Here is a 57,671-nt window from a genome sequence, read left to right on the forward strand (position 1 = left end):
CAGAATCAGTTTCTCGGTTATTTCCGGGTACATGAGCGCGAAACGGGTAGCCAGCATGCCGCCCATGGAATGGCCCAACACGGCAGCCTTTTTTATTCCTAAGCTGTCTAACAAGCCTTTGGTGTTCTGCGCCAGCATTAGGAAAGAGTACTGAATGTTCTGGGGCTTGGAAGATTTTCCGAAGCCGATCTGGTCGGGCATAATGACCCTGTAGCCGCTTTTGACCAGGTCATTGGCGGTTTGCTGCCAGTAAGCCCCGTTGAAATTCTTGCCGTGCAGCAACACCACCGTCTTGCCGTTGGGCTTTGTGGGTTTTACGTCCATGTACGCCATTTTAAAGGACTGCTGCTGCACCTTCACCGGGTGAAAAGCCACGGGAAAAGGATAGGTGTAATTGGTTAACTCTGCGTCTAAGGGTTTTAGTTGCGCTTGGCTAAAATAGGCGCTAAACAGAAAGAGGAGTAGTAGGGGGATTCTGATTTGTTTCATGTAAGTAAAAGAGAATTGGCGCTTCTAACGGGTTATACGTCACGTTTACGCTGTGTTTTACGGAAACGAGCCTGAAAACGAAACGTGCGGAATGCTGTTTCGGGTATCTTTTATCTAAAAGAGGCGCAAAACGGAAGCTACTTGGCGGCTACCCGCCAGAGGGTTCCGCTGGCATCATCGGCTACCAGCAGAGAACCATCCTGAAGTACCGCTACCCCAACTGGTCGGCCATGGACTTTTTTGTTGCCCTCCTCAGAAATGAATCCGGTTAAGAAGTCTTCGGGCGGACCGCTGGGTTTTCCGTTCTGGAAAGGCACAAACACTACTTTATAGCCCACCAGTTGGGAATGGTTCCAGGAGCCGTGCTGGCCAATGAAGGCGCCGCCCCGGTACTTGGCCGGGAAATCTGTGTGGTCATAAAAGGCTAAACCCAAGGAGGCGGTATGCGCGCCCAAAGCCACCTCGGGGACCAAGGTTTTTTTCACCAGATCGGGGCGCTGTCCTTTCATTCTGGGGTCTTCGTTCGGCCCGAAATAGGCGTAAGGCCAGCCGTAAAACCCGCCTTCTTTGACGCTGGTGAGGTAATCGGGGACCAGTTCATCGCCTAGTTCATCGCGCTCGTTCACGGCGGTCCAGAGGACATTGCTGCCGGGTGCCCAGTCCAGGCCTACGGGGTTCCGGAGGCCGCTGGCAAAAATACGTTCGCCGGTTCCATCAGGGTTGATTTCCAGGATGTTGGCGCGCCGCTCTTCGTTTTTCATCCCGTTCTCGCCATTGTTGCTGCCCGAACCAACCGCCACGTAGATTTTGGTGCCGTCTGCGTTAGCCAGCAGGTTGCGGGTCCAGTGGTTGTTATAACCGCCGGCGGGCAAGTCCAGAATCTTCTCGCCCCGGCTGGTGATGCGGGTTTGCCCGGGCTGGTAGGGGTAGCGCCAGATGCCATCTGTGTTAGCCACATAGAAATAGTTGTTGAGTACCAGCATGCCCAACGGCTGATTCAAGCCCTTCAGGAAGATGTGCTGTTCTTCCGGCTGACCATCCTGGTCTGAGTCCCGCAGCAGGGTGATGCGGTTGGGACTTCTGCCTATGTTCTGAGACTTGGCCTGGCCAGACAATTTTGCCTCTATTTTCTCTTTTCCTTTTTTCTCGCTGGTTGCTTCTGCCACGAAGATATCGCCATTCGGACCAACGTAAATCCAGCGGGGATTCTGCAGGTTATCCATGAACTTGTTCACATTGAATGCGGGCGGAGCCACCGGCATTTTGCCCCGCCACCCAATTACCTCACTGTAGTTCTTGGCAGATTCTGTGGCGTACGGCTGCGGAAGCCGGGTCTGGGAGGTACTGGGTGCAGCCTTGTTTTCCTTGTTAGTGGATGGCGAATTACAGGCAGCAAGCAAGACTCCCAGAAGCAGGCACGAAGCGGGTTTCCAAAATGGGTTCATAGTGATAGAGATGATCAATAGGTATTTATACTAGCGTATACGCGATTGCGGGAAGAAGATTGAAACAGAAGAGATGTCCAGCCAATAACCGGAAGGCGTTTTGAAGCTGTTTTGGTAAAACTAGTGCTTATGTGTCCGTGGGCATGCTGTTTAAAGTAGGTGGAAGTGAAGCAAACTTACCTATTCTGGGGTGAATGCCTTCAGCGCCTGGTAAGATTTGGGGAATTGGAAGTTTGCATGTTGTGGTAAGAGCCAGCTGAAAGCCTTGGCCCTTGGGCAAAGAAAAAGGCCTGTAGTTGGTCTACAGGCCTTTAAGGTAAGTAAAAGTCAATTACTTCTTTCTGATTGGAGTAGCAGCTTGCTTATCTAAGAGATGATATAACGCTTCTGTTACAGTCACTGGCATCAAACGTTTTTGAGGCATCTACTAAGTCTTTAGCCCAGTCAGCATTCCAGCCTTCGGTTAAACTATTGAATTCAGGGTAGGCTTCTGCCACAAAGGTGTGCTCAAGTGGCCATTTCCAGTCTCTAGGGATGATGATGCCATTGGGGAATCTCTCACCGCTGAGCGTATAGGTGTCATTTTCATTCTTAGTCAGCTCATAGATAGAAAGATCATAATCAGGATTTTCATCTACACCAATAACGCCATCCTGGAAGACGGAGATAAACGGAATGTATGGTCTAGTAGGGTCGTAGCTGAAGTTTCTATCAATTCTCAGCTGAATCTTCGTCATATAATATGGAACGCATGGTGATCCTTTCTGAGTATTTGCAAATCCTTGCACGTCAGGAGGAAGCACGCTCTTAGTTCCGTTTATCACAGTGATGATGAAGTCGGTACCATCTTCTACTACGGCTTTTGCACCTATAATTCCGGCTTTACCTCCAACTATACCCTTTTTAGGGATTCTGATTTTGAACTGGTGCTCATAGTGCGCGCCTCTGGCAGTAGCCAGGAAAGTCAAATCCAAACTGTTGACTGATTTCACAACATCTGCCTGCACCACAAAGTCATTGTAATCACCATCATTCTGGCCATACTTCATGTCTTCCCAGGCATAGGTGAAGTCAATCTCTTTGTCACAATTATCTAGGCAGAAATCAAAATACACTCCCCAGTTGTTGCCGTGAAACTTTTTGGCAGGATATAAAGAAACTCCTTGGGCTGATTTCTGATATACTCCTCCCCAGGCTGTTTCACCATTAGATAAGGCAGCATGGGAAGCGATAAAGAAACAATCATTATCACCTCTTTTTAAATCCACATACAACTTTGGAATTCTCACTGTGTACGTGGTAACCTTATTTTTGGTGCTCCAAGATTGTTTAAATGCAAATTTACCTGGAATGGCCCCGCCATTACTAAGCTTCTTTTCACTTCTGAATTTATCCATATCGGTAAAAAGATCTAAATGAATCTCTGATAAGTAAACAGAAGGTTTGTCAATCTTATAAGTTACTGAAAGATCACCGTTGCTTTCAACCGCAACTCCTACTGTCCCAACCAGGGTATTCTGACCTGCAACAAGGCCTACTACAGTGCAGGATTCAGTTGCAGTCAAGGTATTGTTGCTTGAATTTTCTGCATCTATGATGTTTGATGGAGAAACTAATTCGTCTTCCATACAACCTGTGAAGAGGAGCATGCAGAGTGCCACGCAAGCAGTGAAACTAAACTTTTGTAGTGTTTTGGTTTTTTTCATAAGTACAACAAAATTGAAATAGTGAAATTATTTATATTAGTAATGTAATAAAATGTGCTCAAATATAAGATGTAAAATAATAACTTGTATAAAACTGGTATATTTTATTTTGTATATAATGTTTCACTAATGTCTTAGAGAGGTAGAGGTTTTATTAAGAAGCTTATTAAGAGGATTAAAATTGATGGAAAAGTCTTTCTAAAGGGCTTTAATGCCTATGTTAGTACTTTTATGTTCAGTTGGAAGGGGCTCCTCTTTTGCTGATGTTGCACTTATGTCTTCTGTTATGAAGTAATTATTTTTGAAATATTCTGAGAATAGCTTTATAGTGTTTAAAAATATAAAACACTATGATTCAAGATGATGGTTCTTGGTAAAGGTTTAAAATGAATGGATTTGGTGGCAAGTTTATGGGGAAATATAAAGATACGGAGATAGAAGCAGAGTGAGCTTGCGTTGTAGAAGCTCTTTTGTAACGGGAAGCCAAGTCAAAGGGGTTAGCCTAAAGTTCCTGTTGTAAAGGACGTTTAGTTTCAACCTTTTAACTAAAAGGGCTACAAGGGGGAATAAGTAAGATGGATGCCGAAAGGAAGAATTATACAGCCCGGAACGCTGCAATAAAAAAGGATCTGTAGAAACTCTACAGATCCTTTTTAAGCCTATGGAATACGCTGCTTTTCCTTTTACAAAATCCGAAAGCAACACACCTTAGCGTTGATTATAACTTGAAGCTACAGCGGCTCGCATCAAAGGTGTAAGATGGGTTGACTAAGTTATTCGCCCAGTTCGGGTTCCAGCCGTCGGTTAAACTGGAGAACTGTGGATAGGCATTCGTGATCAAGGTGTGCTCAAGCGGCCATTTCCAATCTCTTGGAATAATGATGCCGTTAGGATATCTCTTTCCATTTAGCATCCAGGTATCGTTTTCATTCTTGGTTAACTCGTAAATGGAAAGATCATAATCTGTGTTGCCGTCTATGTTGCCGTCTTGGTACACCGAGATAAAGGGAATGTAAGGTTTGTTTGGGTCATAGCTGAAGGTTCCATCGGTCTTCAACTGAATCTTCGCCATAGCAAAGGGGACGCAGGATGATTTTGACTGGGTATTCGCAAAGCCCTCTCCGTCACCCGGAAGAACGCTTTTGGTTCCGTTGAAAACAGTGATGATGTAAGAGTCACCCTCTTCCTTCACGCCTTGTGCCCCCACAATGCCAGCCATGCCGCCCACAATGCCTTTTTTAGGAATTCTGATTTTAAACTGATGCTCATAGTGCGCGCCACGGGCCGTGGCCAAGAAAGTAAGGTCTAAAGCTGCGGAAGATTTCACAACATCAGCCTGCACTACAAAGTCATTGTAATCGCCGTCGTTCTGCCCGTATTTGATGTCTTCCCAAGCATAAGTAAAGTCAATGCCGGTATCGCAGTTATCCAGGCAAAAGTCAAAGAAAACACTCCAGTTATTGCCTGGGAATTGCTTAGCGTTTTGAAGAGACACGCCCTTGCTGGAGGCTTCACACACACCGCCCCAAGCCGTTTCACCGTTTGTAAGTGCCGCGTGGGAGGCAATGAAGAAACAGTTCTTTCCTGATCTCTTCTGGTCTACATAAGCCTTAGGAATCTCAACTGTGTACGTAGAGACCTTGTTTTTAGAACTCCAGGAGTTCTTGAAAGCGAATTTGCCCGGTATGGCTCCTCCGTTGCTGAGCTTTTTGTCAGATTTAAACTGCTCCAAGCTACTGAAAACGTCAAGATGAATCTCAGAAAGGTAAACGGAGGCTTTTGTAAGTCTGTAAGTAACCAACAGATTTCCATTGTCGGCTACGGCCACGTCTACTGTACCAACATTGTCATGTTGGCCTGCTACAAGGCAAACCTGTGTACAAGGAGTAGGAAGGGGTTGTAAATAACCAGTGCCATCAAGTGTAATTGCCTCCTCCGAAGGTTTTACAAGGTCATCCTCATTACAACTGTTTAAAAGTAGTAGGGAGAAAAGTGCTCCGAAGGTTAAACGGGCCCAATGCGACAGTTTTGTTTTTTTCATAAGTTAAAGTTTAAAAAGTTAAAAATTATGTTAGCTTAATACAGAATAAGAAGCCATATAGAACTTTACTTGTTACGAATGGAATAATTAAAGGATATATTTACGCTATATAGAATAACTATATAAATAAAAAGCTAAATACAAGTATTTGATAGCCAGGTTATTTGTTCTGAATACTTGATGATGCTTTTTTGTGGGAGAAATGAAGAAGTATAGAATTTGGAGAAAAATCTTCCAGGAGCAAATGGTTATTCCTTCACTTTAAGTAGTCTATGCATGAAGAAACTAAGGATTTTGCTCCTTCACGGAAGGGAAAGTATGGCTTGCTACCAAAAAACTTGGTTGAGGAAGCAACAATCGCCTACATGATAGAAGTATGGAGGTGTTCAAAGACAAGGTGTGCCCACAAGCGGAGACTGACTGTACTACTCTTAAGAAAAAAAGCTATTGCCCTTCAGTAGAAAGACAATAGCTTCATAAAGGAATTCTCTGAGGTTGCTCTAAGCTTCTCCCATCATGAGTCCTTCAATGGTATGGGCTTGCACAATAGGTTCCAAGGTGTCTACCAGACGAAAGGTTAAGTGCTGGCGGACGTTTTCGGGGAGTTTTTCATAAAAGGCACGGGAAACCTGCAAGTCATGGCGCTCCGCATTGATACCACCCGGAGCATCCACGCCTAATACCAAGGCCGGACGAGATTTATCTGACTGGTTGGCGGTTCCCCGGTGAATGGTTAAAGCTGATCGGGCGGAAATATCGCCCATCTGGGGCATTTTACGCTGCGCCCTTTGCTCATAGCGCGAGTAATATGATTTTGGCGGAAACATGCCGTGTTCAAAGTCATTGGGTAAATCCCATTGAGTACCAGGGGCTATCTCAAAAGGGCCCATGTCTTCAAACACGTCTACGGTGGTAAGATTGAAGGCCAGCGAGTTGATGCGTCTGCCTGTGATGGTATCCTCTGGGGCCGGAAAGTCGCGGTGCCAGGGTTGGTTTACGGCTCCGGGGCCAGGAACATCAAAGCCAATTTCTACAATCTTATATTCTGGCCCTAAAACGGCTTCACACACGGTAGTTACCCAAGGGTGCGTCACCAGGTCTATAAAGCCGCTTATATTTTCGGGGTGAATTTCTACATAATGCCTTTTGGGCCCTCGGCCTACGGCACCGCCGGGTCTTTGCAGGGCATCTTCGTATAGGGCCAGGACTTCCTGGTGCAACTGCTGCACCCATTCCCGGCTGAAAGCGCCTTTGTGTCCAATAATCCCTTCGCCGTAAATGCCGCCCATAATTTGGGCAATGTCAAAGGCGGGCGCAGAATTCACATTCACCTGTTCCTGCAAGGTGGCTGTGGTTTGTTGTTGCTGATCATTCCAACTGTTTTCCATATCTCCCTCGGCTTAAATCCTTAAACTGGTTAACGTTACATGAGCTTTTTAAAACGAGGGGGTATTTGTTTTGTTTGGGAAATAAGGCCTAAAAGTGGAGGTACGGTAAAGGAGATAGACCACTTCAAAGTAGTGAAAAAGGTCTGAGTATGAAAGGGAGAAGTTTCATGATTTTGACGTGCTTTATGGATAACAAGCCGAAAAGGGCTTAAAAAAAGAAAGCTCCCAAAGGGAGCCTCCTTTTTACCTAATCCTATTTATTTTATTTTTTGATAAAGCGTTTGAAAGTGGTTTTGTCGTTCTGTTGCAATATAAGCGTATAGAGACCCGCCGGTAAGCCATGAACATTTACTTTGTTTCCTTTCACTTTAGTGGTTAGCATTTGACGCCCCGCCATGTTCATAATGGTAACGGCACTGCCGTCTAAGCTTTTTTGGGAGGAAAAATAAATCTCACCAGAGGTTGGGTTAGGGTAGAGGCTTACAGTCACTTTCAGTTCAGCATCTTCATTCACGCCAAGAGGCGTAGGGGCGTAATAGATGTTATCAAAGAATAACTCGGCCCCAGCAGGTGGAGTTGTCACCGAAGCGACCATGAAGGACTGGTTCACGTTGTTGAGGTTGAAGCCAGTGGTAGCCATGAACCGGGAGAAAGGAATGGTTACCTGATGCCAGTTCCCGTCCCTGACTAAGCCAAACTGATCTCCCGTATCGGTTATGTTTACCCAACTTTCTACGTCTCCGCTTTTAATTCCAACTTTAAAAGTACCGGTAGCGGTGGTTTTCATTTGGAATCTAAGTGAACCATTGGCAGCGTACGCCGATAGATTCTTTGGTGCATTCGCAATCCCGAATCCATACCAACCTTTGCTTCCGGTTTCCTTCACGGCTATTACCTGGGTTCCTTCAAAAGGGGCAGGAGCAGGGCTTGTGATCGCCGAAAGGGTTCCTTCCCACAGGTACAAATTGGCATCGCCTTCAAAGCTGAGTTTGTTTGAAGTAGGGGTAGTTTCGGTGTAAATGCCATAGTTACCGGTTGCACTAATGGGGCCTGGATCAGTGATGATCTCATCAGTGGCGTTCTGGTAGAGCTTAATGTAGTCTACATACATTTTAGCAGGTAAAGGAGCCGTTATTCCGGTTGGATTATTGATACCGGGGTAATTACCACCCACCGCTAAATTAAGTATTAGGAAATGCGGGTTGTGGAATTCTTCTAAGTCACTGGCTGCCGCACCCGCTGAATTGAAGGTAAAGAACTCCCGGTCATCTACATAAATCTTGATGGATTGGCTCGTCCACACCATTTTATAGAGGTGGTAATCGTTACTCAGGTCAGCGGCATGGTCAAAATGGGTCCCATAATCTGCGGTATTGTTGTTATGCTCCCAATGCACGGCTGCCCCAACGCGTCTGTTGGTCAGTCCAGCCTGTATTGCCTCACGTATGCCCATCTCCAGGATGTCTATTTCTCCGTTGGCCGGCCAAGCGCCACCTACTGCACCCAAGGTCCAGAGGGCGGGCCACAAACCATTCCGGAGATCTGGTACTTTGATTCTGGCTTCAATGGTGCCGTACTTGAATTGCAGTTTTCCTTCGGTTTTAAGGCGGGCAGAAGTAAATTGACGGGTCTGGAAGGCTTCTCTTCTGGCTTCAATCACTAGGTTGCCGTCTTCAATGCGGACATTTTCAGGTCTGTCTGTGTAATACTGTAGTTCAGCGTTGCCCCACCCGCAGATGCCTTTGTTGCAGCCATCACCAACTTCAAATGTCCAGTTATTCTGGTTAATTGCAGTACCGTTAAAGTTCTCTTCCCAGACCAAGGTCTGTGCCTGTGCCAGAGTAACTAAGAGAAGAAGCAATCCCAGCAGGCTCAATCCTTTTTTGAAGGTTTTACTCCTGGTTGGGTGAATGGAGTAGCTTTTTTTCATGTAGCTTATCTTTAAGTTTGATGAGGGAAATAAGTTTGTCTGAGTCTTACCTTTTCAGTACGAAAGTTAGTTATATCTGTACATGGACGGTTTCTACATGTTACTTCATCACTACATCAAGGTAAAAGAAAGCACTACATCATTATTACATCTGGGCAGACTTTGTCAAGTAGATAGACTTTGCGTATCCAGAAGTTTCAACCTATATAAGTTGTTTTAGCAATTTTACTTCAAAAGGGAAGCTGCCGGGTGAGTTCCAGCCAGACTTACAAAAGGGAGGAAGGAATACGGATAGAGTAATACTAATTTACCCCGGAAAGTCTTTTCGCTGTTGTGGTGTTATTACCAACAACTTCTAATCAGCTCGGTTTGATGGGAGTTTTGGGAAGATAGCCGATAAAGGATCATTGGTGATAATACCAACAATGGCACTGAAAAATTTATGCCCCACGACAGCCTACTATTCTCAACAATTTAAAAAAGGCTCTTTAGGGTGATCTGATATAAGTAACCAGAATTGCCGCAGCAGGTTCGTCCTGAAATTGTGCCTAAAACAGAAAGCCCCAGCTATAGGTAGCTGGGGCTTTCTGTTTTAGGCACAATTTCAAAAAAACGGCCTGTATTCTGGTTTGTGTTATACGCCTACTTTGGTGGGTTCGGCGGCCGCCTGCACGTGCAGGGAATGCTGGTGAATTTCCTGGAAAATTGCTTTGACAAATACTTCTTCCAAACCTTCGCGGGCAGCGGCTTTCAGTCTGTTTTCCATCACTTGCTCCCAACGGCCGGTTTGCAATAGGTTCATCTTGCTTTCTTTCTTCAAGATACCAATCTGTTTGGCTACGGAAGAACGACGGGCCAATACATTGATCAACTCGTTGTCAAGGTAATCGATGAGATTGCGCAGTTCGCTCAATTCTTCTTCGTTTTGGGTTGCAGAAGCAGTTACACGTTCTACTACCAAGGAAGCCAACAGTTGTGATAAACCTTCTGGAGTGACTTGCTGGGCGGCATCACTCAAGGCGACGTCTGGGTTGCAGTGGGTTTCAATCATGAGGCCATCTACCTGCAGGTTGAGGGCTTCCTGGCTGATTTGCTGAAGCAGAGAGCGTTTTCCGGCAATGTGGCTGGGGTCACAGATCAACGGAATCTCGGGCAACAATTTCTTGAACTCGTAGGCCATGTTCCATTTGGGGTGATTGCGGTACGGACGGCTATCAAAGGCCGAGAACCCGCGGTGAATGGCCGCTAGATCAGTAATACCGGCTCGGTTCAGGCGCTCTAACGCTCCTAACCAAAGTTGCAGGTCAGGGTTTACGGGGTTCTTTACCAAAACCGGCACATCCACACCTTCTAAGGCATCGGCGATTTCCTGTACCGAGAACGGGTTCACGGTGGTACGGGCACCTACCCAGAGGATGTCTACCCCTTGTTTGAGGGCATCGTTTACGTGTTCGGCCGTGGCCACTTCACAGGCAGTGAGCAGGCCGGTTTCTTCCTTCACAGTCTTCAGCCACTTTAAGCCCACTTTGCCAATTCCCTCAAAGGCACCGGGACGGGTACGTGGTTTCCAGATACCAGCCCGGAAGATGGTGACTTCCGGCACGGCCTGTAAACCGCGGGCCGTGGCCAGCATTTGTTCTTCGCTTTCGGCGCTGCACGGGCCGGCAATGATTAAGGGTTGTCCGTCTGCGCGTTTGAAAACAGTTTTGGGAGACAGGTCTAAATGCTTCGTACTCATAAGGAAAGTTCGGTTTTGGCCGAGGTTAAATGTTTTGTTATTCTGTTAGTGGCTTCTTCAATCTTGGTTTGGGGGAGACAGAGGGAGATTCTAAGATAACGCTCGCCCTGCGTCCCGAAAATTTTTCCCGGGGTCAGAAAGACCCCGGCTTCGTATAATATCTCGTCTAGATAAGCTTCTACATCGGTTACCTGGTTCGGGACCCGGGCCCAGACAAACATTCCTACCGCATTTTTTTGGTAAGAACAACCCAGAAGCTCCAACAGTTCATACACTTTCTGACGCCGTTGGGCATAGACTTCGTTCCGAGCTTCGTGCCAGGCGTCTGGGTTAGACAAGGCCTGAATGGCCGCGTGCTGCACCGGTAGATACATGCCAGAATCCAGGTTGCTCTTCACGCGCAGCACACACTGGAGGTAATCTTGCCGGCCCAATATCATGCCCACCCGCCAGCCCGCCATGTTATGTGATTTGCTAAGGGAGTTAAATTCCAGGCAGCACTCTTTCGCTTGCGGCAAGGATAGTAAGCTCAGCGGTTTTTCGTTGGGAAGCACCAGGCTGTACGGATTGTCATTGGCCAGCAGGAATTTATGTTGCAGGGCCAGTTGAACCAGTTGCTGTAGTACTTCGGCCGTCGCTTCGGCGCCGGTGGGCATGTGCGGATAGTTTACCCACATCAGTTTCACGTTACCGGCTTGTAGCAAATGGCCTAGTTCCTGAAAATCTGGCAGCCAGTTGTTTTCCTCTTTCAAGGTATAGAAAACCGGTTCAGCGCCTACCAGTTTCGCAGCGGCGGCATACGCCGGATAGCCTGGGTTTGGTACCAATACTTTGTCGCCGGGGTTCAGGAACGCCATGGACACGTGGAAGATACCTTCCTTGGAGCCCATGAGCGGCAACACTTCCTGTTCTGGGTTCAGTTCTACCGCATAGGTACGTTGGTACCAATCTGCAATGGCCTGCCGAAGCGGGGCAATGGAATTGTACGGTTGATAGCCGTGTACCCCAGGCTTTCTGCTGGTGCTCACTAAGGCTTCAATGGTTTCTTCAGAAGGAGCCATGTCGGGGTCGCCTATGCCCAGGTTGATGATGTTGCGGCCCTGCGCATTCAAGGCACGTACTTCGGCCAGCTTGCGGGAGAAGTAGTACTCCTGCACGTGCTCTAGTCGTTGGGCGCTGGAGATAATCATACTAACTGCGTTTGAGTGGTAAGCATGGAGGACAGGCAACCGGCTAATCTGTCTTGCGGTAGGGGAGCCACCGCTTTAGGGTACAAGCCCAGCACCGTAAACTTGGGTGCAACTGACGCGAGCGCGGCCAGGGCCTGGGTAATGCATGCGGCTTGTTCGCCTTCCAGTTCCAGTACCCATTGGGCTGGTTGACCGGGGTTTACAGACGGAAGTGGCTGCAGCATGGTCAGTTCCAGCAATTCTTGGTTTAATTTCTCCAGTACGTTTTCCAGCGAGAACTTCACCACCGGGTACGGCAGCAGCAACGTAACTTTATTGGCTGTTTTAGCAGATTTATCTCTGGAAAGCACCACAAAACGGGTGTAGTTTTCCTCGTCATTGGCTACGTTGTCCTGCAACACCTCCAGGCCATACAGTTCAGCGGCTTTGCGGCTGGCAATGGCGGCTACTCCCTTGATTTGGTCTTCTTTCAGGAGGCGGGCCGTGTCTGCGGTGTCAGAAGTTTCTTTGGTTTTAACCTGAGGCTGACTCTCCAGGTAATCGCAGCACTGCAACAGCGCAATGGGGTGGGACCAGATTTCCGTAATGTCCTCCAACCTTTGGCCAGGCAAGGCCATCAAAGTTTGATCCAGCAACAGCCAACGCTCCGCCGTGATAGAAAGCCCGTGCTGGTGTATCATGCCATAGTTAGGCAACAACGGACCCGCTAGGGAGTTTTGCACGGCCATGACCGCATAGTCTACCAGTCCAGATTCCAGCGCTTCGCATAGTTCTGGAAACGACGCACAAGAGAGCGTACTGAGAGTGGACGCCGGGAACAACTCTTTGGCGGCGGTTTCATGGAAGGAGGCCGGACCTCCTTGGATGGCGATTTTTAGGGCTCTGTTCATAACGAAAAAAGCCCCGCTTTTGGCGGGGCTCTGAGGTTTATCTTCTTGTTTCTTAACGCAAAGTCTTACCTGTTGAGCCCCGGCTGAGGTCCAAAAAAGTAAAAACCATAAAAGTAAGAATTGCGCTGCATCATTGTCTTGCTGTATTGATGCTCAAACATACGGGGTGCGGTAGTTACTTCCAAACTTTTTTAGTAAAATATTCTAAAAGTCTCAATAAAACGCTTGTTAGTTTGATGAAAATGAAGTATATGCAAACGGTCGTTTGAAAAAATGGAACTGATTTTGCGTTTTAGTTAATGAATGGAGTTGGTTTTTTGAGGGGGAACAGGTGACACTTACTGTTTTGATGATTAAGTGCATGGGGTTTGCCTGTCGCTGGCGTGGCGGTGGGTTGATGCGGTGCCCTTATGCTGGGTTGTTGCATGGCTGCCCTCCGTGCGCTCACGGCCGCGAGGTCCCGTCTTCCCCTCGCGCACTGCCCTTTCGGCCTGTTATGTCCTTTGCGCTTAGCTGAAGCCTTTCCAGGGCCAAAAGCGAGGCGCGCTCGGGAAAGACTGGAAAGGGGAAAGTTGCAATGCACTTCTGCCCACTAAAGCGGAGATTCCCCCTTTGAAGGGGGCGAAGGGGGATGTTTACACAAGCAGATCACACGCATTCCTTTCTCCTGCAAAGGTGAAAACATGGTTCAAGTCTGTGACTTGGACCTACCATGACCGGAATTTTGAAACTTCCGTGAGGAGACAGCCTCAAAAGAACGTTCGCTGTTCAGTAATTACGAGCAACCTCTATAGAATTAATAAGCCTTTTTCTGCGGAGGAGTAGGTTGCTACCATCTTCTGCTAAGAACAGAAACAAAACTACTTTACCTGTCCTTTTGCCATTTTGGCTAGGATATCGCGGAGGTTCTGGAAGGTTTTATGGGGGCCTAAGGCTACAGTGGCATTCACGAGCCAAGCGGGTACAGAACCTCCAGGATTTACCGAGAACACATATTCAACTTTGATTTTGTTTCCGGGTAGCTGCATGATGTCCCAAGTGGCCAGGGAAGAGGGGATTCTCACAAAATCTTTCTTGACAGGCAAAAAGCCGGATAAACTTTTTACTTCTACCCGGGCCGTGTTGTTTTTGGAAATAGGAGAGAAGGTGGCTTCTACCACCAGGTCGCGGTCGTCTAAGGGCCAGGGCATGTCTGCCTCAGTATAGTAGATGAGGGAATTTTCGCTTTTCCGTTTCAGAAGGGCGGTCTTCCGGTTCAGGTATACCCAATCTGAGTGGTGCTCTACATTCTTAAGGAGGTTCACCAGGTTGGCGGTAGTGCCGGGTAACTCGCATACTACTTTAATCTGCTTCACAGCCGCATTCTCCAGTTGCTTGGTATACACGGCAATGCCGTCCTGGTTTTTCTTCAATTCCCAGGTTGCCTGCGCAAAAGTGGCAGGGCACCAGAGGACTCCAAGTAAAAGAAGGAGCAGTACGATGGAGTAATTCTTCATTCTAGAGAAAGAGAAGCAAATTCCCTGTCCTTGCCTTCCTGTTGGGGTAAGGACAGGGAATTTGCCAGAAAACGTAAGTTGGTGCGAATAAGGTGCTTAAAGCCTATTTTTCGAAAAACGATACTAAACCGGTTTCTACGTCATATACTCCGCCAACCACCTTAATAAGTCCTTGGTTTTCTAACTCAGAGATGATGGGGCTTTCTTTTCTGATTCTTTCCAGCGCCAAATGCACGTTGATCTCGGTGACGTTGCGCACAAAGGCAGTATTTTTGCCGGTTCTATCAGTAGTGGTGCTTGTCTCATGGTCAATGGCCGGTTTTATCTTGTGCAGTAACCCTGTGAGGTACCCAAGTTCAACGTGGTCGCAGGCGCCCGTGATGGCTCCGCATTTGGTGTGCCCCAGTACCAGAATAATTTTGGTTCCTACCACCTTGGTACCAAATTCCATGCTGCCCAAAATATCTTCGTTCAGGATGTTCCCGGCAATTCTAATGCTGAAAATATCGCCCAGACCTTGGTCAAAAATCAACTCCGCTGAGGTTCTGGAGTCCATGCAACTCAGAATAGTGGCGAAGGGAAACTGACCTTCCTTGGTTTCATTGACCTGCTGCAGCAGATTACGATTCGATTTTAAGTTATTGATGAACCGGGCATTTCCATCTTTAAGTAATTGGAAGGCTTGGTCGGGCGTTAGTTGGCTTTGTGTTTCTCTGGATTGAGTGTACATAAACGGGAAAGATGTTATAAAAGATAGAAGCCCTGCGGCGCCAAAGGCTGCGGAACTTCTTTTTCGTTGAGTAACTGCTTTATGTTGATTTCAATGTTCCGGGCAATAGCGGTGACAGAGGTATCGCTGGGTCGATTTCGGAACGGGTCTTGCAAATGGAAGGCAGTTTTTTCCAGTAGAAAGAACACCGAAGAAATAATAACCAGTAACGGAAGCTCAAAGATAAGGGCAATTTCCCGTAAGGAAATGGAAAGCGTGATTACAAACAGGTAAATGGAAAAATGCAGGAACAACCGGTAGGTGATGGGAAATACCGTGCCGTTGATTCGTTCGGCCTTGCCCATGGAATCTACCAGCCGCACCAGGGTAGCGTCTAGTTGCACATGTTTAAAGGTATCCAGTTCCTCCCGTTGATACAGATTTTTAAGATCCAGGGCATTTAATTGAATGAGTCCCAATGGTTTGTTTGTGTGCGAAGTCAAGTGCTGGAGCTCATGTGCGGGCACAAAGGCCTCTAAACCCTCCAGAGGGTTCAAGCCGCGCAGAGACTGTCCCAGAGAATAACACCAGGCCATCTGCCGATAAGCCAGGGTTTTAATCATGGGGTGGGTATTGTCTCTAAGAAAGGATTGCAACTGAAGCACAAAGCTGCGCGAGTCGTTCACAATGGCACCCCATACCTTGCGGGCTTCCCACCAGCGGTCATAGGCCTGGCTCATCTTAAAAGAAAGCAACACAGAAATGGCCGTTCCCAGAAAACCCGGAATGGTGCCCGGCATCTCTGGTATATAGTTCCGGTAAATAGCAGAGATATAATGAACCACCACCCCAATTACAACTAAGATAACCAGATCTTTTTTGATCTTATTAAAGATGTAGGATAATGGAATTCTAGTGTTTAACAGCATAAACAGCAGGTACGTTGAAAGAATACTTCCGTGCCGCGCCAGTTTTTCAGTAAAGAAAATAAGACAGCCAGCAGCAGGACGTTTCTGAATACAAGGGTTTATACGGAAAGATTTGCCCGGGTTTGTACTTCAGGGGTAACAAAACCCAAGTTTTGGACGAAGTGAAGGCAGAGAAGGGAAAATAAAAAAATCGGCAAGCCTGTAAGCCGGGTTTTGTCCTCTGCCCGGGGGCAGATGGCTTATCATTTATCTAGGCCCGTCCTCACGGAGGGGCTCCATCAACCTACCCGCTGACATCGGACGAGCAGTCCTTAGCCTTGCCCTAGGACAAGGCGCTGTCAGCCTATTTGGTCTTTCAACTCCTGAGGTTTACCCAGCCGGACTAGTCGCCTAGCCGCTGGTGCGCTCTTACCGCACCTTTTCACCCTTACCCATTGTAGTTATCAGTTACTAGTTGTTGGTCATCAGAAAAACTGACAACTAAAAACGAATGACTAACAACTACATACGGGCGGTACTTTTCTGTGGCACTGGCTGTCACCTGGCCGTCGCCCGCCAGGTGCCTTCCCGTTAGGAAGCAGGATGCTCTGCGTTGCCCGGACTTTCCTCTCCGCCCGAAGGCGCAGCGATAAGCCGGCTTGCCGATTTTTGACAAAGGTACAGCTTTCTAGCTGGAAATGGACTATAAAGGCACCCTGCGTTTAAAGCCGCTTTCCTGAAAACAAGTGGTAAACAGGTTGGCCAAGTTTAGGTTGCTGCTTACAGCCCGGGGCGGGAGACACAGGCACATCTGGTTTTACCAAAATCAGCTTAGCAGAAGAAGAGGAAAGATGGGCTGTGAAGGCCTGCAAAACGTATGTAGAAGCAGCAGAGGCCATGAACAAGTTGCTTTATTGGGCCATACGAAGACAACGTTATGAAACAAGAATCCTTACAGCCCGCAAAAACAGCAGGTGAATTCAGCTCCACGCATTACCCGGACCAAACCAAACTGACCAAGCTCATTCACCAGATAGAGGCGTTGATGCAAGAGGCTACTGCGCTGGAGAAAAACTATGAGGCGCCGCTCCAACAGGTGCATCCCGCTTTTCTGGAAAGTAGCAAGAACCTACTGCATTACCTGGCCCTCCGGAAACATGACCACCGCGAACTGCAGCGGGCATTGGCGGAACTGGGCCTTTCTTCCTTGGGCCGCGCCGAAAGTAACGTGATGGCCAACCTCACCGCCGTAAAAAATCAATTGTCTTTACTGCTGGCCTATTCCAGTCAAGCAACTCCCCAGGTGCTTCCTTTTTTGCCGGCCCTTACTGGCCTTAAACCCAACATTACCGCCTTACTGGGAGAACCGTCGCCCAACCGGGAGGGCCGCATTATGGTTACGTTTTCGGCTGATATGGCCGATGACTATGAAATGGTGCGGGACCTCATCAAAGCCGGTATGAACTGCGCCCGCCTGAACTGTGCCCATGATGATAAAACAGTATGGGAAAAAATGGTTCGGCAGATCAGAAAAGCCGAAAAAGAGCTGGGGCGCAGGTGCATCATTCTTTTTGATCTGATGGGCCCCAAACTCCGCACCGGTTCCATTCAGCCCGGGCCTCAGGTAGTAGCCATTCACCCTAAAATTGATGAACTAGGTGAAATACTGGCACCGGCCAAAGTGTGGCTGGCCCCGCCAGAAGTTCCCGCCCCAGAACGGGTAGACCTGACGTTGCGCGTCTCGGCGGAATGGGTAAAACACGCCAGAAAAGGCGATGAGATAACCTTTAAAGACACCCGCCACCGGAAAAGGACGTTTACCGTGCTCCAGAAAAAAGGCGGCGGCGTTCTGATCCATCTCCTGAAATCGGCGTACCTGAGCACGGGCACGCAACTTACTCTGGTGCACAAATCTGGCGAGACCTTCAAAGAGAAAATAGGCACTTTGCCCGCAATGGTCATTCCGCTGAACCTGAAAGTAGGGCAGGAGCTGTTTCTGCACCGCGAGAGCATTCCCGGTGCGCCCGCCCGTCTGGACAAAGAAGGAAACGAAGTGGAACCAGCGCATATCTCCTGCACCTTGCCTGAGGTTTTCACGCGGGTGAAGAAAGGCGAACCAATCTTATTTGACGACGGCGAGATGGAAGGCGTGATTGAAGAAGTAACCCCCAATTTTCTGCGCATCAAAATTACCGCCGCTGATGAGGCGGGCAGCAAACTTCGGCCCGACAAAGGCATTAACCTGCCCGAAAGCGACCTGCAACTGCACCGTTTAACCGAGAAAGACCGCGAAGACCTGGCTTTTGTAGTAAAACACGCCGATGTAGTGAACCTGTCTTTCGTGAGCCACCCCGAGATGGTGGAGGAACTGCAGCAGGCCCTGCAAGAACACCAGGCCACGCACGTGGGCATCATGCTCAAGATTGAAACCAAAGCCGCTTTCAGCAATCTGCCCCATTTACTGCTCACCCTCATGCGGCAACACCCCGCCGGAATCATGATAGCGCGCGGAGACCTGGCCGTGGAATTAGGCTGGCAGCGCTTGGCCGAAGTGCAGGAAGAAATCCTCTGGATTACGGAAGCGGCGCATTTGCCGGTGGTCTGGGCCACCCAGGTACTGGAGAAACTCACCAAAAAAGGCCGCCCCTCCCGCGCCGAAATCACCGATGCCGCCATGGCCCAGCGCGCCGACTGTGTCATGCTGAACAAAGGCCCCCACATCCTAAAATCCATTTCCCTGCTAGATGACATCATGAAGCGCATGCAGGAACATCAGTACAAAAAGACCGCCCTGCTGCGTATGCTCCGCGTTTCTGAGATGGGGAGTGAATGATTGAGAGATTGAATGATTGAGAGAATAAGTGAGGGGGAGATTTAAGTAATTGAGAGATTGAATTGAATGATTGAGAGAGGGAATGGATTTATGAATGAAGGTGTGAATTTAAAATGATTGCAAAGGGCTGCTCATTTCTTTCCCACCTATTGTCACTTCTTCCTCACCTATTGTCATCCTGAAAGGACCTTGTGGGTGAACTAGAAAAGCAGTAGTGTTTTGCTCAAAACTCCTTCAAAAAAGGGAAGCGTTTAAGAGCCGTTTCCACCAAAACAGCCCTCAAACGCTTCCCTAATTTCACCCGCTATATTTCGCTTCCGCAGGGTTCCTGAGAAACTTCGTGCCCTTGTTGGTGTTATCACCAACAATCCTTTATCGGCTCAATTCTCAAAAACACCATCAAACTGAACGGATGAGAAGTTGTTGGTGATAACACTAACAACGGCGAACAGCCCCCAAACGCGGCCATTACTGCCTCAGCTTTCAAAGTAGAAGCTTACTTCAAAGAAACCTTTGTAGCACCGTACCCGAATTTCTCTTTGCGGGCATCTTCGTAGAACTTGATGTGCGGGTTACGGCTTAACACTTTCTGGATTTCCTTTTTGAGAACGCCGTTGCCGGTGCCGTGGATGAAGATGATCTCGTGCATGTTCGCGGCGATGGCCCGGTCCAGGTTGTCCTGGAAAACGGTGAGTTGCTGGCGCAGAATCTCAGAATTGCTCATCTTTTTAGGGTCCTCATTAGGCAGCAGTTTCTCAATGTGCAGGTCCACTTCATGGTTAGGAACGGCTACTTTGATGTTTTCGGTTTGCGCCGATGACTCAATCAACTGTTCCTGAATCTGGCCTGGGTTTACCAAAGAAGGCTTGGAATCCAACTGGAAAACGTAGCCTTCTTTCTGCAACACGGGAGCCGTTTTCTTGCTTTTGTAGAAGGAAGAGGCCTTAAACTTGAGCTTTCGGGTTACCGGCTCCAGCAGGGTGTTGGAACCGGTTTTGTGCTGTAAGTACTGCACCACCAGGTCGGGCCACTTCTCAAAATCGTTGAGGTGGAAGTGCGCCACGGGCTTGGTTTTCTTGGGAGTTAGGCGGTCATTGTGCTGGGCGCGGTAGCCTTTCTCGGTTTCCTCGCCGTAGGTGAACAGCAGGTCGAACTCAGAATTATTGACGATGTGCACCGCCAGCAGCTCGGGGGTTTGGTGAACCAGTGCCACGTAAATGCCCGCCACGGCCGTGGAAGGAACCACCGGGGCTTCTTTCTTCTTAACCGGCTCCGGCGCAGGCGCGTTGCGGAACATCTGTTCTTCCTCGGGGGCAATCACCACCACCTCGCGGCGCATGACTGGAATAGTGAAATCATTGTCAATGGCTACTTCTACCAGGTTATTGTCCAGAAAGCGGGTAATCACGCCTTGCTCTCTGCCGTGCATGAGGCGCACGCGGTCTCCTATATTCATATCGGTTTTGGTCTTTTTTTAGAAATGCCGCCCCTAAACGGCGGGCTGCTCCGCAAAGATACGCAAAAGCGGGGGGAGGAGGGCGAAGAGTTCAGGAGGTGCCTATAGTTTAACTTCTATTGATGATAAGTAATACTCCATCAGTAGTGCGTAAGGCCAAGCGGCAACAGTGGAGAAGAGGAATCGTTGAAGGAAGCACACCAAAAACAAACTGCATGCAGCCACCCCCGCTCATAGCTCCCGCACCCTGGCATCTCACCGGCGAAGGCATTGTCTGGCTCTACAGAATTCCAGAAGCCTTCCGTCAGCGCCACGGGTTTTTAGCCTCATTTCAGCAAAACTCCGCTAAAATAGGGATTGGGGCCGTACTGCTCATGAACTACCGTACCTCAGATGTGGGGCCGTATCAAGAACTGCTGTTTATTCCGGCGCTTTTCAAGACGATGGGAAAGCTCACCTTCTCCATCTCCAAAATTTATGTGTCTACCCACGCCAGTGCCTGGAACGGGCGCGAGAACTGGGGCATTCCCAAAGAACTCGCGGATTTCAGCCTACGTTCCTCGCCAGACGTTTCCACCAACGTGCAGGTAAGCCAAAATGGGCAAGCGTTCTTCACGGCGCAGATAAAATCCTGGGGACCTAAATTACCCTTCAGCACCCGGTTTTTCCCTCTAAACCGGATTGTGCAAGCGCATAGGGGGCTGTTACTTTTCACTCAACCGAAAGCCAGTGGCCACGCACAACTGGCTTCCACTAAAAGCATCGGCGCTGATGCCCGGTTTTTCCCGCCAGTGCAGCAGTTAAAGCCATTGGCCACGGTTTCCCTAAACAATTTTAAGATGATATTTCCAGTGGCGGAAGTGTTGTGAGCGATAAAAAGCTTTAAGAATTAAATCAATTGTGCTTAGGATGAATTTTTAAGGGTACTTGATCCAGTATCACTTAATGGGATTATGAAGCTACCGGCCGACTACACCAACTGCCAGTTTGAAGAGGAACTAACTGATTGCGGGCATATAAGTTCGTCCGGGGCAGTTTTAGAAAGGGTAAGCTCACAGTGGTAATCTTTTACAGCAGGGTATTAACATTAATATTGAGTTAACATTGGCCTGATTAAGGGGTAACAAAGGAGGGGTACTTTTGATAAAAATATTATACACCCCTCTATATGAAACCTTTATTCAAAAGACTTCCCCTTGCCATGGGAATGGCTGCCTTCAGTATTTTTGGGGCTTGCAGCGAAGATGACGCAGAAGAATCCACTCCCGGGGCAGAAATCTCAAGCCAGTCTGTCACCCCCTCTCTGGTCAAAATGCTTTCCGGCTTTGAAAGTGTAAAGATCAGTCCGCTTATCAGCAGTGATGATAAACTGGAAGGATCTCCTTCATTCATCTACGGGGCGCAGCCGGATGGATCGGGCATGATGAAAAATCCTGAGGGGGAGGGGTATGTCATGATTACCAATCATGAGATTTTACAGTCTGTTTCTCGCGTGTATTTAGATAAAAACCTAAAACCCTTGAAAGGGGAATACATTGTGGATGGGGCTGGTGGGCGCTGGAGATTGTGTTCTGCTACATTGGCTACTCCGGAAGAACACGGTTTTGGCCCTACTTTCCTTACTGCCGGCGAGAGTGGCATTGAATCCATGATTCATGCCATCAATCCCTTAGGCACTACCTCTGACAAAAGCAACCCGAACCGGGTTCTGCCTGCCTTGGGTAAATGCAGCGCCGAAAACGCGGTACCCCTCCCCAAAAATGCCTATCCTGGTAAGACCGCCATCTTCATTGGGGAAGACGAAAGCAGCGCCGCCAATAGCCTTGGGCAAGTAAACCTGTACCTGTCAAACTCCACCGGCGATTTGCAGGGCGGTAAACTGTACATGTTGCGTCGCACAAACAAGAACCCAGTAGAGACAGACATGGCCGTGAACTCCTCCTATGACGTGGAGTTTGTGGAATACAACAATGTGCTGAGCAGTACCGGTTCTCAGTTGGCAGCCCAAACTGTTGAGCAGGGTGCCCTCCAGTTCGCCCGCGTAGAGGATCTGGATTACGGCAAAGGCAGTGCCGCCGCAAGCAGAACTCTTTACTTTACCTCCACCGGAGTGAGCCAAGGTGACAAAGTAACTCCCGTGGCCGGACTAACCATGTGGGGACGGGTGTACAAACTGGAGATGGATGCCAATAATCCACTTGCCGGCAAACTTACTCCTCTCATTGACGGGGCAGTAGACCCCGGTAACAGTATCGTGAACCCAGATAATATCTGCGTGACCCAGAACTACGTCTACATCCAGGAAGACGGCGACTCTTATTACAAGAACAACAAACATGACGGCCGTATCTGGCAATACAGCATTGCCACCAAACAAATCAAGCCCATGCTGGAGATGGATCATCGCAGAACAGATGCCGCCTTCAACGCCAAATACAACCCAGGCAATGACACACGCCTGAGTTCCTGGGAGTACGGGGCTATGTATGATATCTCTGACCTGGTGGGGGTACCCGGCACATTTGTGGTGAACATCCATCCACACACCTGGACCAGCGACAGCTTCCTGCCCGGCGGGAAAGGCCCCGACGGTAGCGGTGTGGTCAACAACAAGGAGGGTGGGCAGACCGTCATCCTCACGGGAGTAGCTCGTTAATCAATATTTAATATTATATCCAAAATTCAATTACAAAAGCTTGTCTGTCAATGTACAAAAAGCCTTTCCGTAAGGGAGGCTTTTTGCTGTTCCATTCCCTCTGTTCATGATCAGAAAACAAATCCTACAAACGGCTCTGCTGTTCATCTGCTTATTATGCGCTTGCTCCCAGCCAACGCAAAAGCAAGATATTGCAGCTGAAGTAAAGGCGCACTTAGTTTCTCATTTTGATTCTTTGCAGATAGTGGCTGAGAAGGAATTGCTGGTGATGGCAACCCACGGGAAACCCACTGAAGTGAGGGAAGCTTTTCTCCGCTCCCGGAGGGCGTACAAGAAAATAGAATGGTTTACCGAGTACTACGCTCCTACAGCCAGCCGCGAACTGAACGGTCCGCCTCTGCCGGAAATAGAGATAGAGGAAACCCGGGTTTTCCCTCCTTCGGGCCTGCAGGTGATAGAGGAATATGTATATCCAGGCTTGCAGGAGCAAGACCGGCCCGAGTTGATTAGAGAAGTAAAAGCCTTTCTTTCCACGTTCAAGAGAACCCGCCTTATTCTAGACGAAGCCATTTTGACGGAGGGGCATATTCTGGACGCAACCCGTCAGGAAGTATTCAGGACTATGATCTTAGGGATTTCCGGTTTTGACACTCCTTTAGCAAAAACAGGCGTAAAAGAAACCGCTGTAGTGCTGGCATCTTTGCAGGAGGTACTTTCATTTTTCGGGGAGAACCCATCTCTACGTCAGCTTTTAACCCAGGCAATCAACTACACAAAGCAAAGCGATAGTTTTGATTCCTTTGACCGGATGACCTTCCTAAAACAGTACGCCAACCCTATCACCAAAGGCATGGCAGATTGGCAGAAAGAGCTAGGTATTCCACCAGTAGAGGCGGCCTTAGCGCTGAAGCCTTCCGCAGCTACGCTGTTCGACCAGGATGCGCTGAACCCTAATTTCTTTGTGGGTACCCTGGAGGCGAGGTCTACATCCCAGAAAGTAGCCTTAGGAAAAGACCTGTTCTACAATCCCATTCTATCAGCCGGGACTCGTACCTGTGGAAGTTGCCACAAACCGGAACTTGCCTTTACAGACGGCTTGCCCAAAAGCGAGGCCTTGCACCAAGGCAAATTTGTGGGCAGAAATGCGCCTACTCTGCTGTATGCGGGCTTTCAACATGCGCAATTCTATGACATGCGCTCGCCTACGCTGGAGAACCAGGCCATGGATGTGATCGCAAATAAAGATGAAATGCACGCCTCCGTAGAAGAAGCAGCGGTTCGCCTGAATGAAAACCCCACCTATGTCAAGGCTTTTGCCAGCGCTTTCACAACCATGGAGAAGGAGATTAAACCAAGATACGTGATGATGGCCCTGGCTGCCTATGTGAGATCACTGTCTCCCTTCATGTCCAGGTTTGATTTGTACATGCGTGGAGAGGAAGGGCAGCTGACCAAAGAAGAAATAACCGGCTTCAATCTGTTCATGGGCAAAGGGAAGTGCGGAACCTGTCATTTCATGCCCCTGTTCAACGGCACCGCCGGACCTTCTTTTTCTACCACCGAAGGGGAGGTATTGGGTGTATTGCAGTCTCCAAAAAGCAAAAAGCCCGTTATTGATCCAGATGAAGGCAGATACAGCCATAACAAGATCGAAGAACTAAGGTTCGCCTTTAAGACTCCCACTTTGAGGAACATTGCTAGAACTGCTCCCTACATGCATAATGGCGCATACAAGACATTAGAAGAGGTAATGGACTTTTATAATAAGGGCGGAGGGGCAGGTCTAGGGCTGGAACTGGAGCACCAGACGCTTTCCGCTGACCCATTGGAGCTGAGTGCGCAGGAACAGAAAGCCATCATTGCGTTTCTTAATTCCCTATCTGATCCCTTGTAATTGGTCTGAAACAAGTTACAGCACTCATGCCACAAGTTTAGCGGGGCTCAACTTTTGCCAGTTGCAAACTGGCCCTAAAGGGAACCACAAGTTACCGCTGCGCTCAAACTTGCGGTATATACAATCAACTATAACTCAGGTTCACCTTAAAAATATACCCCATGCATCTTCAATCCCTGTCTTTTATTGTACTCCAAAGCTGGAGCCGGAAACTTAAAGATGGATAAGACATAGAACGTTCGCTTCAGGAACTTGCTCCGGGTGGGAATGGCCTGCCAGTTTAGGTCTACGCTGAGGTAGTATTGCCGGTAGGCGTGTAAGCCCAGGGCGCGGTTGGCATCCTCGTCATTGTAGACCATTTCTTCGGCACCGTAGCCTACGGCGGGGTTCAGCCATTTGGGGAACCGACTGGAAGGGGAGAGGAACTTGGCTAAATCTACGCTGAGCCAGTAGGTGTGGCCGTTGTAGTCTTTCAGAAACTCCTCTGACGCACCTTTGCCCAGCACGTTAGGCCGAAGGGAAGCGTAGCGGGTGCGGTGAAAGGAATACTTGGGTGTAAGCCGGACTTCGCCCCAAGCCAGTTGCTGCGTAATGACCGCCAGTGAACCGGCCGCGTTTGCGGCAATGTCTGAGAGAGAAGCGCCGTATTCAGGCGAGCGACCGTCAAAGTACTCAATGGGCGTTTGCAGCACAAAGCCCAGGGCACCGCCGTACCAGATGGCTTTCTTTTCGGGGACGCCTGCTTTGCGCAGCAAATCAACGCCCAGGCGGCTTTCATGGAAGGCCCCCCAGAAATGCCCGGCTTTGTCTAGTTGTTTCCACTCGTGGCTGTCATTAAACCAATGGAACCGGGTTTGCTCGTTTTCCTGGTACCAGGCGTGGTTCAGCAGGGCCAGGCCGCCTACGTACACGGTGGCTCCGCCCGCCGCCAGCCACGGCAGGCGGCGGCTGAACTGGTTGACGCTATCGGCTGCCGCCTCGGTTTCAAAGGTGTAGGTAGACTGCGCAATGGTCTGGAATGGAGTAAAACCTAGCCAGCAAACCAGCAGCAGGGAAAAGCAAGCGCGAAGGGCAGAGGAGTGCAGCACAGGTTAAAAGTAAGGAAACCGCAGGTATTTACCCTGTTTTCAGGAAAATGCATCTTTTTTTTTGCCGTTTTCTTGCAAATCATTTCCTGGCTCCTACATTTGCAACATGAACAAGACACAATTCTCGCACAACGCTTGGTGGCACACACGTCAAAACTGATGGGTGAACCGCTTGCTGTGCAGAAATGTACTATAATTAAAGGCTCGGATTCACCCGGGCCTTTGGTGTTTTTAACGTGTTCAGAATTGATAATAAAAGAGCAGAATGAAACGAGTGATGTTTAGCGGAAAGAATTGTTGGTGGCACCCATTGGAAAATGTGTGAACAGCAGGCCATTGCCTAAACTAAACTTGCCTACACTATAAGAGGCTTGCTGTTCAACCAAAACAGTAAGCCTTTTTTTATTCCTTTTATGAAGACCTACACCTTACAAACGCAATACCGCCAACTCCTCGCCGACACCGTGACGCCGGTGGGCATTTACCTGCAACTCCGCGACAAGTACCGCAACTGCCTGCTATTGGAAAGCTCTGATTACCACGGCCAGGAAAACAGTTTCACCTACATCTGCTGCGAACCCATTGCTGAGTTCCGGCTGAAAGACAATATGCTGCGCCGCTCGTACCCAGACGGCACGGTAGAAGAGCAGGAACTGGCGCAGAAGCGCGATGCGGTACAATTGCTCCAATCGTATTGTGAGTCGTTTAAAACTGAAGCCAGCCCCTTCGGGTTTATCCAGAACGGGTTGTTCGGGTACATGTCGTTTGAGGCGGTACAGTACTATGAAACCCTAGATTTGCGGGAGAAAGAATCGGCGCACGCCGAAATGCCCGAGATTCTGTACCAGGCCTTCCGGTTTGTCATTGCCATTGACCATTTCAAAAACGAGCTGTACATTTTTGAGCACTTTTTCGGAAATCAGCCCCAAAACGACGGTTTGGATGAACTGGAGACGCTTATTCAAAACAAGAACTTCCCAGCGTTCCACTTCGCAATTACTGGCGAGGAAATCACCAACCAGACTGATGAGGAGTTCTTGCGCATCATAGAAGAGGGCAAACGCCATTGCCACTTGGGCAACGTGTTCCAGATTGTGCTGTCGCGCCGCTTTTCGCAGTCGTTCCAGGGAGATGAGTTCAACGTATACCGCGCCCTGCGCTCCATCAACCCATCGCCGTATCTGTTCTACTTTGACTACGGCAACTTCAAGATTTTCGGGTCTTCGCCCGAGGCGCAGTTAACCATTAAGAACGACGTAGCTACCATTTACCCCATTGCGGGCACATTTAAGCGCACCGGCAATGACGCCGCTGATGCTGAGCTGGCGCAGAAGCTCTACGATGACCCCAAGGAAAACTCAGAGCACGTGATGCTGGTTGACCTGGCCCGCAACGACCTCAGCCGCCACGGTGACAACGTGAACGTGGAAGTATTCAAAGAAGTACAGTACTATTCGCACGTGATTCACCTGGTTTCCAAAGTGACTGCCAACCTGCCACAGGCGCACGGTTCGGTGCAGATGGTAGCTGATACGTTTCCGGCAGGTACTTTGTCGGGCGCACCAAAACACCGCGCGCTTACTTTAATTGATGAACTAGAGCCAACCGGACGCGGTTACTACGGCGGCTGCATTGGGTATCTAGGCTTCGGCGGAGATTTCAATCATGCCATCATGATTCGGTCGTTCCTGAGCGTGAAAAACAAATTGTATTTCCAGGCCGGGGCTGGGGTGGTAGCTAAGTCAGACACCAGAAGTGAATTGAACGAAGTGCACCACAAACTAGCCGCCTTGCGGAAGGCTTTGGAGAAAGCCGCTACTATATAAAGAAAGAGGAAAGCTGATTTAGGCCGATTATCAGAAAAAAGGGCCTAAAACAGAAAAGAAGAAGAACAAACCAGACACCTGACAAACCCTTTAGTGCCATGAAAATCCTTGTCTTAGATAACTACGATTCCTTTACCTACAACCTGGTGCAACTGCTCAGAGAGCTGGGCTACGAAAACCAACTGGAAGTATTCCGCAATGACCAGATTAGCCTGGAAGAGGTGGAAAAGTACGATGTCATTCTGCTTTCGCCGGGGCCGGGAGTACCCAGTGAGGCTGGTATCATGCCCGCTTTGCTGCAAAAATATGCACCAACCAAGCGTATTATGGGCGTTTGCCTGGGTCACCAAGCCATTGCCGAAGCGTTTGGGGCGGAGTTGTCTAACCTGAAGGAGGTGTTTCATGGCGTGTCTTCTACCATGCGGGTTGTTAATACTAGTGAACCTATGTTCAAGCAATTGCCTTCTACCTTCAACGTGGCCCGCTATCATTCCTGGACGGTAGTACCTGACTCAGTGCCTGCTGCTTTGAAAATCACGGCCGTTGATGAAACCGGCGAGGTAATGGCCATTCGGCACAGCCAATATGATGTGTGCGGCGTGCAGTTTCACCCAGAATCTATACTCACCGAATTCGGCAAGGAAATGCTGAACAACTGGTTGCAAAACCCAACCAAGCGCGTGAATCAATGGACTACTTTTGCTGCCTCTCTTGCGCTATGAAACAAGTACTGCAACAACTCATTGAGCATAAAGCGCTCTCCAAGGAAACCGCCAAACAGGTGCTCATTAATATCGGACGGGGCCAGTACAACACCAGCCAGATGGCCGCTTTCATGACCGTGTACCTCATGCGCAATATCACCGTGCACGAGCTGGAGGGTTTCCGGGAAGCCATGCTGGAACTGTGCCTGCTCCCAGAACTGGGCACCGACCAGGTGATTGACCTCTGCGGCACCGGCGGCGACGGCAAAGACACCTTCAATATCTCTACACTGGCTTCTTTTGTGGTGGCAGGGGCTGGTTACAAAGTAGCCAAACACGGCAATAACGGGGTTTCTTCTATCTGTGGCTCGTCTAACGTGATGGCGCATTTAGGCTACAACTTTACCAATGACAGCACAGCGTTAAGAAACAAACTGGAAGCGGCCAACATCTGCTTCCTGCACGCACCGCTGTTTCATCCGGCTATGAAAGAAGTAGCCCCAATCAGGAAAGATTTGGGCGTGAAAACCTTCTTCAACATGCTGGGCCCCATGATTAATCCGGCCAAGCCGCATTTCCAGATGGTAGGGGTTTTCAGTTTAGAACTGTTGCGCCTCTATACGTACCTTTACCAGCAGACCGGCAAACGTTTTGTGCTGCTGCACGCACTGGATGGGTATGACGAGGTTTCCCTGACCGGACCGTTTAAAATGGTCACGCCAGAGGGCGAGCAGATTCTGCAGCCGTCTGACTTAGGGTTACCCACTTACCAGGAAAGCGATTTAGCCGGCGGTACTTCCGTGGAAGATTCGGCGCAGATTTTCATGAACGTGCTGGAAGGCCGCGGAACGGCTGCCCAACAGGATGCCGTAGTCGCCAATGCCGGATTAGGAATTTACTGCTCAGATGAGCGTCTTTCCTTGCAGGAAGCTTTGCAAAAGGCCCGGCACTCGCTGGATACCGGATTGGCCCTGAAAACATTTAGAACCTTATTAGCTTAACCCCTTATATGTCATCCACCATCTTAGATAAGATTATTGCCCACAAACGGCAGGAAGTAGCCGATCGCAAAAGTCTGGTGCCTACTGCTCTGTTGGAACGCAGCATTTACTTTCCGTCGCAGCCGGTATCACTCCGCAAATATGTGCAGCGCCCCGATCTGACCGGCATCATTGCCGAGTTCAAACGGAAGTCTCCTTCCAAAGGCACCATCAACGCGTACGCGCCGGTAGAACGCACGTCCATTGGTTATATGCAGGCGGGTGCCTCGGCCTTGTCAATCCTCACGGATTCAAATTTCTTCGGGGGTAAAAACGAAGACCTGACCACCGCCCGTAAATTCAATTTCTGCCCTATTCTGCGGAAAGATTTTGTGGTGGAGGAATACCAAGTTCTGGAAGCAAAATCCATTGGCGCTGATGCTATTTTATTGATTGCGGCAGTGCTTTCTAAAGAAGAGGTAAGCCAATTAGCGCAGTTTGCCCATTCACTTGGGTTAGAGGTGTTACTAGAGGTGCATGACCGAGAAGAATTGGAGCGTACCATCACACCTCACGTAGATTTGATAGGCGTGAACAACCGCAACCTGCATGATTTCTCCGTGAACTTACAAACGTCCATCGACCTGGCCCAGTACATTCCCAATGACTTCGTGAAAGTATCTGAAAGTGGGTTGAGCGAGGCGAAAAGCATTCTCGAGCTTCAGCAATACGGCTATGAAGGCTTCCTGATGGGGGAGACCTTTATGCGTCACAGCCGCCCGGAGAAAGCCTGTCTGGCTTTTGTGGAAGAGTTAAAGAAACTACACGTAGTAAGTCAGCTAAGCTTTTCAAAGTAAATTACTTATCGCGTAGATTTGCTACAAGGAGCAGGACGAGCAAAACTATCTCTCTGTCATCCTGAAAGGATCTTGGTGGCGAACGGCAATGGCGCTTATTTACAGCTTATCTAGTTCGCCCACAAGATCCTTTCAGGATGACAGAGTAGAGAAGAAGACATATCTTTTTTATCCGATTACATAAAAAGATATTACATTGTTTTAAACCTGTTTTCAGGAAAATAAGCAGAGAACATAGCACCTGAACAAACGGCAATTTCTGAGTCATTCTCTTTCTTTGTCGCTTTTAGAAATACAGCTTATTAGTACAGATAAAATGTCAGAAAATTCCCTTAAGATAAAGGTGTGCGGCATGAAGTACAGCGAGAACCTTCAGGAACTCCTGCTGCTTGAGCCAGATTACGTGGGGTTTATTTTCTACGAGAAGTCACCCCGGTTCATCACCACCCAATGGGCGGTTTTCTCGTCTGTTTTCCCGAAAGGGGCCAAAAAGGTGGGGGTGTTTGTAGACGAATCGGCCCAGGGTATTTTGCAGAAGGCTACGGAACTGGGGCTAGAAATGGTGCAGTTGCACGGACATGAGTCCCCTGAGATGTGCCTAGAGGTAAGAGACACCGGCCTGGCCGTGATGAAAGCCTTTAGGGTGGGCGAGGACTTTGACTTCGGGCAATTGCAGGAATACGCGTATAGCTGCGACTACTTTCTGTTTGATGCCAGCGGCGCCAACCCCGGCGGTAATGGCATCCGGTTTAATTGGGAGATATTGCAAAACTACACCCTGGATGTTCCCTTTTTCCTGAGCGGCGGCATTGACCTGGAGCATGTGGAAGAGATAAAAGCCCTGCATCTGCCGCAACTGCACGGCCTTGATTTGAACAGTAAATTTGAGATTCAGCCCGGCCTGAAAGACATACACCGGTTACAGCAGTTTTTTGAGGCCATTAAAGAATAAACCTTGTTTATAGAAGCAGCACAACAACAGAGATGCTGTTTAACGCTTCTGAAGCTATACATACCAAAGGAATGGAATACGGAGTAAATGAACGCGGCTATTATGGCCAATTTGGGGGGGCTTTCATCCCGGAAATGTTGTACCCTAACGTGGAAGAACTGCGGGAGAAATACCTGACCATCATCCAGGAGCCCGAGTTTCAGGAGGAAATGCAGGAACTGCTTCGGGACTACGTGGGTCGGCCTACGCCCTTGTACCACGCCAAGCGCCTTTCTGAGCGGTACAACACCAAAATCTACTTGAAGCGGGAAGACCTGAACCATACCGGAGCCCACAAAATCAACAACACGGTAGGGCAGATCCTGTTGGCTAAACGCCTGGGAAAAAAGCGAATCATCGCGGAAACCGGTGCCGGTCAGCACGGCGTGGCCACCGCTACGGTGTGTGCCTTAGCCGGTCTGGAGTGCATTGTGTACATGGGCAAGATTGACACCGAGCGCCAGAAACCTAACGTGGAGAAAATGCGTCTGCTGGGTGCTACCGTAGTGCCAGTTACCTCTGGTTCCCAGACCTTGAAAGACGCTACTAACGAAGCCATCCGCGACTGGATTAATCACCCCGAGGACACGCATTACATCATTGGCTCCGTAGTGGGTCCGCACCCGTACCCGGACATGGTGGCTCGTTTCCAGTCCGTTATTTCAGAAGAGATTAGAAAACAACTGCTAGAGAAGGAGGGACGCGAGTTACCAAATTACGTGGTAGCCTGCGTAGGTGGCGGTTCCAACGCAGCCGGTGCCTTTTACCATTTTCTGGATGAGCCAAGTGTACAACTGATTGCCGTAGAGGCAGCGGGCTTGGGGGTAGATTCCGGCCATTCGGCGGCTACCTCGGTGCTAGGCAAAACCGGTATCATCCACGGCAGCAAAACCCTGCTCATGCAGACCGAAGACGGCCAGATTACCGAACCTTATTCCATCTCCGCCGGACTGGATTATCCGGGCGTAGGCCCGCAGCACGCGCATTTAGCCCAAACCGGCCGCGCCCGTTTCATTGCCATCACCGATGCTGATGCCATGGAAGCCCTGCGTGAGCTGAGCCGCTTGGAAGGAATCATTCCCGCCATTGAAAGCTCCCACGCTTTAGCCGCTTTAAAGGAAATCCAAGCTAGCCCCAATGACGTGGTGGTGCTGAACCTTTCGGGCCGCGGCGACAAAGACCTCAATACCATTCTCACTTACTTTGAACAACAAGATGCCTCAAAATAGACTCACGCGCCTGTTCCAGGAGAAAAGCGGAAATCTACTGAACATATACTTCACCGCTGGTTACCCTAAACTAGAAGACACGGTCACCATTCTGGAAGAACTGGAAGCCGCCGGGGCGGATTTAGTGGAGATTGGAATGCCCTTCTCAGACCCGCTTGCCGATGGACCTACCATTCAAGCCAGCAACCAGGTAGCGCTGGAGAACGGAATGTCCATCAATAAGTTATTGCAGCAACTAGACCAGGTAAGAGAGAGAGTTACGCTCCCCATTATTCTTATGGGCTACCTGAACCCCGTGATGCAGTACGGCTTCGAGCGCTTCTGCGAAGACGCTGCCCGCGTTGGCGTAGACGGCCTCATTCTCCCAGACCTGCCTTTTGCCGAGTACGAGGAAGAATACAAGCCCATTCTGGAGAAACACGGCCTTAGCCTCATTTTCCTAATCACCCCACAAACCTCGGAGGCGAGAATCCGGCAAATAGACGCGCTCACCAACTCCTTTATTTACATGGTATCCAGCGCCAGCACCACCGGCAGTCAGGTGCAAACCGGAGCAGCCCAGGAAGCGTATTTTTCTAAAGTCAGAAATCTAGGACTAAGAAACCCGCTCCTCATCGGCTTTGGTATCAGCGACAAGCCCTCTTTTGAAATGGCCTGCCTTTCCGCGCATGGCGCTATCATCGGCAGTGCTTTCATCAAAGCCTTACAGCAACCCCAGGAAGTGCGAGAGAATGTTCGCTCTTTCTTGAAAACCCTGAAATAGATGTGCAGATGAGGAGATTTGGAAATGTGTAGATGATGCAATTATCAAAATCTTCAAATTCCCAAATCTTCAAATCTCCTAATCAACCCATCTCCACATCTTCAAGTCTCCACATCTCCAAATCAACAAAAATGTTAATTCAACTACATTCAGATATACGTCCCGAGGACAAGGCGGCCATTGTAGAAAAGGCAAAGGAATTGAAGTACAAAACCACCGAGGTGGTGACCCAGGCGGGGCATTACCTGGTAGGCACCGGCAAAGCCGAGTTTGACGTACGGACTATCGGGAATTTGCGGGGTATCAAAGACATTCACATTGTGTCTGATGATTATCGGCTGGTTTCCAGAAAATGGAAGGTAAACCCAACCGTTATTGACTTCGGCGATGGCCTGAAAGTGCAGGAAGGGGAGTTCACTATTATGGCCGGGCCTTGCTCCATTGAGAACGAAGACCAGATTGAGAAAACCATCCAGCATTTGGTGGCGAACAACGTGCGCTTCATGCGGGGCGGCGTGTTCAAGCCGCGTTCCTCGCCGTATTCCTTCCGCGGTCTTGGGATTGAAGGCCTGAAGTTGTTTTATGACATGTGCCGTGCCCAAGGTATCAAGGTAGTGACGGAGGTAATGCAGGTCTCCCAGATTGCAGAGATGGAACCTTACACCGATGTTTTCCAGGTTGGGGCCCGCAATACCCAGAACTTTAACCTGCTGGATGAACTGGGGAAAGTAGACAAGCCCGTGCTGCTAAAACGTGGCATTTCAGGCACCATTGATGAGTTGCTGTACTCCGCGGAATACATCTTCTCCGGCGGAAATGAAAAGCTGATGCTCTGCGAACGCGGTATCAGAACCTATGAAACCGCCAGCCGCAATACGCTGGATTTGAACGCCATTCCTATTCTGAAAGAGAAAACCCACTTACCGGTAATTGTTGACCCTTCACACGGCATCGGCATACGGGAATACGTGGAGCCGATGGCGTTGGCGGCCATCATGGCAGGAGCCGATGGCATCATCTACGAAACCCACGAAAAGCCCGAGGAAGCCGCCTCAGACGGTGCCCAAACCCTCAGCTTTGCTGAATCAGAGCGCATGATCAAGAAAATGCGGAAAACTTTTGAGCTCAGGAAAGAGCTAGCTTAAGGCTTGAGGTGGAAGTGATACCAATATTACTTTATTGTTGCGCTTTAGCATCTATGGCGCTTTTAGCATCTATGGCGCGGAAGGCTTGATAAATCAATTCCGTCCTCCTTCCAAGGAGGACGGAATACATAGCAATTGCCGTGTTTACATTGCTTCTTTCCTAACAGGCTGCAACCCGATTCAAAAATATTCGTAAAAATAATTGCTTTTATAAAGGGAATCCTATATATTAGTTTTAGTTATGAGAACAATAGCCCTATCACTCATTATGGTCAATTGCAAACCCTACGCGCAGCGTACCGGAGCAAGGACTGTATGGGCTATATCTAACTAATTGAAGTAGAAATAAACAAACCCCATATAAAGCCTGGCTCCGGTAAACGGAGTCAGGCTTTTTTTATGTACGTAAGCCATGTATCAGCAACAGTATCATCAGTACACCATCCAGCAACAACAAACCTGGAACATCTTGTACACCAAGCGGGCAGAAGCACTTTCTGCCGCTGTCTCCGCGCCTTTTTGGAACGGGATTAACGCGCTGGAACTGAAAGCTTATTTTATTCCCGAGTTCACAAAGGTAAACTTCCACTTACGCCAGCACACTCCATGGGAGTTAGTAGCGGTAGAAGAACCATTGCGACCCAGACAAGTGCTGGCCAGATGGGCCAAGCAGAAGTTTCCAGCGGTTACGTCGCTGCGCGTGCACCCAGATGTAGACCTGCGGTTGCAGGGCGAAAATGACATGTTTCAGGATGTATTCAGTCAGTTGCCTTGGTTACTAGTGCCAGAGGTGGCCGATTTCATGCAACGCCTGGGTGAATTGTCTTTAGCGTACAAAGACCCCACCGTTACAGATTTGTTATGGCGGTTGGCACAGCATGTGCTAGGCAATGGATTATTGCGCGATGAACACAGAAAGGTGACCTTGTTTGGGGCCAACTTACTGTCAAACGCCCCTGAAGCCGAATTAGCTCTGAAAAGCGAAAACGCCTGGAGACCTATGGTGCTGGAAGACTTATTAGTACAGCCCTATAAAACCGGAGAAACCCCAGAGGCCTACTTTGTGCTGGAAAACTTCTCTGATTTGACCAGTTTAGTGGAGCAACTAGAAAGAGAAGGGGTGCCGGTTGCAGAGATCCCAGCCTCCTGGCAGTTGGTGGCTAGTTAAGGTGACTAGCTTAGTTTTACCTTTAATTTTTTATTATCCTCCTGAAAGGATCTTGTGGACGAACGGTAGTCCTGTTAATTAGATATTTTCTAGCTTGCTCACAAGATCCTTTAGGATGATAATTTAGTGTAGAGTAAGTTTGCTCTGCTTTGAAATAGCATCATAACCTGAAGTAAAGAGACACAAAAGCAACCCCCTTCCGTTTAGAGGCTGATTTTCAGGAATCAACTTCTAAACGGAAGGGGTTTTGTTGTAGCGTAAGTCCGTTATAATACGTCTTTCAAAACTTCCCACACGTTATTGGCCAGAATCTTCTGACCGGCGGCGGTGGGGTGTACGCCGTCTGCCTGGTTCAGGAAACGGACTCCGCCCACACCTTCCAGCAGGAAAGGCACCAGGGCCATCTTATTCTCAGTAGCTAGTTGCCGGAAAATCACCCTGAACTCGCCGGCGTAGGCGCCGCCCATGTTGGGGGGCACTTCCATGCCCAGCATGACCAGTTTGGCCTCGGGGTATTTGGCTCGTACTTTGTCTACAATGGCCTGGAGGTTCTTCTTCGTTTCTGACGGCGGAATGCCTCTAAGCCCGTCGTTGGCGCCTAGTTCCAGTACAAACACGTCTACCGGTTGCCGCAGAAGCCAGTCAATTCGGTTTTTGCCGCCCGCCGAGGTTTCGCCGCTTAAGCCCGCATTGATGGCTTTGTAGGGCAAATCCAGCGAGTCGATTTTTTTCTGGAGAAGGGCCGGGAAAGATTCTGACGAAGAAGCAAGTCCGTAGCCCGCAGTGAGGCTGTTACCGAAGAAGAGGATATTTTTCATAGTTTGAGGGGCCTTGTTCGTTTTTTCCTGGCTGGTTTCGGAAGCCGTTTTGTCCTGCTGTTTTCCTTTTTCAGAGCAGCCCGCACACCACCAAACCAAGAGCAGCAAATATATCAATGTTGGTTTATACATGTTGTTTCGTTTTCTTGTTCACACGCAAAGAAAGTACTTATAACTGGTTTCTGCCGTTTGGGTTTTAAACAAAGGATTTTAAATCCTGTTCTGTAATTTGCCGTTTGCTTATACGGCAAGAGAACTGATTCTATTCTTACTCAAACCATTGCTTGTGACGCCCATTCTGCATATTCAGGATCTTACCAAAACCTACCAAAGTACCGGCCATACCTTAACCGTACTGGACAATATCAACTTCTCTGTAGAGGAAAAAGCCACCATTTCCATTGTGGGGCCATCGGGAAGCGGGAAAACTACGCTTTTGGGATTGTGTGCCGGGCTAGACCGTTCCACTTCCGGATTGGTGGAACTGAACGGCATACGGCTAGATACGCTCAGTGAAGATGCGCGCGCGCAGGTCAGAAACCAGTACGTGGGTTTTATCTTCCAGAACTTTCAACTACTGCCCACACTCACCGCCCTGGAAAACGTGATGGTGCCGCTGGAACTCAGGGGAGAGAAGAACATCAAACCCCGGGCGCTGGAACTGCTGGACAAAGTTGGACTAGCGGAAAGGGCGCACCATTATCCTACCCAACTGTCGGGCGGTGAGCAGCAGCGGGTATCATTGGCCCGGGCTTTCTCCAACAAACCCAAAATCCTTTTCGCCGATGAACCCACCGGCAACCTGGACGCCGAGACCAGCGAGAAAGTTGTCAAACTCATTTTCGACCTTAACCGCGAAGCGGGCACCACTTTGGTCTTAGTAACCCATGACGCCGAACTAGCCTCCAAAACCCAGCGCATTCTGCGGGTAAAAGGCGGCAAGCTGGTCTCTGATGAAAGAACGATAGTGTAATGTGCTAATTGGTTAATGTGCTAATGTGCTATTGAAAAATGATTAATGAAGCGATTGCGAAAAGAAGACGAAAGTACTTTTTTAGCTTTCAACCTCCTCAATCTTCAGTACAGTATTGGCGCGTTTCCCCACTTCACATGAAATAATTAGCACATTAGCACATTATCTAATTAGCACATTAACCTAATGAATAAACTTAATTTTCCGTGGTTGGTGCAGATGGCTTGGCGAGATAGCCGCCGAAACCGCTCACGTTTGTTTCTTTTCATCTCTTCCATCATTCTGGGCATAGCGGCGTTGGTGGCCATTTTCTCGTTCGGCTACAACCTGCGCGCGGACATTGACAACCAGGCCAAGGAGTTGATTGGGGCCGATTTGGTGATTACGAGTAACCGCGCGGTAGACCCGAAGATGCTGCCGTTGTTAGATTCACTGGGGAACCGACGTTCCCGCGAACGGAGCTTCGCCTCCATGATTCTGTTCCCCAAAAGCCAGGGCACCCGTTTGGTACAGATACGGGCGTTGGAAGGTCAATTTCCCTACTACGGCACTTTGGAAACCGTACCCGCCGCTGCGGCCCAAACCTTCAGGAACGGGCAACAGGCGCTGGTGGACAAAACGCTCATGCTACAGTTTGGTGCCCGGGTAGGGGACTCCATTAAAGTGGGCGAGGTAACGTTTCAGATTGCCGGTATCCTGAACAAAGCACCGGGGCAGACGGGTATTTCGGCTACGGTGGCTCCGGCAGTGTATATTCCGCTGCGCTTTCTGGCCCAAACGGGCCTGGAGCAGAAAGGCAGTCGCATCAATTATCTGTTCTACTACAAGTATGATTCTCCCACAGATGTCAAGAAACTGGTAGACAAGTTGGAGCCCCGGTTGGAAAAGGAGGCCCTGAACACCGAGACTATTGAGACGCAGCGCGAAGACATGGGCCGTTCGTTCAAGGACCTGACCAGTTTCCTGGCCTTGGTGGGCTTTATTGCCTTGCTGCTGGGCAGCATTGGCGTGGCCAGTGCTATTCACGTGTACATCAGGGAGAAGCTGCGTTCCATTGCTATTCTGCGGTGTTTGGGCGTGAGTGCGGTGCAGGCTTTCCTGATCTACGTGATTCAGATTCTGGGCATCGGGTTGCTGGGGTCTATTCTGGGAGCGGCGCTGGGAACGGTGGTGCAGCAATTGTTGCCGCAGGTGTTGCAGGATCTGTTGCCTATCAAGATTACCGTCGCTATTTCCTGGTTGGCCATTTTGCAGGGCATTGGCTTGGGGCTCATGATCTCGCTGCTGTTCTCGCTGCTGCCGTTGGTCAGCATCAGAAACGTATCGCCGCTCAACACACTGCGTTTATCTTTGGAGAATACCAGCATGTTCAAAGATCCGTTGAAATGGTTAGTATATGGGCTTATTCTGCTGTTCATCTTCGGGTTCACGTACCTGCAGACCGAAAAACTGAAAGAGGCGGCTTATTTTACCTTGGGCGTATTGGCAGGCTTTCTGGTGTTAACCGGTATGGCTTGGGGCCTGATGTGGGCCGTACGGCGGTTCTTTCCCGAGTCGTGGAGTTATCTGTGGCGGCAGGGGCTGGCCAACCTTTTCCGACCCAATAACCAAACGCTTATCCTGATTGTCTCCATTGGGTTGGGCACCGCTTTCATCAGCACCCTGTACTTTGTGCAGACTATATTACTCAACCAAGTCACACTGTCGGCGCGCGAGAACCAGCCCAATATGGTCTTGTTTGACATTCAGCAGGGCCAGCGCGAAGCCATTGCCGAACTCACCAGACAGCAGGGATTGCCCGTGTTGCAGCAGGTACCTATTGTGACCATGCGCATTGAGGAGATCAACGGCCAAACCGCCGAGCAGGTACTAGAACAAGAAGACAGCACCTCAGAGGCTTCGCCCAGAGCCTTTCAGCGCGAAATCAGGTCTACTTTCAGAGGATCCCTCACCGATGCTGAAAAAGTGGTGGCAGGAACCTGGCACGGTAAAGTGGTTTCGCCCGAGGATACCGTTTACGTTTCCTTAGACCAGAATTACGCCGAGCGGATTAGGGTAGAAGTAGGCGACCAGATTGTGTTCAACGTGCAGGGAGCACTCATCCCCACCGTAGTGGGCAGCTTGCGCGAAGTAGACTGGAACCGCATTCAAACCAATTTCCGGGTCGTTTTTCCGGTAGGCGTGCTGGAGGCTGCCCCGCAGTTCCATGTACTCATGACCAAAGTGCCTACGGCCGAAAAATCAGCTAGTTTCCAGCAGGCGGTAGTGCGGCAATTCCCCAATATCTCCATCATTGACCTGGAACTCATTCTGAGCGTCATGGACGAGTTGCTGGACAAGATTGGCTTTGTGATCCGGTTCATGGCGGGTTTCAGCATCATTACCGGGTTGGTGGTGCTCATTTCCTCGGTGCTCATCAGCAAGTACCAACGCATGCAGGAGAGTGTGTTGCTCCGCACCTTAGGGGCTAACCGCAAGCAGATTTTCCTCATTACTGCCTTGGAATACTTCTTCTTAGGGGCTTTGGCTGCTGGTACCGGGATTGTCTTGTCTTTGATTGGCAGTTGGGCCCTGGCGAAGTACAGTTTTGAGACTTCGTTCACGCCGCAGCTTTGGCCGGTGGTTTTGTTGTTCCTACTTATTTCTACCCTTACCGTTCTCATTGGGCTGTTTAACAGCCGGGCGGTGGTGAATCGGTCTCCGTTGGAGGTGCTTCGGTCTGAAGGATAGTGTGTGTTTGTTTTGAGGTTGTTTTCTGGAAAGTAGGGTATAACTAAGCTCTTTATCCTGTTTTGGTTTTGCCTTGGATTGGTTGGTGCATGGGGTTTGCCTGTTGCTGGCGTGGCGGGTGGTTGATGCGGAGCCCTTATGCTATGTTGTTGCATGGTTTCCCTCCGTGCGCTCACGGCCGCGAGGCCCCGTCTTCCCCTCTCGCACTGCCCTTTCGGCCTGGACTGTTTATTGCTCTTAGGTGGTGTCTGTCTATGGCCAAAAGCGAGGCGCGCTCAGGAAAGACTGGAACTGGGAAAGGAGCAATAGGCTTCAGCTCTCAAAAGCAGAGCCCCCCTTTGAAAGAGGGGAAGGGGGATGTTTACACCTGCCGGTCACACGCATTCCCACTAGTAAACATGGTTCAAGTCTGTGACTTGGACCCAAAATGACCGGAAGTTTGCAACTTCCGTGAGCCATAAAGACAAAGGCGTATTCCCCTCATCAGAAGGACCAAAGAGCGTTTCAGATCTGTTTACTCAAAAACAGACCTGAAACGCTCTTTCGCATTACAGCAAACTGATAAAGGATTAATTAGTGCTGCCGTTCTTCACTACCTGATACCAGACTTCGCTGTTTTTCTCTTGTTTTTGGGTATAGGCAACTAAAACGGCGGTATTGTCCAGACCTAGAATGACGGGGTGCGTGGTGTTGGTGGAGTCTGCGGTGAGGTACGTGTGTTTGATGGGTTTGCCCGAGGTATCTCTAAGCTGTAAGCCAATTCGGTTATTGAATTTGCCTGGGGTAGGTACCTGTTCATCCCATACCAGCGCCAGTTGGTTCTGGCCGTAGCTGGTGAGTTGCGGGTGCTTCGCGGAGGGTAGTTGGCTCACGGCTTCGCGCGGAGCAAAGGCATTTTCCCCTTTTTTATGGCTGTAAAATACGCCACTGCCGCCGCCCATGGTGTACCAGGCAGCGTGTAACCCATTGCTGTTCCAGGCCAGGGTAGGGCCGGTATGCGGACAGCCGTCAATCGCCCAATTATCTGGGCTAATGCGTTCACGAGGGGCGAAGGTCTGGCCGTTGTCTGTTGAAACCAAGTGCATCATGTCTCTGATGCTGTCGTTGAGGATGGCGCGGTATGCGGCGTGGAGTTTACCGGTGCCGTCTACAAACAGATCGGTGCGGCAGCATTGGCAAAGCTGCTGGTCAATCACTTTTTCATAGGTGAAACCATTGCGGCCGCTGGTATTAGAGAAATAGAGACTGGAGCCTTCTTTGGGCGTGTTCTTGCGCGAATCTAGCCAGATAGCGGCCACTTCGCCGGTTGGCAGCAAAGCAATGTCGAAATAGCGTTCATCAATGCTGTTTTCGGCGTCTAGCGCCAATTGGCGGGCAGCGGTCCAGGTTTTGCCGCCGTCAAAGGATTGGGTGTATTTCACCAAGCCGGCGTAGCTGTTGTCAGGATTCGGGTTCTGCACGGCAAACATGGCCAGCAGGTCGCCGTTGGGTTTGAACAGCAGCTTAGACAAATTCTCGTCATGCGGATAAACACCTGCGGAGGTGGGGATAGCCACTGCTTTCCCGAAGGTTTTGCCGTCATCCGCGGAGCGGGCGTACATCAACAGGAAGTTACCGGTGGTATCCTGCGCCTGCACCCAGCACAACACCGGGTTGCCTTGGTGGTCTTTGGTGAGGTAAGGGCAGGAGGCTTTCAGGTTCGCCTGAGAAATTCTTTGCCTGGATGTCGCTTCTTCCACTGGCTTCGGCTGACAGCCAATGAGGGAAAGAACAAGTAAACCCAAGAAGGAAATGGAATAAATATAAGTTGATTTCATGTGTGTCTGAAGGTGCTGCTGTTGATTTGAAATGTCGTTTTGAAGCTGTTTGAAGAATAAAGGCTTAAACGGATTGATGGTGTTTCGCTACTTAAATTCAGGAAAGAGTTCTTAAACCCAGGTTTTGATATTTTGGAAAGATCTTGTGCGCGGACCAGAAATGTATTGATTCAAGGCCATCACAGTTCGACCACAAGTTCCTTTCAGGATGACAAAGTGTGGCAGCAGGAAGCGGAGTACAGAGGGACATAGCTGTCGTAACGGGTAGCTAGCAATATGACCAGATGACTGCATTCACTTACCTTCCTTTGGCTGTAAACTGGTAGCCCAAGCCTGCATTGAAGGTGCGCGGAACGCCCTGGCGGTAGCTTTTGCCGTAGGAGTACTTGTCCACGGTGGTGGCGTAGAGTTCGTTGGAGAGATTGATGGCGTTTACCCAGGCCTCAACCCCCCGGAACGTGTAGCCCACCCGGGCGTTGAACAGGTGGTAACCGCTGTAAGACTCGCTGTTCACGGGGTCCATGTAGTAGTTGCCCACGTGTTGCCACTCCGCACTAAGCCGAAGGCCTTTCAGAAAACCGGGTTTATAGGTCACTTCTGCGTTACAGATAAAATTGGGGGCGGTGGCCATTTCATTGCCCGAGTAATCGGCTCCTCTTTCTACAAAATTCAGAAACCAGTGCCGGGCATTGGTTCCACTTCCTCTAAAGGAAAGCGCCTCTACGGGCGTGTAGTGCAGCGTGTATTCTATGCCCCGGTGGCGGGTGCTTCCGGCGTTTTGGTTTCGGTAAGAACCATCGTCTAGCCTTACGGAGATGATTTCATTGGTGCCTTCCATTTGGTACACGCTCACGTCCAGGTAAGCTTTGTGTTGCAGAAAACTCCACCAACCGCCCACTTCGTAGCTGCGGTAGTCTGACGATTTTAGCGTGGGTACTTGCACGCCGCGGTACAGTTCGGTGATTTGGGGTGGCGCAAAACCCAGGCTGTAGTTGGCGTAAACCCCCTTGCTCTTCCCGAAATCATAGGTAAGACCTAATTTAGGTGAGAACTGCTTGTAGCCATTCTCTTCATCTGGGGCACCGGTAAATGCCGAGGGCGGCAGGTAGTTGTTGAACGTATAATCCAGCCGGTCATACCGCAGGGCTGCTACCAGTTTCAACTGGTCTACTGGTGATATTTCGGCCTGGGTGTAGATGGCAGTATTGAGCAAATCCACGGCGTAGTGGGTGAGGAGCGAATCACTAGCCGTAAAGCCGGTGTAAATGCCCGCTTCGCTGCGGTCTACGTCAATGAAATGGGCAGTGTAGGTGGCTGGGCTATAATCGGCGGAGAGGCCAGCAATGAGAGAGGCGTTCAGAAACGGAAACGTTTTGCGGTGCTGGGCAATAAAACCGTAGCTGGAAAACGCATCTTCATTGATTTCACCCGTCGCCTTCAGCGGATTTTCCCGCACGTTGGCAATGGCGTAAAACGGGTTCTGCCCAATGGCATTCTGCCGGAAAAACAGCGTGGCCTTGGTGTGGTTTGATGCATCCCAGGTGTGTTCCAGCGTGCTTCTCAGGCGTAAGGCGTTCACCTTGCGGTACGTGAACGTATGCTGGCTGCTGTACTCTTTCCGGAAGAAGTGGGTGCTGTCCAGTCCGCCGGTCTGGTCGGTTTGGTAGTCTACCAGTGTGGCCGAAGTGGTCAACTTGCTGCGGTCACTGATGCGGTAATCAGCCCGTAGCGTGAACGCCAGTTTATCAAAATCGCTGTGGCTAATGATACCATCGCGCTGCGCCGCGTAATACCCCCCGGCGTAAATTCCCACTTTCCCGAAGGTATTGGAGACGCTGAAATCGGTTCTTCGGTAGCCTTGGTTGCTGGTTTCCAGCTGTATTTTGGCGTTAGCCATGGGCGTTGGCGCCTGCGTAATGAAGTTGACGGCTCCGCCGATGGCCTCACTTCCGTACAGCGACGAAGCAGGCCCCCTGATCACCTCAATGGTTTTCAGGGCGGCCATGTTGATCTCAATTAGCGCGTTGTGGTTGAAATCGCCGGAGGTACGGATGGGAATGCCGTCTTCCAGGTACAGGAACAGGCTTTTGTAGCCAATAGGTTGCCGGATAGCCATGGTGTGTTGTTCATTGCCCAGGTTCACCATGTACACGCCGCTTACCTTGTTCAGGACCTGGTCTAGCGTGGTGGCTTTGGTTTCCTGGAGCACCCGGCTGGAGATGGTGCTAATGGCCACCGGCGTTTGGGTGCGGGCCTGCGCCTCGCGGCTAGCCGAAACCACCACCTGTTTCAGATGGTTGGCAGACGGGGCCAGGGCCACCTGCACAAAATCTCCCTTCACCTGAATTTCCTGGGTAATGTAGCCCAGGTAAGAAACCAGGAGAGATTCCGGTGATTGTTTGCCAGAGAGCGTGAAACTACCATCAGGGCCACTGATGGTACCGGTGGTGGTTTGATTAATGGAGACCGAGGCGCCCACCAGTGCCTCTTTGGTATACGCGTCTATGACCCGCCCTTTCACCGTAGATTGGGCATGGACATAGTGGGCCAACATCATACAGACGATGAAGCCAGATAAAATTTTTTGCATAGAAAAGCCTTAACGGTTGTAAAAAGCAGACATAGCCGTATTTCCGGGGAAAAATTCCCGTAGCAGCATACGCGTAGGTGGGTGTCACCTACGTTCACTTAATACTATACCGCAGGCTTGGGCGGATGGAAGATGGAGAAGGGCATGTTTACCGGTCGGTTTTCCGGTAGAACCGCATAGGAGCTGTTTTTCTGTGAAAACGTAACGTCAGTAGAACGCTCTAACGGCTGATAGAACAAGGTAATCACCTCTTTCTGTTTCTGGTCTTTGGCCGATGCACTTCCGTCTTGTTCGGCCTTCTTCAGTTTTTTAGCCAGGTAGCACTTCCCGTTGCAGTGCATTTGGGGCGTTTCGCGGTTAATACAGAGAAATTTAGAAATGAACGCCTTGTTTGCCTCATAATCCAGCACAATAAAGACTTTGCTGAACGAGGTGGTCAGCATTAGGCCCAGGAGCATTATAGTGGCAAACTTTTTCAAATGGCGGTAATTGGCTGCGAAGGTAGGGAACCTCTTCCTTTGAAACCAGTACGGCGGAAATAAAACGATGGTGGCCTCTCCTATAAATTATAGTTTATATCCGTTTTAGGCCAAATTTAGAAAATACGCCCAAAATGAAGTTTCGAGAACCTTGTAGAGCCTAACCCAATGAAAGAGGTTAATACCTGATGCCTATTTTCTGGTAGATAAAGCTCAACAGCCACACCGGCCCGATGAGCAGAAATTGCAGATCTTTCAGAAAGGACGGCTTCTTGCCTTCAATTTTGTGCCCTATGAACTGCCCCACCCAGGCTACCACAAAGATGAGGAGGCATAAAGCCCAGAGCGGTAGTTGTTGCACCTGGTCTAACTGGTACACAATCCAGAGGAAGAAAGAGGTGACCAGGATCATGCCCAGAGCGAGGCTGGGGGAGAGGGCCACGTAATAGATCATACACAGCAACACAAACAGAATGCCCCAGTTGAAAACGAAAGGTAAACGCAGGAAGAACTCCGGCACTGGAATGGCCCAGATCAACCCCACCAGGCTAATCATAATAGCGGGAACGCAGATCCAGTGAATGAGTTTGTTGGTGCCGTTGCGGTGGCTTTCGGCGTACTCGTCTAGCAGGTGGTGAATAGCGGCCATGTCTCTTTTTTACTTTAAGGTAAGCATTCTGTGGCAGGAAGTAAATAGTTTGTTTCTAGTATTTTACTGGCTGGGTTGCGGACTAATGTTAGTGGTTCCCGGCGAGTCTGGAGACTCGCTTCATCCTGTGTCACGAGACTGGAGTCTCGCGCCTGTATTCTCGTACTTTTTAAACTTGTGAGTTTGCGGTCCGTTTTCGTAAACATAGCACCAAAACGCATCAGTGCAGCTCCTTTTTAGGAGAGGAAGGAGTCGGGGAAAGACAGGTTATTTGTTTCAGGCCGATGTCTCCATACAAAGTGGGGCAGGAGGAAATTGGTTTAAGGTGATACTGCTCAAAGAACCGGGAAGCCGAATGGTGGCTCATCAACCAGGCCCGGTTCAGGACAGAAGTTACAGGTGAAAAGTCAGTGAGGATCGGTTGCTGGTGTTGCTGGGCTTGGTGGATGACCTGAGTGAGCACTTCTGGCTTAGAGGAGATTTCATACGCATGGGGCAGTTGCTGGCCAGCGTGGTAGAAATGGTATGCCTCAAACGCATTTTTGTCTTGCAATAAAAGAACGACAGTGGGCTGTTGCTGCACCAACTCCTGCAAGCAGGCGTGATTGGTATACGTGAGAAAGTAGTTAGGGAGCACCGCATAAGCCATGTTCCAGACAAAGAAAGTTGCGCCCAATGAAAGCACATACCGGCTACTGCGGTACACAAAGCAACCTGCCAGCATAGCCGTGAGTACCGGCACCATGACCATGAACTCGGCATTGCCCACCGCATACCAGGCAAACAACAGTTGCAGCAGCAAAACGATAGCAATGGTCTTGAACACGGACGTATGTTGGAGTATCGCTATCTGGCGGTTCGCTAAAATTTCTCTGCACGTCAGTATCAAAGCTACAAAAGTAATTAGTGCGGGTATTATGTAAAATATGTTCTGCTTCACCAATGTGTAGATGCGGCCATGGACTTCCAGAAATGTCCTAAGGAAGGAGATAAAGGTGAGCAGGAAGTTTTGGTAGGTAATGGTGGTTTCCACCTCGCCTTTGTAAAAGTCCAGGAAAACGAACCGATGCGCCTGGGAGAAGGGGATGTGCTGGAGGAACAGTACCACCGCATAAACCAGAGGCACCACCAGCGCGGGCAGTAGAAACAAAATGAATTGCTTTTTATTCGTCTTCGGCAAAAACAGGAAGGAAACGCCCAACCCTAGCCACCAGAAGAAATGCACTTGATGGTACAAACACGCAAAAGCTGACCAGAAACTGCTCCACAAAATGCCTGTCTTTTTGCCTTGTTGTTGAAAACGCAGCCAGAAAAAAGTACCCAGCAAAGAGAAGAAGAGCGGGAGAATGTACGATTCATTTTCGGTGGCGTACCGCATGGTTCCCAGACTGCTTCCGGCCAGTAGAATCAACCCAGTTTGCACCTTTGCGTTTTGCTGCAATCGGGTTAAGATACGCCAGAGAACCAGCAGGCTTGACCCCGCAAAAACACTGTTCATCAACTGCATCAACTCCAGTGGCAGCACCGATATCTTCAGTTCTCTCCCTAGCGCGTAAAAACCCAAGCCGGTGATGTTGTAGAGCAGATGGTGCGGTTGCCACAAATCTACCTGCCACCGCACGCACCCCGCATAATCATAGGCATCTGAGGTAGAGTTCTGGGTTGGGAAAAGCGCATATACCAGAAACAGAACAGCTATAACAGAGAGCGGAAGAAGGTGCTGGTGAAAGAAAGTCGTTGTCCGGGGCGCCATGGTGGTGAGAGGCAGTAAGGTTTTCTCTTCCTGCAGAGCTTTGAAATTTAAAGGTATTTCTTTCTGGCGGTTTTTAGTGTCTTTTCTCCCATTCGCCACAAAAGCCAGCGCGTACAACCAACAGCCTCTGCGTTTTAGAGCCGTTTTCAGGAAACGATGCGGGAAACAGCGCTGACTGGTTCCTCCTGTCAGAACGGAGCGGTTTTTGCCTTACCGCACCTTATTGCCTACTTTTAAGGATTATACTTGACAGAACACCATGAAGAAAACACCCATAGCCGTATCGGCGCTTTTGCTGGCTTCCTTGCTGGCGGGGAGCTGTACGAAAAAAACGATCACCGCTGCCTCTCCCGCTTCCATGATGCCCGGTGAGGCCAGCGTAGTCAAAAACCAGGAGTTAGTAAACGTAACCCAGACCTCGCCGCCGCAGGTAATACAGCCAGATTCCGCGTTCAATTTTGTGACCGAACAGTTCGCCGATTTACGTATTCTGCGCTACCGGGTACCGGGTTTTGAGAACCTCTCGGCCAAGCAGAAGGAGTTACTGTATTATCTGTATGAAGCGGCGTTGTCGGGCCGGGACATTATCTATGACCAGAACTACAAGCACAACCTGCGCATCCGGCGCACGCTAGATGCCGTGGTGCAGAACAAGCGGGATAGATCCACTTCGCCCGACTGGGAGAAGTTCATGGAGTACACCAAGCGGGTGTGGTTCGCCAACGGCATCCATCACCATTACTCCGCCAACAAGATGCTGCCCGAGTTCAGCCAGGAGTTTCTCGCGTCTTCCATCCGGCGGGTACCCGTTGCCAAATTGCCGTTACAGCCCGGCGAAAGCGTAGAAAGCTTCATCAAATGGCTCACGCCGATCTTGTTTGACCCTAAGCTAGATGCCAAACAGGTAAACAAAGCCGCGGGCGAAGACCTGATCAAAACCTCGGCCGTAAATTTCTATGAGGGCTTGACCCAGAAAGAGGTGGAAGCCTTCTATGCCAAAAAAGACATCAAGAACGACCCTCGCCCGGTGTCGCATGGCCTCAACTCCAAAGTGGTCAAAGAGAACGGTCAGATCACCGAGAAAGTCTGGAAAGTGGGCGGCATGTACGGCCCCGCCATTGAGCGCATTGTGTTCTGGCTGGACAAAGCCGTAACCGTAGCCGAAAACGACCAGCAACGCCTCGCCCTCCAGAAACTAGCCGAGTTTTACCGCACCGGCGACCTGAAAACGTTTGACGAATACAACATTGCCTGGGTCAAAGACGTGAACTCGCAGATAGACGTGGTGAACGGCTTTATTGAGGTCTACGATGACCCCTTGGGGCTGAAAGGTTCCTATGAATCGGTGGTGTCGTTCAGGGATGAAGAAGCCACCAAGCGCATCAAAGCCATCGGCGACCAGGCGCAGTGGTTCGAGGACAACTCGCCGTTGCTGCCGCAGCACAAGAAAAAGAACGTGGTAGGCATCACGGCCAAAGTTATTACTACGGTGGTAGAAGGCGGCGATGCGGCTCCGGCTACGCCGATTGGTATAAACCTACCCAACGCGAACTGGATCAGAAAAGAGCACGGGTCTAAATCAGTGAACCTGGGCAACATCGTGCACGCGTACAATGAATCTGCGAACACCGGCGGCAGCGCCTTGACCGAGTTTGCCTTTAGCCAGGAGGAAATTGACCGCGCCAAAAAATACGGCTCCCTGGCCAGCGACCTCCACACCGACATGCACGAAGTGATTGGGCATGCCTCTGGGCAAATCAATCCGGGCGTAGGCACGCCTAAACAGACCCTGAAAAACTACGCCAGCACCATGGAAGAAGGTCGCGCCGATTTAGTTGCCCTGTATTACGTGATGGACCCTAAACTGGTGCAGATGGGCGTCATGCCTTCGCTGGACGCCGGCAAAGCCGAATATGATGGCTACATCCGGAATGGTCTGATGACCCAGCTTTCCCGTCTGGCTCCCGGCGAAAAGATTGAAGAAGACCACATGAGGAACCGCCAGATGGTGGCCGCCTGGGCGTTTGAGAAAGGCAAAAAAGACAACGTGATTGAGCGCGTAACCCGTGAGGGCAAGACGTATTTCAAGATCAATGACTATACGAAGCTGCGCGACCTCTTCGGGCAGTTGCTGCGTGAAACCCAGCGCATCACCTCTGAAGGCGATTTCAAAGCCGCCGAGAAACTGGTGGAGACGTACGGCGTGAACGTAGACCAGGCCCTGCACAAGGAAGTGTTGCAGCGCTACGGAAAGCTCAACATTGCGCCTTACCAGGGTTTCATTCAACCTAAGCTGACCCCGGTGGTGAAGGAAGGGAAAATTGTAGATGTGTTGCTGGTGTACCCAAATAACTTCACGCAGCAGATGCTGGAGTACGGCGAAGTCTACAACTTGCTGCCGAACTACAACTAATCTCCTGTTTTCATTTCCCTTTCGGGAAAACGCCCCCAAAACAGCAACTGCCTGATCATGATGTCAGGCAGTTGCTGTTTTGGGGACGTTTTTGTTTAAACAAATGGGAAACAGTACTCTTGGGTAAAACCAGCTAGTGCGGCTTGAATAATCCTTTTAAGGAAACAATTCCCCTCGCTCGCGTCCTGCGAGTGTGAGCTACCTGCGGCGTCCCGCCGCTAATAAACATTAAACATTCTTATTACTCGGCCAGAGGCCGCACGTAGCTCACACTCGCGTCCCGCGAGCGAGGGATCTATTGGTTTATCTATCTTTCAAAACATCAGCCCTCAGAATTCGAGCAGTAACCAGCAGTTGACCCACATGCCGTTGCGTGTGTTCGGCGGCGTGGAAGAGAAGTCCGCCTACGGTAGAGGGGAGCTGGGCCCGGCCTACGCCTCTTGGCTCTGGGAGTGTTTCTGGGTTGATTTCCTTTAATTGATTGATTGCTTTAGCTACCTGTTCCACAAACGCCTGTACTAGTTCCGGCACGGAAGTACCTTGGGGTGGCGGGGATCCTTCGCCTTTTAAATAGGTAAGTGCCTCCGGCGATAAAGATTCTCCACGGGCATAGGTAAACAGACGTTCTAAAACACCTTTGAGGTGCTGCAAATGGAAACCAACGGAGGCTACCCCTGCGGGTTTTTCCCAAAGCAGAGGCTCGGGGAACCCGAGCAGATTGGCTTCCACTTCTTCTACCGCTTGCAGCAAGGCGTGGGCAATTGGTTGCAACAAGGCAGGAACATCTGGCAGGGGACCTCTTAACCAGACTTCCAGTTTACGTTCGTTTTCCATGGTGTTTTTCAGAAAGGGCTTTAAAACGGAAATGCCCGACCAATCGGCCGGGCATTTCTTATCATTTACTGCTCTTCGGTGACTACTGAATGAAGAGACGGAATTCAGCACGGCGGTTTCTGGCACGGCCTGCGCTGGTGGTGTTAGGAGCCACCGGACGCTCTTCCCCGAATCCTTCGGTGATGATACGGTCAGAAGCTACGCCTTTTTGGTTTGTCAAGTAAGACTTGGCGGCATCTGCTCTGCGAACAGAAAGCTCTTGGTTGTACTCGTTTGAACCAATGTGGTCAGCGTGGCCAGAGATACGCAGGTTGTAGTGCGGGTATTTAGACAACATGGTAGACATTCTGTCCAGAGTTGGGTAAGAAGTTCTCTTCAGAACGGCTCTGTTGAACTCGAACTCAATCTTAGGAACGCGGGCCATGTAGGTGCTGTCTTCAGCGTCTAAGCCTGGACAACCCATGTTAGCGGCAGAACCAGCTACATCTGGGCAACGGTCAACATCATCGTTTACACCGTCATTGTCACGGTCAACAACCACTGGGCAACCATTGGCATCCACGCGGGTACCGGCTGGCGTGTTAGGGCAAGTGTCGTTTTTGTCTGCTACACCGTCACCGTCTGCGTCTGGGCAACCTCTGGTGGCAGCAGGACCAGCTTGGTCTGGGCACTCATCTTCTGAGTCACGAACACCATCACCGTCTTTGTCTGGGCAGCCTTCCAAAGCGGCAGTACCCGCTTCAGTAGGACATTTGTCTTGGTAATCTGGAACACCGTCACCGTCACCGTCTAACGGGCAACCGGTTTTGTCCACTTGCACACCAGCAGGAGTGTCTGGGCATTTGTCACGGCGGTCAGAAACACCGTCTCCGTCTGTGTCAGTGGCTTTGCCTAACCCGAAGGTTAAACCGAACTGGTGTTGCAGGTAGCGGTCGTTCAACTCATCTGAGTTACCCGGCTTAATACCGTCAATCAGGTTGGTAGTTGGGTAGTTGAAGGTAGTCTGTGCAAACAGGCTAATTCCTTCAGTGATTTTGAAACCGATACCGGCACCACCCATGTAGTTCATGCGAAGGATACCTTCGTCATACTTGAACTCATTGGTTCCGCCTGGTCTTGCTACCGGCAGATAGGCTTCCACGCTGGCGTACTGCGCACCAACACCAGCAATCAGGTATGGTTGTAAGAAAGCAGTTTCGCTCAGGATTTTGCCGTTGTTCAGTTTCAGTTTCAGACCTAAGTTGGCAGTTCCTATTTCGTCATCAAAACGGCCTGGTCCAAATCCGGTAACGTTGTACGTCACGTTGTTGGCGTCCTGCTTCAGGTTGAAGTAGTTCAATTGCAACGCTACGTCAAAGGAAGGAGAGAGATAGCGGTTAATACCTAAACCTCCGCCCCACGATGAGTTACTCATGTCCCAGATATCATTCCGAATATTCGTCCGAGCCTGGATCGAGTTCGCATAGATAGATAACCCCCACGGTCTATCGGCGGACTGAGCCATTGTTTCTGATGGAGCAACCATAGACAGCAGCCATGCGCCGAGTACAGAAGCTTTAAGTAATGTTTTTTTCATAGTTTTTAAGAGTTGTAATATAGTAATCTGCACATATTTACAGGTTTTCCACTAAAATGTTGCCTCTTATAGATAAAAAGGAATTTACATAGTAGGTAACTTGCACATATTCAGACGATTATTTTTTGTAAAAGTTATTATAATTCTACTTCAAATTATTAAATCTAGCTTGCTTCAAGGCTTACGTATTTAAAAGTGATAGAAGAAGGCAGATATACAGACACAAAAAAAGGAGAGCGTTTAGCTCTCCTTTTTTTGTAAAATGCTATAAATCAATTACACATTGAATCTGAAGTGCATGATATCACCGTCTTGTACCACATAATCTTTGCCTTCTAAAGCCATTTTACCAGCTTCTTTTATCTTTGCTTCAGACTTATATTCAACGTAATCTTTTAGCTTGATTACTTCTGCCCTAATAAAGCCTTTCTCAAAGTCTGTGTGGATGACCCCGGCCGCTTGCGGTGCTTTCCAACCTTTCCGGATGGTCCAGGCGCGTACCTCTTTTGGCCCGGCGGTGAAATAGGTAACAAGGTCAAGCAACGCGTAAGAAGCTCTAATTAATTGGTTTAGACCAGATTCTTTCAGGCCGTACTCGCCCAGGAACATTTCTTTTTCTTCAGGGTCAGTGAAATCAGCAATCTGCTCTTCAATGGCCGCGGAAATCACCACAACCTCAGCTTTTTCATCTTTCACGTGCTCTTTGAGGGCATCCAGGAACTTGTTACCCGTCAGGATTGACTCTTCGTCTACATTTGCTACATAGATTACCGGCTTAATGGTCAGCAATTGCAAGTCTTCTACAGCCTCTAGGTCTTCTTCGGTGTAATCCAAAGAGCGGGCGTTCTTGCCACTTTCCAGATGTTCTTTGAAACGCTGTAAGCTGGCGAATTCCTTCTTGGCTTTGGCATCACCGGACTTGGCAGTACGCTCCACTTTGGCAATCTTCTTGTCAATGGACTCCAAGTCTTTCAACTGAAGCTCGGTGTCAATCACGTCTTTGTCAAACACAGGGTCAACGCCACCGGCCACGTGCACAATGTTGGGATCGTCAAAGCACCGGATCACGTGGATGATGGCATCTACTTCCCGAATGTTGGCCAGGAACTTGTTGCCCAAGCCTTCGCCTTTGCTAGCACCCTTCACCAAACCAGCAATGTCTACGAACTCCATCACGGTGGGCAGTACGCGCTCTGGGTGCACCAGTTCCTCCAGCGTTTTTAAACGCTCGTCTGGCACGGTGATGACACCCACGTTGGGTTCAATGGTACAGAAAGGGTAGTTAGCCGATTCGGCTTTGGCATTTGACAAGGCATTGAACAGCGTAGATTTACCCACGTTTGGCAAACCCACTATTCCACAACGAAGTCCCATATAAATAAGGTTGGTCTAAAATCAAGGTTGATGTTGCTGCTTCTGGTCACTGAACAATTCATAAGACACGTTTTTGGAAGCGGGTGCAAATATACGCAATACTGAGGGGACTACCACCTAATTAGTAAAAGGCTTATGGCGCAGTATCAAGGCTACTGTGCATCGCTATTCTTTTGATAAAATTTATTGAAACTGGTCCAAAACAGCTTTAAGTATTCTAAAGAAAAACGGCTGTTCTTACAAGAACAGCCGTTTTTCTTTAGAATACTATGGCGCGGAAGTTACTTCCGTGACTTGGGAGTGCAGAAAGTCACGGAAGTAACTTCCGCGACATAAATGGTCTCTTTAGCAAAACATGCGATAGTTTAGCTCGCAAGAAACGAAAAGCGGCTGCTCTATATGGAACAACCGCTTTTTGTTTTGCATCTCTTATTTAGTGGAAGAACCTGCTTCTTTCTCCCAACCTTCCGGTCGGCGCCACCTAACCGGGGCGGCCGGTTCAGGCTTAAGTTTTATCTCTTTTGTTTTCAGAAGTTCCAGAGCTTCGGCTACGGCGCGTTCCAGCTGCGGGTCTTTTCCGGCAATCACGTCCGCAGGTTTGTTGAGCACCTCAATGTCTGGGGCAACGCCTTCGCCTTCCACGGCCCAGTTCCCGTTCGCATCCACAAATCCGCCGCGGGGTGCCACCATGCGGCCACCGTCTATAAAAGGAGGGGTGTCCCAGGTGCCTACCAAACCGCCCCAGGTACGAGTACCTACTATTGGCCCGATTTCCATTTTCCGGAACAGAAACGGAAGCAAGTCGCCGCCAGAACCGGCCATTTCATTTACAATCATCACCTTTGGTCCCCAGATACCCGACATAGGGGTGGTGAAAGGCCGGTGGTCACCTACTTTGCTGTTGAAATAGCCGTGCAGTTCCCGGCCCATGATGTCTACCATGTAATCAGCCGCCGAGCCTCCGCCGTTGTTGCGTTCATCAATAATGGCGCCTTGTTTGTCCTGCTGGCCAAAGTAATACCGGTTAAAGGAAGTATAACCGCCCTGCCCGGTGTTTGGCACATACACGTACGCCAGCTTGCCGCCTGAGAGCTCGTCTACTTTCCGGCGGTTACCTTCAATCCAGGCAATCCGGCGCAGGTTGGCTTCGCTGGGAACCGGCACTACGGTCACCATGCGGGAGCCCTCCAATGTTGGTTTACTGTTGATGCGCAGCACAGTTTGGCGGTCGGCGGTGGCTTCAAAGAACTTGTAGAGGTTCTCGGGGGCTTTTACCGGCACGCCGTTCACTTCCAGGATATAATCTCCTTGTTTAATGTTCAATCCTGGCGCCCGAAGTGGAGCCCGCATGTCTGGGTTCCAGGCTTCGCCGTTGTAAATCTTGCCAATGCGGTACAAACCTTTGTCTACTTCGTAGTCGGCTCCTAACAAGCCTACGGGTACGCGCTTCACATCCGGGAAGTCACCGCCCGAAGTGTAGGAGTGACCTACGGATACTTCGCCGCCTAGAATGTCAATCAAGTAATGCAGTTCTGACCGGTGGCGTACGTGTTCCAGCCAGGGTCTATACCACTCATAGATTTTATTCCAAGGCGCGCCGTGCACGTTGTTCACGTACAGAAAATCGCGCTGGTAACGCCAGCCTTCCCGAAAAATCTGCTTCCATTCCGCTGCCGGGTCAACTTTCACCTTGAGGTCGGTGAGTTTCAATTTGCCTTCGCCTGCTTTGGGAACAGCCGCCGTAGAAACAATGCTCCAGGAACTGCCGCTGCGGTACAGCAGATTCTTCCGATCAAAGGAGATGGAAGGGTCTGTGATCTTGGTCAGGAACTCGGTAGACTTCACATCTTTGAGGCTGTACTTGTGCAGGTTTTCTCCTTCCTGGTTAGGTACGGTTTCCAGGTAGAAGACCTGTCCCTCAGGCCCGGCAAGTAACCCTGAGTAGTTGCGCTCGGGTATCTGGATAGGAATAATGCGCTGACTAAGACCATCCATATCAATTCTTACCTGTACCGTTGGTTTCACCACTTTGGCTTCGCCTTTCTGGCCGCTTCTGGTTCTGGGTTCAGCCTTTCTGTTTTGGGATGGCGTATCCTGTAAACCGGTGGAAGGCTTCTGCGGTTGGGTATCATCGGCTTGGGCCAGCTCTTCATCACTGCGGGGCAGCAGCGGCGAGGGCGTGTCTTTGGACAGCACAATCATGTAGAGACTGCGGGTAACCGGACGGTCATAGCTGCTCATGTCCAGCCAGCCGGTGTTCAGGCCATAGTTGGTGCTGGCCAGGAAGTACAGGTATTTTCCGCTCTCGTCCCAAACCGGAGAAAGGGCATCGGCCATTTTATCGGTGAGCTGGAAATTCTGGTTTGTTTCTACGTTGTGCACCTTCACCACCTTAAACTGGTTTTGCAGCAGGCGGGTATAGGCCAGCCACTTGCTGTCTGGTGACCACACAGGGTTCAAGGTTCGGTCCGGGTGAGCATAGCCTTCGGTATCGGCTTTCTTTACTTTGCCCGATGCCACCTCCACGTACCATAGGTTGTAGTCGGTATCGGTGAAGGCGATATATTTATTGTTTGGCGACCATTCCGGCTTGAAGAAGAACGTAGGATTGGGAATGGCGATGCTGCGCGGTTTAGTCAGGCCTTCCTGGTCCCCAATCATGAGTTGGTACTCGCCGCTAGCATCAGAGAACCAGGCGATCTTGGTACCGTCCGGTGACCAGGTAGGGTAGCGGTCGGCGGCACCCGGCGAGTGGGAGATGTTCCGCCAGTCGCCTTCTTCTTTGGGCACGGTGAACACCTCGCCGCGTGATTCAAACAAAGCGCGCTTTCCGCCGGGACTCAAAGAGGCATTGATTAGCTGCGTGGGCGAGATGTCTGCCCACCGAGGACGGGCCCAATCAAAGTCACCGCGTACTTCAATGGTGAGTTGTTTAGTTTCGTTTTTTTTAGGATTGAGCAGATGCAGGTAGCCCGCCTGTTCATACACCAGCATGCCTGCGGCGGCATCCAGGTTCTTGGTGTCAAACTGTTTATGGAACGTATGCTGCTTTACTTCTTTGGTCTGCGGGTTATAAGACCAAATGTTATTGGCGTAGTCCCGTTCAGATAAAAAGTACACAATACCGTCCATCCAGACCGGGCTGGTATGCCGCTCTTTGTTGAATTGAGGCGTTTGCTGCAAAGAATAGGTTTTCAGGTCTACAATCCAAATGGGTTGCGCCTGCCCGCCGCGGTAATTCCGCCACTCCGGGTCCCAGAACGTGATGGGCTGGTAAGCCGCAAACTGCCCGTCTTCTGACAACTCACCGTTGGCCGCCTGTGGTATTTTCAAGGCTTCTGGCATGCCCTGGTTTACCGAAACCGTATAGAACTTAGAATTAGCCGTTGGATACCCGTTCCGAGCTGAGACAAACAGCACCGATTTGCCATCGGGAGTCCAGCCAGTGACATCATCATTACCGGGGTGCCAAGTCAGACGCTTCGGTTGACCGCCTTCCACCGGCACCAGGTACACATCGGTGTTGCCATCATATTGCGCGGTAAACGCCAGCCATTTTCCGTCTGGTGAGAAATGCGGATTGGTTTCAGCGCCTTCATCAGAGGTAAGCCTTCGGGCGAAGCCCAGGTTGGTATTGTTGCCCTGCCGTTCGGCTACCCAAATATCATTGGCATACACAAAGGCGATATGGTTCGCACTTAGGGTAGGTTGACGCAGCAGGCGCGTGCCCTGTGCCTGGCTTGTAGCCGGTAACGCACACAAGGCGCTGCCCAGCACCGTCATTTGTAGGAGTCTCTTTATGACCATAGGAAGTGGTTTAGTAGATGTCTTGAATATAGAAATACTTTGCCAAGATTAGCTATTAAGAAGGGTAGTTTATGCCCCGAAAATGAAAGAAAAGCTTGCGGGAAAGCAGGCCAACTCAGCTCCTGCGTTCAGCTCCTCTTTTTGGAAAAACAGCCACAAATAAGAAGGACTCGTACAGAAAAGCTTAATCTGCCTTTATCTTATCAAGAGAATACACCTATGGAAAAAAGAAAATTAGGAACCCAGGGATTATCCGTGTCAGCGTTAGGCTTGGGGTGCATGGGCATGTCTGACTTCTACAGCAACCGCGATGACCAGGAATCAATTGCCACCATTCA

General features: G+C 49.8%; 41 protein-coding genes and 1 other RNA gene (2 of these 42 cut by a window edge). 17 read left to right on the plus strand and 25 right to left on the minus strand.

The annotated features are described in order from the left end of the window. The 13 genes from ACY0JR_RS15070 to rnpB all read right to left on the minus strand — a co-directional run. Window positions 1-489: the 5' end (the start) of an alpha/beta fold hydrolase gene (locus tag ACY0JR_RS15070; protein WP_462634944.1), read on the minus strand. Its footprint begins 507 nt before the window's first position; 489 of the gene's 996 nt are visible here — the first part of the coding sequence; it begins with the start codon at window positions 487-489; the stop codon falls past the left edge of the window. A 137-nt stretch (window positions 490-626) separates the two neighbouring features. After that, a complete protein-coding gene (locus ACY0JR_RS15075) occupies window positions 627-1,934 on the minus strand; it encodes a PQQ-dependent sugar dehydrogenase (protein WP_462634945.1) in 1,308 nt (435 codons plus the stop codon). A gap of 362 nt (window positions 1,935-2,296) precedes the next feature. Continuing rightward, entirely contained in the window at window positions 2,297-3,640 is a 1,344-nt protein-coding gene (locus tag ACY0JR_RS15080) for an LruC domain-containing protein (RefSeq protein ID WP_462634946.1), read from the minus strand. 718 nt (window positions 3,641-4,358) lie between these two features. After that, complete coding sequence (locus ACY0JR_RS15085) at window positions 4,359-5,681, minus strand: LruC domain-containing protein (RefSeq protein ID WP_462634947.1); 1,323 nt, start codon at window positions 5,679-5,681, stop codon at window positions 4,359-4,361. 500 nt (window positions 5,682-6,181) lie between these two features. After that, a complete protein-coding gene (locus ACY0JR_RS15090) occupies window positions 6,182-7,069 on the minus strand; it encodes a phytanoyl-CoA dioxygenase family protein (RefSeq protein ID WP_462634948.1) in 888 nt (295 codons plus the stop codon). A 262-nt stretch (window positions 7,070-7,331) separates the two neighbouring features. Beyond that, on the minus strand, window positions 7,332-8,999 hold the full coding sequence (locus tag ACY0JR_RS15095) for a family 16 glycosylhydrolase (protein WP_462634949.1): 1,668 nt from the start codon (window positions 8,997-8,999) through the stop codon (window positions 7,332-7,334). Between the two features lie 634 nt (window positions 9,000-9,633). Then, window positions 9,634-10,737, minus strand: a complete 1,104-nt coding sequence (locus ACY0JR_RS15100; protein ID WP_462634950.1) for a chorismate mutase — start codon at window positions 10,735-10,737, stop codon at window positions 9,634-9,636. Further along, window positions 10,734-11,927: a pyridoxal phosphate-dependent aminotransferase gene (locus tag ACY0JR_RS15105; protein ID WP_462634951.1), complete on the minus strand. Its 1,194-nt coding sequence runs from the start codon at window positions 11,925-11,927 to the stop codon at window positions 10,734-10,736. The genes ACY0JR_RS15100 and ACY0JR_RS15105 overlap by 4 nt, the downstream gene beginning before the upstream one ends. Beyond that, on the minus strand, window positions 11,924-12,817 hold the full coding sequence (locus ACY0JR_RS15110) for a prephenate dehydratase (protein ID WP_462634952.1): 894 nt from the start codon (window positions 12,815-12,817) through the stop codon (window positions 11,924-11,926). Before ACY0JR_RS15110 ends, ACY0JR_RS15105 begins: the two co-directional genes overlap by 4 nt. An 860-nt stretch (window positions 12,818-13,677) precedes the next feature. Continuing rightward, window positions 13,678-14,313 (minus strand): START domain-containing protein, encoded by a 636-nt coding sequence (locus tag ACY0JR_RS15115; RefSeq protein WP_462634953.1) that lies wholly within the window; start codon window positions 14,311-14,313, stop codon window positions 13,678-13,680. A 103-nt stretch (window positions 14,314-14,416) separates the two neighbouring features. Next, window positions 14,417-15,061, minus strand: a complete 645-nt coding sequence (locus ACY0JR_RS15120; RefSeq protein ID WP_462634991.1) for a carbonic anhydrase family protein — start codon at window positions 15,059-15,061, stop codon at window positions 14,417-14,419. Continuing rightward, window positions 15,058-15,951 carry a bestrophin family protein gene (locus ACY0JR_RS15125; protein WP_462634954.1) on the minus strand — a complete coding sequence of 298 codons (894 nt, stop codon included), beginning with the start codon at window positions 15,949-15,951 and terminating at the stop codon, window positions 15,058-15,060. The genes ACY0JR_RS15120 and ACY0JR_RS15125 overlap by 4 nt, the downstream gene beginning before the upstream one ends. Window positions 15,952-16,137: 186 nt before the next feature. Continuing rightward, window positions 16,138-16,596: RNase P RNA component class A (rnpB, locus tag ACY0JR_RS15130), an RNA gene on the minus strand. A 271-nt stretch (window positions 16,597-16,867) separates the two neighbouring features. On the opposite strand from rnpB, the gene ACY0JR_RS15135 reads away from it, so the two are divergent. Further along, entirely contained in the window at window positions 16,868-18,763 is a 1,896-nt protein-coding gene (locus ACY0JR_RS15135) for a pyruvate kinase (protein ID WP_462634955.1), read from the plus strand. A 496-nt stretch (window positions 18,764-19,259) separates the two neighbouring features. Here ACY0JR_RS15135 and ACY0JR_RS15140 read toward each other — a convergent pair whose 3' ends face one another. Continuing rightward, entirely contained in the window at window positions 19,260-20,219 is a 960-nt protein-coding gene (locus ACY0JR_RS15140; protein ID WP_462634956.1) for a Smr/MutS family protein, read from the minus strand. A gap of 215 nt (window positions 20,220-20,434) precedes the next feature. Between ACY0JR_RS15140 and ACY0JR_RS15145 the strand changes: the two genes are divergently transcribed. From ACY0JR_RS15145 to ACY0JR_RS15155, 3 genes are all read left to right on the plus strand, one after another. Continuing rightward, the gene (locus tag ACY0JR_RS15145; RefSeq protein ID WP_462634957.1) at window positions 20,435-21,088 is read left to right on the plus strand and encodes an acetoacetate decarboxylase family protein; all 654 of its coding nucleotides are present in this window, start codon (window positions 20,435-20,437) and stop codon (window positions 21,086-21,088) included. Between the two features lie 299 nt (window positions 21,089-21,387). After that, window positions 21,388-22,875, plus strand: coding sequence for a PhoX family protein (locus ACY0JR_RS15150; RefSeq protein ID WP_462634958.1), 1,488 nt, complete (start codon window positions 21,388-21,390; stop codon window positions 22,873-22,875). A gap of 244 nt (window positions 22,876-23,119) precedes the next feature. Further along, on the plus strand, window positions 23,120-24,769 hold the full coding sequence (locus tag ACY0JR_RS15155) for a cytochrome-c peroxidase (RefSeq protein WP_462634959.1): 1,650 nt from the start codon (window positions 23,120-23,122) through the stop codon (window positions 24,767-24,769). A gap of 146 nt (window positions 24,770-24,915) precedes the next feature. On the opposite strand, the gene ACY0JR_RS15160 is transcribed toward ACY0JR_RS15155, so the two are convergent. Next, window positions 24,916-25,857 (minus strand): DUF2279 domain-containing protein, encoded by a 942-nt coding sequence (locus ACY0JR_RS15160; RefSeq protein WP_462634960.1) that lies wholly within the window; start codon window positions 25,855-25,857, stop codon window positions 24,916-24,918. Window positions 25,858-26,270: 413 nt separating this feature from the next. Between ACY0JR_RS15160 and ACY0JR_RS15165 the strand changes: the two genes are divergently transcribed. The 9 genes from ACY0JR_RS15165 to ACY0JR_RS15205 all read left to right on the plus strand — a co-directional run bounded on the left by ACY0JR_RS15165 (window position 26,271) and on the right by ACY0JR_RS15205 (window position 35,520). Then, window positions 26,271-27,683 (plus strand): anthranilate synthase component I family protein, encoded by a 1,413-nt coding sequence (locus ACY0JR_RS15165; protein ID WP_462634961.1) that lies wholly within the window; start codon window positions 26,271-26,273, stop codon window positions 27,681-27,683. A gap of 98 nt (window positions 27,684-27,781) precedes the next feature. Beyond that, window positions 27,782-28,405 carry an anthranilate synthase component II gene (locus ACY0JR_RS15170; RefSeq protein ID WP_462634962.1) on the plus strand — a complete coding sequence of 208 codons (624 nt, stop codon included), beginning with the start codon at window positions 27,782-27,784 and terminating at the stop codon, window positions 28,403-28,405. Further along, entirely contained in the window at window positions 28,402-29,388 is a 987-nt protein-coding gene (gene trpD / locus ACY0JR_RS15175; RefSeq protein ID WP_462634963.1) for an anthranilate phosphoribosyltransferase, read from the plus strand. The genes ACY0JR_RS15170 and trpD overlap by 4 nt, the downstream gene beginning before the upstream one ends. 8 nt (window positions 29,389-29,396) lie before the next feature. After that, window positions 29,397-30,224, plus strand: coding sequence for an indole-3-glycerol phosphate synthase TrpC (gene trpC / locus ACY0JR_RS15180; RefSeq protein WP_462634964.1), 828 nt, complete (start codon window positions 29,397-29,399; stop codon window positions 30,222-30,224). A 316-nt stretch (window positions 30,225-30,540) separates the two neighbouring features. Beyond that, window positions 30,541-31,176 (plus strand): phosphoribosylanthranilate isomerase, encoded by a 636-nt coding sequence (locus ACY0JR_RS15185; protein WP_462634965.1) that lies wholly within the window; start codon window positions 30,541-30,543, stop codon window positions 31,174-31,176. Between the two features lie 71 nt (window positions 31,177-31,247). Then, window positions 31,248-32,444, plus strand: a complete 1,197-nt coding sequence (gene trpB, locus ACY0JR_RS15190) for a tryptophan synthase subunit beta (protein WP_462634966.1) — start codon at window positions 31,248-31,250, stop codon at window positions 32,442-32,444. Next, window positions 32,431-33,207: a tryptophan synthase subunit alpha gene (gene trpA, locus ACY0JR_RS15195; RefSeq protein WP_462634967.1), complete on the plus strand. Its 777-nt coding sequence runs from the start codon at window positions 32,431-32,433 to the stop codon at window positions 33,205-33,207. Before trpB ends, trpA begins: the two co-directional genes overlap by 14 nt. Before the next feature lie 131 nt (window positions 33,208-33,338). Continuing rightward, a complete protein-coding gene (gene aroF / locus ACY0JR_RS15200) occupies window positions 33,339-34,352 on the plus strand; it encodes a 3-deoxy-7-phosphoheptulonate synthase (protein ID WP_462634968.1) in 1,014 nt (337 codons plus the stop codon). 412 nt (window positions 34,353-34,764) lie between these two features. Beyond that, window positions 34,765-35,520 (plus strand): hypothetical protein, encoded by a 756-nt coding sequence (locus ACY0JR_RS15205; RefSeq protein ID WP_462634969.1) that lies wholly within the window; start codon window positions 34,765-34,767, stop codon window positions 35,518-35,520. A 266-nt stretch (window positions 35,521-35,786) separates the two neighbouring features. Here the strand turns inward: ACY0JR_RS15205 and ACY0JR_RS15210 are convergent, their stop codons facing one another. Next, window positions 35,787-36,338: an arylesterase gene (locus tag ACY0JR_RS15210; protein ID WP_462634970.1), complete on the minus strand. Its 552-nt coding sequence runs from the start codon at window positions 36,336-36,338 to the stop codon at window positions 35,787-35,789. Window positions 36,339-36,624: 286 nt separating this feature from the next. On the opposite strand from ACY0JR_RS15210, the gene ACY0JR_RS15215 reads away from it, so the two are divergent. Next, window positions 36,625-37,311 carry an ABC transporter ATP-binding protein gene (locus ACY0JR_RS15215; protein WP_462634971.1) on the plus strand — a complete coding sequence of 229 codons (687 nt, stop codon included), beginning with the start codon at window positions 36,625-36,627 and terminating at the stop codon, window positions 37,309-37,311. A 186-nt stretch (window positions 37,312-37,497) separates the two neighbouring features. Next, a complete protein-coding gene (locus tag ACY0JR_RS15220; RefSeq protein ID WP_462634972.1) occupies window positions 37,498-40,041 on the plus strand; it encodes an ABC transporter permease in 2,544 nt (847 codons plus the stop codon). A gap of 569 nt (window positions 40,042-40,610) precedes the next feature. Here the strand turns inward: ACY0JR_RS15220 and ACY0JR_RS15225 are convergent. The 5 genes from ACY0JR_RS15225 to ACY0JR_RS15245 form a co-directional block, all read right to left on the minus strand. Then, a complete protein-coding gene (locus tag ACY0JR_RS15225) occupies window positions 40,611-41,858 on the minus strand; it encodes a sialidase family protein (protein WP_462634973.1) in 1,248 nt (415 codons plus the stop codon). Window positions 41,859-42,156: 298 nt separating this feature from the next. Beyond that, a complete protein-coding gene (locus tag ACY0JR_RS15230) occupies window positions 42,157-44,448 on the minus strand; it encodes a TonB-dependent receptor (protein WP_462634974.1) in 2,292 nt (763 codons plus the stop codon). Window positions 44,449-44,552: 104 nt separating this feature from the next. Continuing rightward, complete coding sequence (locus tag ACY0JR_RS15235) at window positions 44,553-44,906, minus strand: hypothetical protein (RefSeq protein ID WP_462634975.1); 354 nt, start codon at window positions 44,904-44,906, stop codon at window positions 44,553-44,555. 199 nt (window positions 44,907-45,105) lie between these two features. After that, entirely contained in the window at window positions 45,106-45,576 is a 471-nt protein-coding gene (locus ACY0JR_RS15240; RefSeq protein WP_462634976.1) for an Mpo1 family 2-hydroxy fatty acid dioxygenase, read from the minus strand. 220 nt (window positions 45,577-45,796) lie between these two features. Then, window positions 45,797-47,329 carry a hypothetical protein gene (locus tag ACY0JR_RS15245; RefSeq protein ID WP_462634977.1) on the minus strand — a complete coding sequence of 511 codons (1,533 nt, stop codon included), beginning with the start codon at window positions 47,327-47,329 and terminating at the stop codon, window positions 45,797-45,799. Between the two features lie 259 nt (window positions 47,330-47,588). On the opposite strand from ACY0JR_RS15245, the gene ACY0JR_RS15250 reads away from it, so the two are divergent. Further along, on the plus strand, window positions 47,589-49,742 hold the full coding sequence (locus ACY0JR_RS15250; protein ID WP_462634978.1) for a dipeptidyl-peptidase 3 family protein: 2,154 nt from the start codon (window positions 47,589-47,591) through the stop codon (window positions 49,740-49,742). Between the two features lie 303 nt (window positions 49,743-50,045). On the opposite strand, the gene ACY0JR_RS15255 is transcribed toward ACY0JR_RS15250, so the two are convergent. From ACY0JR_RS15255 to ACY0JR_RS15270, 4 genes are all read right to left on the minus strand, one after another. Continuing rightward, complete coding sequence (locus ACY0JR_RS15255) at window positions 50,046-50,576, minus strand: DinB family protein (protein ID WP_462634979.1); 531 nt, start codon at window positions 50,574-50,576, stop codon at window positions 50,046-50,048. An 82-nt stretch (window positions 50,577-50,658) separates the two neighbouring features. Continuing rightward, window positions 50,659-52,152, minus strand: a complete 1,494-nt coding sequence (locus tag ACY0JR_RS15260; protein WP_462634980.1) for an OmpA family protein — start codon at window positions 52,150-52,152, stop codon at window positions 50,659-50,661. Between the two features lie 276 nt (window positions 52,153-52,428). Next, complete coding sequence (gene ychF / locus ACY0JR_RS15265; protein ID WP_462634981.1) at window positions 52,429-53,526, minus strand: redox-regulated ATPase YchF; 1,098 nt, start codon at window positions 53,524-53,526, stop codon at window positions 52,429-52,431. A 429-nt stretch (window positions 53,527-53,955) separates the two neighbouring features. Next, a complete protein-coding gene (locus ACY0JR_RS15270; RefSeq protein ID WP_462634982.1) occupies window positions 53,956-57,333 on the minus strand; it encodes a S41 family peptidase in 3,378 nt (1,125 codons plus the stop codon). 219 nt (window positions 57,334-57,552) lie between these two features. Here ACY0JR_RS15270 and ACY0JR_RS15275 point away from each other — a divergent pair, with 219 nt between their 5' ends. Then, window positions 57,553-57,671, plus strand: the start of a protein-coding gene (locus tag ACY0JR_RS15275; protein ID WP_462634983.1) for an aldo/keto reductase. Its footprint extends 868 nt past the window's final position; only the first 119 of its 987 coding nucleotides appear in the window; the start codon lies at window positions 57,553-57,555; its stop codon lies beyond the right edge, outside the window.

This window comes from Rufibacter sp. JT3400010 (genome assembly GCF_054956755.1).

Excerpts from the sequence above, each read along its gene's own strand:
- ACY0JR_RS15185 (WP_462634965.1), top strand. The coding sequence starts at position 30,541 with ATGTCAGAAAATTCCCTTAAGATAAAGGTGTGCGGCATGAAGTACAGC.
- ACY0JR_RS15080 (WP_462634946.1), bottom strand. The coding sequence starts at position 3,640 with ATGAAAAAAACCAAAACACTACAAAAGTTTAGTTTCACTGCTTGCGTG.
- ACY0JR_RS15095 (WP_462634949.1), bottom strand. The coding sequence starts at position 8,999 with ATGAAAAAAAGCTACTCCATTCACCCAACCAGGAGTAAAACCTTCAAA.
- aroF (WP_462634968.1), top strand. The coding sequence starts at position 33,339 with ATGTTAATTCAACTACATTCAGATATACGTCCCGAGGACAAGGCGGCC.
- ACY0JR_RS15145 (WP_462634957.1), top strand. The coding sequence starts at position 20,435 with ATGCAGCCACCCCCGCTCATAGCTCCCGCACCCTGGCATCTCACCGGC.
- ychF (WP_462634981.1), bottom strand. The coding sequence starts at position 53,526 with ATGGGACTTCGTTGTGGAATAGTGGGTTTGCCAAACGTGGGTAAATCT.
- ACY0JR_RS15230 (WP_462634974.1), bottom strand. The coding sequence starts at position 44,448 with ATGCAAAAAATTTTATCTGGCTTCATCGTCTGTATGATGTTGGCCCAC.
- ACY0JR_RS15270 (WP_462634982.1), bottom strand. The coding sequence starts at position 57,333 with ATGGTCATAAAGAGACTCCTACAAATGACGGTGCTGGGCAGCGCCTTG.
- ACY0JR_RS15090 (WP_462634948.1), bottom strand. The coding sequence starts at position 7,069 with ATGGAAAACAGTTGGAATGATCAGCAACAACAAACCACAGCCACCTTG.
- trpC (WP_462634964.1), top strand. The coding sequence starts at position 29,397 with ATGTCATCCACCATCTTAGATAAGATTATTGCCCACAAACGGCAGGAA.
- trpD (WP_462634963.1), top strand. The coding sequence starts at position 28,402 with ATGAAACAAGTACTGCAACAACTCATTGAGCATAAAGCGCTCTCCAAG.
- ACY0JR_RS15255 (WP_462634979.1), bottom strand. The coding sequence starts at position 50,576 with ATGGAAAACGAACGTAAACTGGAAGTCTGGTTAAGAGGTCCCCTGCCA.
- ACY0JR_RS15140 (WP_462634956.1), bottom strand. The coding sequence starts at position 20,219 with ATGAATATAGGAGACCGCGTGCGCCTCATGCACGGCAGAGAGCAAGGC.
- ACY0JR_RS15220 (WP_462634972.1), top strand. The coding sequence starts at position 37,498 with ATGAATAAACTTAATTTTCCGTGGTTGGTGCAGATGGCTTGGCGAGAT.
- ACY0JR_RS15205 (WP_462634969.1), top strand. The coding sequence starts at position 34,765 with ATGTATCAGCAACAGTATCATCAGTACACCATCCAGCAACAACAAACC.
- ACY0JR_RS15260 (WP_462634980.1), bottom strand. The coding sequence starts at position 52,152 with ATGAAAAAAACATTACTTAAAGCTTCTGTACTCGGCGCATGGCTGCTG.
- ACY0JR_RS15150 (WP_462634958.1), top strand. The coding sequence starts at position 21,388 with ATGAAACCTTTATTCAAAAGACTTCCCCTTGCCATGGGAATGGCTGCC.
- trpA (WP_462634967.1), top strand. The coding sequence starts at position 32,431 with ATGCCTCAAAATAGACTCACGCGCCTGTTCCAGGAGAAAAGCGGAAAT.
- ACY0JR_RS15250 (WP_462634978.1), top strand. The coding sequence starts at position 47,589 with ATGAAGAAAACACCCATAGCCGTATCGGCGCTTTTGCTGGCTTCCTTG.
- ACY0JR_RS15085 (WP_462634947.1), bottom strand. The coding sequence starts at position 5,681 with ATGAAAAAAACAAAACTGTCGCATTGGGCCCGTTTAACCTTCGGAGCA.
- ACY0JR_RS15240 (WP_462634976.1), bottom strand. The coding sequence starts at position 45,576 with ATGGCCGCTATTCACCACCTGCTAGACGAGTACGCCGAAAGCCACCGC.
- ACY0JR_RS15125 (WP_462634954.1), bottom strand. The coding sequence starts at position 15,951 with ATGCTGTTAAACACTAGAATTCCATTATCCTACATCTTTAATAAGATC.
- ACY0JR_RS15115 (WP_462634953.1), bottom strand. The coding sequence starts at position 14,313 with ATGAAGAATTACTCCATCGTACTGCTCCTTCTTTTACTTGGAGTCCTC.
- ACY0JR_RS15210 (WP_462634970.1), bottom strand. The coding sequence starts at position 36,338 with ATGAAAAATATCCTCTTCTTCGGTAACAGCCTCACTGCGGGCTACGGA.
- ACY0JR_RS15165 (WP_462634961.1), top strand. The coding sequence starts at position 26,271 with ATGAAGACCTACACCTTACAAACGCAATACCGCCAACTCCTCGCCGAC.
- ACY0JR_RS15245 (WP_462634977.1), bottom strand. The coding sequence starts at position 47,329 with ATGGCGCCCCGGACAACGACTTTCTTTCACCAGCACCTTCTTCCGCTC.
- ACY0JR_RS15225 (WP_462634973.1), bottom strand. The coding sequence starts at position 41,858 with ATGAAATCAACTTATATTTATTCCATTTCCTTCTTGGGTTTACTTGTT.
- ACY0JR_RS15105 (WP_462634951.1), bottom strand. The coding sequence starts at position 11,927 with ATGATTATCTCCAGCGCCCAACGACTAGAGCACGTGCAGGAGTACTAC.
- ACY0JR_RS15075 (WP_462634945.1), bottom strand. The coding sequence starts at position 1,934 with ATGAACCCATTTTGGAAACCCGCTTCGTGCCTGCTTCTGGGAGTCTTG.
- ACY0JR_RS15110 (WP_462634952.1), bottom strand. The coding sequence starts at position 12,817 with ATGAACAGAGCCCTAAAAATCGCCATCCAAGGAGGTCCGGCCTCCTTC.
- ACY0JR_RS15235 (WP_462634975.1), bottom strand. The coding sequence starts at position 44,906 with ATGCTCCTGGGCCTAATGCTGACCACCTCGTTCAGCAAAGTCTTTATT.
- ACY0JR_RS15100 (WP_462634950.1), bottom strand. The coding sequence starts at position 10,737 with ATGAGTACGAAGCATTTAGACCTGTCTCCCAAAACTGTTTTCAAACGC.
- ACY0JR_RS15170 (WP_462634962.1), top strand. The coding sequence starts at position 27,782 with ATGAAAATCCTTGTCTTAGATAACTACGATTCCTTTACCTACAACCTG.
- ACY0JR_RS15135 (WP_462634955.1), top strand. The coding sequence starts at position 16,868 with ATGAAACAAGAATCCTTACAGCCCGCAAAAACAGCAGGTGAATTCAGC.
- trpB (WP_462634966.1), top strand. The coding sequence starts at position 31,248 with ATGGAATACGGAGTAAATGAACGCGGCTATTATGGCCAATTTGGGGGG.